The sequence below is a fragment of the Pantoea brenneri genome (assembly GCF_038594305.1).
In the GTDB taxonomy this organism is placed as follows: Bacteria; Pseudomonadota; Gammaproteobacteria; order Enterobacterales; family Enterobacteriaceae; genus Pantoea; species Pantoea brenneri.
Genome location: NZ_JBCGBG010000008.1, coordinates 57,672 through 115,342 on the forward strand (window position 1 = coordinate 57,672; position 57,671 = coordinate 115,342).

Annotated in this window: 43 protein-coding genes and 2 pseudogenes (2 of these 45 cut by a window edge); 27 read left to right on the plus strand and 18 right to left on the minus strand. The window is 54.5% G+C overall.

The features are described 5' to 3' along the window. The 4 genes from AABB92_RS20695 to AABB92_RS20710 all read right to left on the minus strand — a co-directional run. On the minus strand, positions 1-316 hold the 5' end (the start) of the coding sequence (locus AABB92_RS20695) for an autotransporter outer membrane beta-barrel domain-containing protein (protein ID WP_238585859.1). Its footprint begins 2,588 nt before the window's first position; 316 of the gene's 2,904 nt are visible here — the first part of the coding sequence; the start codon lies at positions 314-316; its stop codon lies off the left edge, out of view. Between the two features lie 509 nt (positions 317-825). Continuing rightward, a complete protein-coding gene (locus AABB92_RS20700) occupies positions 826-1,143 on the minus strand; it encodes a hypothetical protein (protein ID WP_152659114.1) in 318 nt (105 codons plus the stop codon). A gap of 270 nt (positions 1,144-1,413) precedes the next feature. Next, complete coding sequence (locus AABB92_RS20705) at positions 1,414-1,617, minus strand: Hha/YmoA family nucleoid-associated regulatory protein (RefSeq protein WP_031377956.1); 204 nt, start codon at positions 1,615-1,617, stop codon at positions 1,414-1,416. Positions 1,618-2,405: 788 nt separating this feature from the next. Continuing rightward, entirely contained in the window at positions 2,406-3,416 is a 1,011-nt protein-coding gene (locus tag AABB92_RS20710; protein WP_031377955.1) for a LacI family DNA-binding transcriptional regulator, read from the minus strand. Between the two features lie 109 nt (positions 3,417-3,525). Between AABB92_RS20710 and AABB92_RS20715 the strand changes: the two genes are divergently transcribed. The 5 genes from AABB92_RS20715 (at position 3,526) to AABB92_RS20735 (ending at position 6,841) form a co-directional block, all read left to right on the plus strand. Further along, positions 3,526-4,539 (plus strand): Gfo/Idh/MocA family oxidoreductase, encoded by a 1,014-nt coding sequence (locus tag AABB92_RS20715; protein ID WP_031377954.1) that lies wholly within the window; start codon positions 3,526-3,528, stop codon positions 4,537-4,539. 231 nt (positions 4,540-4,770) lie between these two features. Continuing rightward, positions 4,771-4,998, plus strand: coding sequence for a hypothetical protein (locus AABB92_RS20720; protein WP_046289398.1), 228 nt, complete (start codon positions 4,771-4,773; stop codon positions 4,996-4,998). Continuing rightward, positions 4,995-5,531 carry a tetratricopeptide repeat protein gene (locus AABB92_RS20725; protein WP_031377952.1) on the plus strand — a complete coding sequence of 179 codons (537 nt, stop codon included), beginning with the start codon at positions 4,995-4,997 and terminating at the stop codon, positions 5,529-5,531. The genes AABB92_RS20720 and AABB92_RS20725 overlap by 4 nt, the downstream gene beginning before the upstream one ends. 57 nt (positions 5,532-5,588) lie before the next feature. Continuing rightward, positions 5,589-6,065 carry a sigma-70 family RNA polymerase sigma factor gene (locus AABB92_RS20730; RefSeq protein WP_181956060.1) on the plus strand — a complete coding sequence of 159 codons (477 nt, stop codon included), beginning with the start codon at positions 5,589-5,591 and terminating at the stop codon, positions 6,063-6,065. Continuing rightward, entirely contained in the window at positions 6,062-6,841 is a 780-nt protein-coding gene (locus tag AABB92_RS20735; protein ID WP_046289400.1) for an anti-sigma factor family protein, read from the plus strand. Before AABB92_RS20730 ends, AABB92_RS20735 begins: the two co-directional genes overlap by 4 nt. Before the next feature lie 17 nt (positions 6,842-6,858). Here AABB92_RS20735 and AABB92_RS20740 read toward each other — a convergent pair whose 3' ends face one another. Continuing rightward, a complete protein-coding gene (locus AABB92_RS20740; protein WP_031377951.1) occupies positions 6,859-7,437 on the minus strand; it encodes a YceI family protein in 579 nt (192 codons plus the stop codon). Positions 7,438-8,214: 777 nt separating this feature from the next. On the opposite strand from AABB92_RS20740, the gene arnB reads away from it, so the two are divergent. From arnB to AABB92_RS20780, 8 genes are all read left to right on the plus strand, one after another. Then, a complete protein-coding gene (gene arnB / locus AABB92_RS20745; protein WP_031377950.1) occupies positions 8,215-9,360 on the plus strand; it encodes a UDP-4-amino-4-deoxy-L-arabinose aminotransferase in 1,146 nt (381 codons plus the stop codon). Beyond that, positions 9,353-10,348 carry an undecaprenyl-phosphate 4-deoxy-4-formamido-L-arabinose transferase gene (arnC, locus tag AABB92_RS20750; RefSeq protein WP_031377949.1) on the plus strand — a complete coding sequence of 332 codons (996 nt, stop codon included), beginning with the start codon at positions 9,353-9,355 and terminating at the stop codon, positions 10,346-10,348. The genes arnB and arnC overlap by 8 nt, the downstream gene beginning before the upstream one ends. Further along, complete coding sequence (gene arnA, locus AABB92_RS20755; protein ID WP_046289401.1) at positions 10,345-12,327, plus strand: bifunctional UDP-4-amino-4-deoxy-L-arabinose formyltransferase/UDP-glucuronic acid oxidase ArnA; 1,983 nt, start codon at positions 10,345-10,347, stop codon at positions 12,325-12,327. The genes arnC and arnA overlap by 4 nt, the downstream gene beginning before the upstream one ends. Next, on the plus strand, positions 12,324-13,241 hold the full coding sequence (arnD, locus tag AABB92_RS20760; protein ID WP_031377948.1) for a 4-deoxy-4-formamido-L-arabinose-phosphoundecaprenol deformylase: 918 nt from the start codon (positions 12,324-12,326) through the stop codon (positions 13,239-13,241). The genes arnA and arnD overlap by 4 nt, the downstream gene beginning before the upstream one ends. Beyond that, positions 13,232-14,893 (plus strand): lipid IV(A) 4-amino-4-deoxy-L-arabinosyltransferase, encoded by a 1,662-nt coding sequence (gene arnT / locus AABB92_RS20765; RefSeq protein WP_046289402.1) that lies wholly within the window; start codon positions 13,232-13,234, stop codon positions 14,891-14,893. The genes arnD and arnT overlap by 10 nt, the downstream gene beginning before the upstream one ends. After that, positions 14,893-15,216, plus strand: coding sequence for a 4-amino-4-deoxy-L-arabinose-phosphoundecaprenol flippase subunit ArnE (gene arnE / locus AABB92_RS20770; RefSeq protein ID WP_046289403.1), 324 nt, complete (start codon positions 14,893-14,895; stop codon positions 15,214-15,216). Before arnT ends, arnE begins: the two co-directional genes overlap by 1 nt. Continuing rightward, complete coding sequence (arnF, locus tag AABB92_RS20775; RefSeq protein ID WP_046289404.1) at positions 15,213-15,581, plus strand: 4-amino-4-deoxy-L-arabinose-phosphoundecaprenol flippase subunit ArnF; 369 nt, start codon at positions 15,213-15,215, stop codon at positions 15,579-15,581. Before arnE ends, arnF begins: the two co-directional genes overlap by 4 nt. Positions 15,582-15,936: 355 nt before the next feature. After that, entirely contained in the window at positions 15,937-17,466 is a 1,530-nt protein-coding gene (locus AABB92_RS20780) for a Fic family protein (RefSeq protein ID WP_031377947.1), read from the plus strand. A gap of 32 nt (positions 17,467-17,498) precedes the next feature. Here AABB92_RS20780 and AABB92_RS20785 read toward each other — a convergent pair whose 3' ends face one another. Further along, entirely contained in the window at positions 17,499-18,443 is a 945-nt protein-coding gene (locus AABB92_RS20785; RefSeq protein WP_031377946.1) for a LysR family transcriptional regulator, read from the minus strand. A 94-nt stretch (positions 18,444-18,537) separates the two neighbouring features. Here AABB92_RS20785 and AABB92_RS20790 point away from each other — a divergent pair, with 94 nt between their 5' ends. Further along, entirely contained in the window at positions 18,538-19,026 is a 489-nt protein-coding gene (locus AABB92_RS20790) for a GNAT family N-acetyltransferase (protein ID WP_031377945.1), read from the plus strand. 117 nt (positions 19,027-19,143) lie between these two features. After that, entirely contained in the window at positions 19,144-20,613 is a 1,470-nt protein-coding gene (locus AABB92_RS20795; RefSeq protein ID WP_046289405.1) for an amidase family protein, read from the plus strand. A gap of 45 nt (positions 20,614-20,658) precedes the next feature. Here the strand turns inward: AABB92_RS20795 and AABB92_RS20800 are convergent, their stop codons facing one another. After that, entirely contained in the window at positions 20,659-20,868 is a 210-nt protein-coding gene (locus AABB92_RS20800; protein ID WP_031377943.1) for a YdgH/BhsA/McbA-like domain containing protein, read from the minus strand. Positions 20,869-21,337: 469 nt separating this feature from the next. Between AABB92_RS20800 and AABB92_RS20805 the strand changes: the two genes are divergently transcribed. The 4 genes from AABB92_RS20805 to AABB92_RS20820 all read left to right on the plus strand — a co-directional run bounded on the left by AABB92_RS20805 (position 21,338) and on the right by AABB92_RS20820 (position 29,652). After that, positions 21,338-21,724 (plus strand): response regulator, encoded by a 387-nt coding sequence (locus tag AABB92_RS20805; protein WP_031377942.1) that lies wholly within the window; start codon positions 21,338-21,340, stop codon positions 21,722-21,724. Continuing rightward, complete coding sequence (locus AABB92_RS20810; RefSeq protein ID WP_046289406.1) at positions 21,721-27,291, plus strand: ATP-binding sensor histidine kinase; 5,571 nt, start codon at positions 21,721-21,723, stop codon at positions 27,289-27,291. The genes AABB92_RS20805 and AABB92_RS20810 overlap by 4 nt, the downstream gene beginning before the upstream one ends. A gap of 656 nt (positions 27,292-27,947) precedes the next feature. Then, positions 27,948-29,069 (plus strand): porin, encoded by a 1,122-nt coding sequence (locus AABB92_RS20815; RefSeq protein WP_031377941.1) that lies wholly within the window; start codon positions 27,948-27,950, stop codon positions 29,067-29,069. A 34-nt stretch (positions 29,070-29,103) separates the two neighbouring features. Further along, positions 29,104-29,652, plus strand: a complete 549-nt coding sequence (locus AABB92_RS20820) for an NADPH-dependent FMN reductase (protein ID WP_031377940.1) — start codon at positions 29,104-29,106, stop codon at positions 29,650-29,652. Between the two features lie 204 nt (positions 29,653-29,856). Here AABB92_RS20820 and AABB92_RS20825 read toward each other — a convergent pair whose 3' ends face one another. After that, positions 29,857-30,066, minus strand: coding sequence for a YdgH/BhsA/McbA family protein (locus tag AABB92_RS20825; protein ID WP_031377939.1), 210 nt, complete (start codon positions 30,064-30,066; stop codon positions 29,857-29,859). A gap of 731 nt (positions 30,067-30,797) precedes the next feature. Between AABB92_RS20825 and AABB92_RS20830 the strand changes: the two genes are divergently transcribed. Genes AABB92_RS20830 through AABB92_RS20840 form a run of 3 tightly spaced genes read left to right on the plus strand, consistent with a single transcriptional unit; the run spans position 30,798 to position 34,488 of the window. Further along, complete coding sequence (locus AABB92_RS20830; RefSeq protein WP_082097626.1) at positions 30,798-32,156, plus strand: MFS transporter; 1,359 nt, start codon at positions 30,798-30,800, stop codon at positions 32,154-32,156. Positions 32,157-32,190: 34 nt separating this feature from the next. Continuing rightward, on the plus strand, positions 32,191-33,546 hold the full coding sequence (locus AABB92_RS20835; RefSeq protein ID WP_031377937.1) for an NAD(P)H-dependent oxidoreductase: 1,356 nt from the start codon (positions 32,191-32,193) through the stop codon (positions 33,544-33,546). Between the two features lie 57 nt (positions 33,547-33,603). Beyond that, positions 33,604-34,488 (plus strand): NAD(P)-dependent oxidoreductase, encoded by an 885-nt coding sequence (locus AABB92_RS20840; RefSeq protein ID WP_031377936.1) that lies wholly within the window; start codon positions 33,604-33,606, stop codon positions 34,486-34,488. Here AABB92_RS20840 and AABB92_RS20845 read toward each other — a convergent pair. The 10 genes and pseudogenes from AABB92_RS20845 to AABB92_RS20890 form a co-directional block, all read right to left on the minus strand. Beyond that, positions 34,481-35,485, minus strand: coding sequence for a LacI family DNA-binding transcriptional regulator (locus AABB92_RS20845; RefSeq protein WP_342550284.1), 1,005 nt, complete (start codon positions 35,483-35,485; stop codon positions 34,481-34,483). The genes AABB92_RS20840 and AABB92_RS20845 overlap by 8 nt on opposite strands. Before the next feature lie 478 nt (positions 35,486-35,963). Beyond that, positions 35,964-36,479, minus strand: a complete 516-nt coding sequence (locus AABB92_RS20850) for an O-acetyl-ADP-ribose deacetylase (RefSeq protein ID WP_046289407.1) — start codon at positions 36,477-36,479, stop codon at positions 35,964-35,966. Between the two features lie 251 nt (positions 36,480-36,730). After that, positions 36,731-36,886, minus strand: a pseudogene (locus AABB92_RS23495) (VENN motif pre-toxin domain-containing protein); the annotation flags it as partial. After that, complete coding sequence (locus AABB92_RS20860; protein ID WP_031378246.1) at positions 36,859-37,101, minus strand: hypothetical protein; 243 nt, start codon at positions 37,099-37,101, stop codon at positions 36,859-36,861. The pseudogene AABB92_RS23495 and the gene AABB92_RS20860, both read right to left, overlap by 28 nt. A gap of 8 nt (positions 37,102-37,109) precedes the next feature. After that, positions 37,110-37,571: a hypothetical protein gene (locus AABB92_RS20865; protein WP_046289408.1), complete on the minus strand. Its 462-nt coding sequence runs from the start codon at positions 37,569-37,571 to the stop codon at positions 37,110-37,112. Further along, the gene (locus tag AABB92_RS20870) at positions 37,558-37,899 is read right to left on the minus strand and encodes a polymorphic toxin type 25 domain-containing protein (protein WP_161797058.1); all 342 of its coding nucleotides are present in this window, start codon (positions 37,897-37,899) and stop codon (positions 37,558-37,560) included. Before AABB92_RS20870 ends, AABB92_RS20865 begins: the two co-directional genes overlap by 14 nt. Positions 37,900-38,560: 661 nt before the next feature. Further along, positions 38,561-38,893, minus strand: a pseudogene (locus AABB92_RS20875) (tyrosine-type recombinase/integrase); the annotation flags it as partial. Positions 38,894-39,094: 201 nt separating this feature from the next. After that, positions 39,095-39,286, minus strand: a complete 192-nt coding sequence (locus AABB92_RS20880; RefSeq protein WP_072051033.1) for a DUF4926 domain-containing protein — start codon at positions 39,284-39,286, stop codon at positions 39,095-39,097. Between the two features lie 14 nt (positions 39,287-39,300). Next, positions 39,301-51,027 (minus strand): hemagglutinin repeat-containing protein, encoded by an 11,727-nt coding sequence (locus tag AABB92_RS20885; protein ID WP_052720638.1) that lies wholly within the window; start codon positions 51,025-51,027, stop codon positions 39,301-39,303. 12 nt (positions 51,028-51,039) lie between these two features. After that, entirely contained in the window at positions 51,040-52,704 is a 1,665-nt protein-coding gene (locus AABB92_RS20890; RefSeq protein ID WP_046289411.1) for a ShlB/FhaC/HecB family hemolysin secretion/activation protein, read from the minus strand. 724 nt (positions 52,705-53,428) lie between these two features. Here AABB92_RS20890 and frlA point away from each other — a divergent pair. The 5 genes from frlA to AABB92_RS20915 all read left to right on the plus strand — a co-directional run. Beyond that, positions 53,429-54,769 (plus strand): fructoselysine/psicoselysine transporter FrlA, encoded by a 1,341-nt coding sequence (gene frlA / locus AABB92_RS20895; protein ID WP_046289412.1) that lies wholly within the window; start codon positions 53,429-53,431, stop codon positions 54,767-54,769. Positions 54,770-54,790: 21 nt separating this feature from the next. After that, positions 54,791-55,813 (plus strand): fructoselysine 6-phosphate deglycase, encoded by a 1,023-nt coding sequence (gene frlB, locus AABB92_RS20900; protein ID WP_031378112.1) that lies wholly within the window; start codon positions 54,791-54,793, stop codon positions 55,811-55,813. Positions 55,814-55,912: 99 nt separating this feature from the next. Beyond that, entirely contained in the window at positions 55,913-56,698 is a 786-nt protein-coding gene (gene frlD, locus AABB92_RS20905) for a fructoselysine 6-kinase (RefSeq protein ID WP_152659118.1), read from the plus strand. A gap of 99 nt (positions 56,699-56,797) precedes the next feature. Further along, positions 56,798-57,529, plus strand: coding sequence for a GntR family transcriptional regulator (locus AABB92_RS20910; protein WP_031378111.1), 732 nt, complete (start codon positions 56,798-56,800; stop codon positions 57,527-57,529). Further along, positions 57,510-57,671, plus strand: the 5' portion of a protein-coding gene (locus tag AABB92_RS20915) for a hypothetical protein (protein WP_031378110.1). Its footprint extends 42 nt past the window's final position; 162 of the gene's 204 nt are visible here — the first part of the coding sequence; its start codon is at positions 57,510-57,512; the stop codon falls past the right edge of the window. The genes AABB92_RS20910 and AABB92_RS20915 overlap by 20 nt, the downstream gene beginning before the upstream one ends.

A 57,671-nucleotide genomic window follows, 5' to 3' on the forward strand; every position in this document is an offset into this window, starting at 1 on the left:
CAAAGGCGCTGGCTGTTATGCCCGACACGCTCACAATCAGTTTATCTGCCGTAAAAAGGCTGTTCGGCCCTTTGATAAAAATGCCCTGGGCATAGTGTTCGGCATCGGTAACGCGAACGGTACTGCCAGTGCCGATAACCACCTTACCGGGAACGGTGCTGGGCACCATGATACCGTACAGTCCGCCATTCAGGGTCTGGTCGGCTATCAGCATGGTCGCGTCAGGCAGGGTAATATCGCTGCCCGTCAGGCTGCCTGACATTGCTGCATAGCCGAAGCCTGGCATAACGCTCACACCACTGGCCAGCATTAGCATTTTTGCGACTCTGCTTATTCTGAATTGATTATTCATGCCCGTAACTCTTCCTTAAGATTTTATTGATGACCCAAATTCAGCGCAATTAATCCCGAACACCTTTAGTATGTCATTAGGCGTGATGAATTAACCGGCTGAATAAAAACGGGTCAGATTGAAAGAAATGAATTAATTTACGCTCCCATCCTGAGTGCAGGTGACGGGATTATGCCGGGCAGGGCCGAATTATGTAAAGATAATGCCATGCGCTATTTTCAGGCCGCCAGCAGGTTAAGAACATCTGTCGGAAACATTCTTCTTTAAAAATTAAGGCGATGCGGCATTAGTCCGCAGGTTAGAAATGTTAAAATAATTCACCTGCATTGCATTTTGATTATGTTTAAAATCGGCGAGAGCTAAAGGCAGGGTGGATAAGATAAATTCAGCTTCCCGGATTAATTGCTTTTTAATAGTAATGCCGCTAATTAAATTTTTTCTGGTAAGTGCGTGGCTGGCAGAAGGTTCATCTGTTAATTAAATAACTTACTTCTCTGCTTAAACTGCAGAAACATATGGCGCGCAGTGGCAGACATATTGCCATTTGTTTCGCAACCATTGAAACAGAGGCATCTGAAGTTAAGCAGCAGGCGCAAATCGGATGAATTTAATAAACTCACTTGAATTAAATAAATAGGCGTTGCCGGCAACGCAGTTAATGTCATTTCTGACGTGGGTACGCGACGGTTATCTCTTTTGACCGCACCGGGGCCGATGCAGCGCGATTGAGCGTGACGCCATTTTGCTGTTGCTTTGGCGTGTCCAGAACCAGGAAAAGGCTGCAGTGCCACAGTGTTAAGCACCTTAGTAAAAGCGGCAGCGTGTCTGTTGCTCACTTTTGATTCGCCGTGGCGGTTGCAGACAACATGCGCATTAATGCCTGCGTAAAAGCAAAGTCAGAGAGCCGCTGACTTAGATATCGACTAGCGGCCAGGGGATCATTTTTACAGAGCATCACCCTGTGCGGTGCTGCTCTGTTTTTCTCTCGGCCAGACGATTATTCATTCAATAATGACGGCCGGAAATAGTCATAACCTGATGTGATACAGAAACGAACGGGGTTAACTGACATACCGCCAGGCTTCAATGGGTACTTGGTTATAGATTTCGTTCATCACCAGTTCCGCTTTGCGATGATCGTAAGCACCTTCAAACGAGGAAAGATCCTCTGCCGGAACACGATAGCGCATATAACTGGTGACAATATCAAGAATGTCTGTGCAGGGACAATGTCGCAGCTGCATTAAATAATCAATCTTTTCCATATATCCTCGTAAAATCAATGCGTAAAAATTCGCGACGTCTCAACATGAGACGCCAATCATTCGGCAATCTGGCTGATAAGTTTAATGTAAGGCGCACTGCTTAGGTCCGGCCTGAGTAATCGTGTGCATCAGGGCATTAACCTGCGGGTCGCGGTGCCGTCTCCCGCATCGCTGATGCATCGATACCCTCCGGGCGCGTTACAGATTCTCGTTATTGCTCTCCTTGTTCGGCAGAAAGGTAATTGATTTTCAACCCACCGGACGTTTTATGATTCTAAAGCCCGGTAAGCAGATTCTTCTGGCTCAGCTGCAATAGTGACGCGTTCCGGTGTTAACAGAACCGTAAGAGGTATCTGTAAGCGCCGTCATTATCAGACATCTCAAGCCAGGATAAAGTTGATATAAATCGTCATAGTGATCGGGTCTGGTTGTTTATTAATCAGTGCTATTTAGGTTAAATAAAATTAATACTTAAGTGTGTTCTACTACTGAATGCTATTTATCTGTAATTAAAGGGTATTTTCTTTTTCGGGTAAATATTCCTGGTTTTATTATTAACCTGATTTCAACAAACCCTAAATAACCAGACAACGGCTGGTCCAGAAATAAAATGGAAAAATAAAATAAGTTTGACCGGGAGGATATGATGACCCGTAGTGCGCGTGCTGGAAGGCGCAGCCGCAAACCCTAAAGGGTAAAGTGGTGACATAAATGGCTCATCCGCTAATCCCGCAGCTGGTTTGAAGCTGGCGTGCAGGGTGGGAGGGCAGGCATTGATAGCCTGTTGCTTAAACACTATTTTCAGAGGTGTAAATGACGAACTCAACTTTTCCGGCAGCGTAGGTGTCGGGCTTTTCTCCCTGTTCCAGATAGTTCAGCATCAGTTGCAGTGCCAGCTGCGCATGTTGCCGGGTGTTCTGGTCCAGCGTCAGGGCAAGACTTTGCTGCGCCAGCAGCGTGCGGGTAGTGGAATAGAGCTCATGGGCGATCCACACGCACTGATTCAGGCGGCGATGGCGCGCCAGCGCCTGGCCTATTTCGGTATTTCCCAGTCCCGTATTGTAAATACCCAGCAGATTGCCGCCGCAGATCAGCTGTTTTTCCAGCAGTTTGCTGATGACATCGCGATTTTCCTCAGCCGCCAGCTCCTCCCGCAAATGAAGATGCGGAAAACGCGCGCTCAGCACATCCCGAAAGCCGTCGATCCGCTCCCGGTGCGCGGTGTAATCCATCCGTCCACTGACCATCAGTACCTCACCCGGCTGTTGCAGCATTTTGCCCATCAGTTGACCGGCGGTGCGTCCTGCTTTTCGCTGATCTATGCTGACGTGACAGAGCCGGGCCGCGTCAGGCAGATCGGTCACCAGCGTGATAACCGGCACGCCACGCGCCTCACAGTGCGCCAGCGCAGCGTAAATCGCCGGATGTGCCTGCGCAAACACCATCAGGCCGTCCCGCGTTTCACTGCCAGCCATAATGCGCTGTGCCAGTCGCTCATGCTGCGCTTCAGGCACAAAGGTACGGTGCAGCGTCAGCCGCTGATAGCCCGGATGCATTGCCGCTTCAATCAAATCCTGCGCCAGCTGGCGGAAGAAAAAGGCATCGTTGCTGCTGATTAACACCTCAATCTGCCACGGCTGGCGATGCTCTTGCGGCAAAATGCGTTTCAGACCGCTGTCACGCGCGGCCTGCAGGACTTTACGCACCGTCTGGGGTGACACGCCACCGCGCTCATTGAGCACCCGATCCACGGTCGCCAGACCGACACCCGCACGCCGGGCGATCTCTTTCAGTGACATTCTTTTCTCCCCTGAGGTAAAGACCTCAACAACGCGATGTCACCAGTGTAACCAGCAAGGCTAAGCTGCAAACGGCGCTTTCCACTGGACTATGATGGAGTTCAAATAAATGAATAAAAAGCAACGTGTTGCCCTGCTGGGCTGTGGATTTATAGGCGAAGTGCATGCCGTCAATCTGCAGGCGCATCCGGCCACAGAACTGGTCTCGGTAACCGATACCGATAGCGCACGCGCCGCTGCATTTGCTGCGCGTTTTGCTGCTCACGCCGCGCCAGTCAGCCAGGTAATGAACGATGACAGTATCGATATGGTGCTCATCGCCAGTGCGACACCGACCCATGCCGATCTGCTGGTGGCGGCGGCGCGTGCCGGCAAAGCGATCTACTGTGAGAAACCTATCGATCTGTCTCTGGAGCGCGCGCGCCGGGTGGTGGCTCAGGTGTTGCTCTGTAATGTGCCGGTAACGGTCGGATTCAATCGCCGTTTCGACATCAGCCACCAGCAGCTTAAACAGCAGCTCCGGCAGGGCAGAGTCGGGCCAGCTGAGTTGATTCAGATGGTCTGCCGTTCTTCAGAGATGCCGCCGCTGGCCTATCTGCAGGCGTCCGGGGGACAGATGCGTGACCAGGCGATCCATTTTTTTGATCTGCTACGCTGGCTGACCGATGACGAAGTGACGGAAGTGGCCGCCATGGGGGCGGCGCTGGCGCTGCCGGCCATCAGCGATTTTGCAGACGTAGACACCAGCACGCTGCTGCTGCGGCTGCAACGTGGCGGGCTGGCGCAACTGGATAACGCCCGCCGCACCGGCTACGGCTACGACGAGCGGATCAGCGTGATGGGGCCGCTTGGTATGCTGGAGTCCCGCAGTCAGCAGCAGCAGGGCGTGACCTGCTATCAGCGCGAGCAGATCCAGCAGCCCGGGCTGCTGCCTGACTGGCTCAGCCGGGTAAAGGCGACCTGGTATGCGCAACTGGATGCGTTTGTCCGTTCGCTGAATGGCGAGTCGGTTGCCGATCTGCCTGGGCTGGAAGATGGTCTGCAAGCCCAGGCGATTGCTGAGGCGGCGGTGATTTCGCTGGCCGAACATCGCTTCTGTCCGGTTGAAAAAGTCTCGCTGTAATTCGGACCGGCAGGACGATCTGCCTGCCGGTCACTGATGCGCTGTTGAGTTTGCCGTCTGCCGCCATCGCGGCTTGAGCGTGGTAACAGCTTCCGCCCGCGCTGCTGATTATCCCGTGCCTGGCATGCGCCTGACTCGCTGCCGCCCTCCACCGCAGTGACAAAAAAATTATCGAATAGAAACCGGCGGTGAAGTGTTTACTGCTCAGTGAACCTTTTCAGGACAACGACGATGCCCTCTGTTCGTTTCTTCCCGGCCCGACAGGTCTCTTTTTCCATGTTGACGGCCGCGCGTGGCACTGCGCTTCGCCGGGCGCTGCCTGAGCACGACAGCCGGCAACGTGAAATCGTTCAGACGCTGAAGGCCCGCCTGCGCTGGCCGCGCACCGTCAATATTTTCACCCTCGCGACAGAGTACTGCCTCGTCGTGCTAACTCAGCGATTCAAGGATCAATCATGAAAAAGTGCTATGGCGTCCGCCTGTTTGCCGTTCCCGTACTGCTGCTCACCCTGCACGCGCCGCTGAGTATGGCGATGGGCGATAATGACAGTGATACAAAGGTGCCGGACTGCCCCAAAGGGCAGGTTTATAACGGTAAAACCAAAGCCTGCGTGCCGGAAAAGACCAGCATGCTCAGCGATGAGGATAAAACGCGCTACGCCTACCATCTGGCGAAAAAAGGCGAATATCAGGCGGCACTGAACCTGCTGGATACGCTGAAAAATCCGGATACGCGCGAGGCGTGGAATTATCGCGGTTATGCCACCCGCAAGCTGGGCCGCACCGATGAAGGGATTGGTTATTACCAGCGCGCCATTGCGATCGATCCGCGTTACGCTAAAGTGCGCGAATATCTTGGTGAAGCCTGGATGATCAAAGGGCGTCCCGATCTGGCGCGCGAGCAGTTAAAAACCATTGCCGGAATTTGCGGTACAGATTGCGAGGAATATCGTGATCTGCAGGCAGCCATCAACGGGCATCCTGAAACCTGATCGGTGGGGGAGAGCAAAATTACTTATAGCGACGTCCGACAGCACCTTGCGGCGCACCTGACGCGCCTCTGGCGTTATGGCTATGTGCTGTCGCACAACCGCGATCTGGCCGAAGAGCTGGTGCAGTCGACCTGCGTGCGCGCGCTGGAGCGGAGCGCGCAGTATACGCCGGGCACCCGCATTGACAGGTGGCTGTTCTCTATTCTGCACTCTATCTGGGTCAGTGATTTGCGCGCGCGTAAAGTCCGGCAGGGACAGGGTTTTGTCGATCCCGATCTGCTGCTGGCTGCCGATACGCACCCCGCAGATGATGATAACCGCCATTTCCGGCGCATCATGCAGCAGGTCAACGCGCTGCCCGAAGCGCAGCGGAATGCCCTGTTCCTGGTTTACGTGGAAGGGCTCTCCTATCAGGAAGCGGCCGATACGGTATCGGTACCGATTGGCACTATTATGAGCCGTCTGGCCGCCGCCCGCGCCACGCTGGCGAAAACAACCACGGCCCCGCCCGTCCCGCAGGAGAAACGGCTATGACCACAGGGAATTTTATGCCGCCGTGGCGCGACGAAGCGATTGTCGCCTGGCTGGATGGTGAGATGAGCCGTCACGATGCGGTGCAGTTTGAACAGGATATCGTGCGTGATCCGCTGCTGGCAGCACGGGTTGAGGAACTGCGTAATGGCAGCATCGATTTTCAGCAGGCTTTTGCACCGTTACTGGAACAGGCGCCGCAGCAAATAATGGCGCAGCGGCTGGCGGCGCTGTCGCCGGCGTCACCCGTGGCTGGCTACAGTCGCCGTGCGCTGATTGCCGCCTCGGTGAGCTTTCTGCTGGTGGGAAGTGGTCTCGGTTTACTGGCCCGCCCGGCGCCTGAAAGCGCCGACGAAAGCCAGAATGTCCGCGATCTTGAGGCGCGCTACATGTCGCTTTACAGTGCGGAAACCCTGGCGGATACGCCGGGCGATCCCGATCTGTTGCAACGTGGCCTGGATCGCACCCGGCTCGATTTGGGCCTGCAGATTACGCAACAGCAGCTGCACCTGCCGCAGGCTGAGCTGAAAATGGTGCGGATGCTGCGCTATGAGCGCACCTCAATTGCGCAGATTGCCTGGCTACACGCCGATTTCGGCCCGCTGGCGCTCTGTATCTCGCCCGAAACGCAGGCAAGCCATGTCGTTCAGCGCGAGCAGCGCCACGGTATGCAGCTCGCCTGGTGGGCAGATCAGCGACATCAGTTTGTACTGATCGGCCGTAATCCACCGCGGCAACTGGCCGCAATCGCCGAAGCATTACGGTCAGCGCTGCGCTGAGGCTGATTGCACAGCGGTTATAACGGGGACTTCGTCTGAGCCGTGATGGTAAGGGCAATCGCCACGCGGTCATCGACTATCCCGACCAGCCGGTCAACCCGGAAGGCGGTGCGGGATATCGCGGTGCTGGCATGCAGCGTCAGCGACTGTGATGAAGACGTGAGCGGCTGGCCACTCTCCAGTGTCGCCAGCATCACCACCGGACGGCTGACATCTTTCACCGTCAGGACGCCAAAGATTCGGTATTCCCCCGCTCCCAGCGCGGTAACCCGGCTGCTGACGAAGCGAATCCCCGGGTAATGCTGCGCATCAAAGAACATGTCACTTTTTAGCTGCCAGGTTAATAACGTATTTGAGGCGACCAGCGTATCGACTGGAATATTCACCTCAACACGATCGTCCCTGTCCTGATCGGGGTTCAGCGTCACGGTACCGGTCACGCCTTCAAGATGCGCCTGTGAAAAGCTGTGGCCAAAGGCACGCCACGACAGCCCGATGGCAGTTTTATCGGTGGCGATGGCGTAGGTGATTGGCGCGGCGTGAAGCGACGCGCTTAAGAAACAGCTCAGGCTTAACAGACAGGCGGTGCGGATCATCAGATGGCTCTCTTTATACGTGCAGGTAAGGTGTTAACGTCTGTCGGGCTGTATGTATTCATTTTATCGCACGGCCAGCTTTACTATCGCCTGAATAACACCGGCCAGTAGCGCGAATAGCGTTATTGCCCGGCACCGCGCCTGACCGCCATCAGCATATTTTCGCAACTGCAACCGCTGGCCTGCAGGGGAATAGCCGGGTGCTAACAACATCGATCTCCACGCACGGTTAACAGGTGAGTACAGTGCGTGCGTAAACCGGCATGGCTAATATTAAGAAAACCTTAAGCTGATAACATTTCTTCTCAAATTATTCTTCCGTGCGAGTCACAGCGATTTTAATTCATTTTTTCGTGCCGGAACCGTTTTTATCATTATGAAAATAAACGCTTTTTAATCGATTTCTGGTCATTAATTCAATTTTATGATAAAGCCATTAACTCTCCTGATATTCATCGATTATAAACGTATTGTCAATAAAGTGGAGAGAGTGGCAATCGACATGATTATTAATATTAAATAACTGAACTTTTCCAGAAATGATTAAATGAAACTGTTTTTATTTTATTGGATTTAACCCACTTCATTTAATGTTTAGTTAACTTTTGTGCGTTAGCGTGTATCACCAGTCTGATATTTTTAATTTATTAAGAAGATCAACGTGCTCTGTTTTGAAAGGGTGTCGGCGGGAGATTCGCTATTTCCTCGCTATTACTGGCGTTGCGCATGATTAACCGTGCGTGCCTGTTTATTGTGTAGAACTGCAGGAGCTTCACCATGGCATTTTTGCCTTTTTCACGCCCCGCGTTTGGCGATGAGGAACTGGCCGCCGTAAAAGCGGTTTTTGACTCCGGCTGGATAACCACCGGCGCGAAATGCGCCGAACTGGAGCAGGCATTTATTCAGCTGACCGGCAATCAGCATGCAATCGCCGTCAGTTCGGCGACGGCGGGGATGCACGTCACGCTGATGGCCCTCGGCATTCAGCCGGGCGATGAGGTGATTACCCCGTCGATGACCTGGGTTTCCACCCTCAATCTGATCACCCTGCTTGGGGCAACGCCGGTGATGATTGATGTGGACCCGGATCATCTGATGGTGATGCCCGGGCAGATTGCCCGCGCCATCACGCCGCGCACCCGCGCCATTATACCGGTGCACTACGCCGGTGTGCCGGTGGATCTGGAGCCGATTTATCAGCTGGCGCGCCAGCACGGCATTGCGGTGATCGAAGACGCCGCCCATGCGGTCGGTACCACTTATCATGGCCAGCATGTCGGGCATCAGGGCACCGCGATTTTTTCCTTTCATGCGATTAAAAATATCACCTGCGCGGAGGGCGGCCTGGTGGTGACGGATGACGCCGCGCTGGCCGATCGGATCCGCAGCCTGAAGTTTCACGGTCTGGCGGTTGATGCCTTCGACCGCCAGACTCACGGCCGCCAGCCGCAGGCTGAAGTGATGATGCCGGGCTTTAAATACAACCTGCCTGACATCAGCGCCGCGATAGCGCTGGTGCAGTTAAAAAAACTGCCGGGTTTTATCGCGCGCCGCAGTGAGATTGCCCGGCGCTATCTGGATGCCCTGCAAACGCTGCCGTTCACGCCACTGTCGCTGCCCGACTGGCCGCATCAGCATGCGTGGCATCTGTTTATTCTGCGCATCGATGAGTCGCGCTGCGGACTGTCACGCGATGCGTTTATGCAGGCGCTGAAAGCGCGGGAGATAGGATCGGGACTGCATTTCCGCGCTGCCCATACCCACAAATATTACCGTGAGCACTACCCGCAGCTGCGTTTGCCTGCCAGTGAACGCAACAGCCAGCAAATGTGTTCGATCCCGCTGTTCCCCGGCATGACCGATCAGGATGTGGAACGGGTGATCGCGGCGTTGCATGACATTGCGGGAGCCTGTAATGCGTGACGTAAAACCCATCAACCTGCTGTCCGTGGTTATCCCGGTCTACAACGAGCAGGAGAGCCTGCCTGAACTGATTCGCCGCACCCGCGCAGCCTGCGATCCGCTGGAACTGGAGTATGAAATCCTGCTGGTCGATGACGGCAGCAGCGATCGCTCAGCAGAGGTCATTGAACAGGCGGCAGCCCTTCCGGATAGCCCGGTGATTGGGGTGCTGCTCAACCGTAATTATGGTCAGCACTCCGCCATCATGGCGGGCTTCAGCCACGTCCGCGGCGACGTCATTGTCACGCTTGATGCCGATCTGCAAAATCCGCCGGAAGAGATCCCGCGGCTGGTTGACGCCGCCCGTCAGGGTTATGACGTGGTCGGGACCGTGCGGCAACAGCGGCAGGATAGCTGGTTCCGTCGTCAGGCCTCCCGCACCCTCAATCGGCTGATCCAGCGGGTGACCGGCCAGGCGATGGGCGATTACGGCTGCATGTTACGCGCCTACCGTCGTCATATTGTCGATGCGATGCTCAACTGCCACGAACGCAGCACCTTTATTCCGATACTGGCGAATACCTTTGCCCGCCACACCATTGAGCTGCCGGTCATCCACGCCGAACGGGCGTTTGGCGACTCGAAATACAGCTTCATGCGGCTGATCAACCTGATGTATGACCTGGTGACCTGCCTGACCACCACGCCACTGCGCTTGCTCAGCGTGGTCGGCAGCCTGATTGCGCTGACCGGCTTCGCCTTTTCCCTGGTGTTAATTGTGCTGCGGCTGTTCTTTGGTGCCGCCTGGGCGGGCGACGGCGTTTTCGTGTTGTTCGCCGTGCTGTTCATGTTCATCGGCGCGCAGTTCGTCGGTATGGGCCTGCTCGGTGAGTATATCGGGCGTATTTATAACGATGTTCGGGCGCGTCCGCGCTATTTCGTTCAACGGGTTGTTAAGGCTCCGCAAGCGCCTTCAGTACAGCCATCAGTACAGGAAAGTTCACTATGAAGACCCTCGTTTTTGCCTACCACGACATGGGCTGTGTTGGTATCACGGCGTTGCTGAATGCTGGCTATGAGATCGCCGCCATTTTTACCCACAACGATGAGGCGACCGAAAATCACTTTTTCGGATCGGTGGCGCGGCTGGCGGCTGAGCATGGTATCCCGGTCTATGCCCCGGACGAGGCGAACCATCCGATCTGGCTTGACCGCATCCGCACTCTGGCACCCGACATGATTTTTTCGTTCTACTACCGGCATCTGCTGAGCGACGAGATTTTGCAGTGCGCCCGTCATGGCGCGTTTAATCTGCACGGTTCGCTGCTGCCAAAATATCGGGGCCGGGCACCGCTCAACTGGGCGTTGATCAATGGCGAGCGCGAGACCGGCGTCACCCTGCACCGGATGGTGAAACGGGCCGATGCCGGTAATATCCTGGCGCAGCAGCGGGTGGCGATTGAGGATCAGGACACGGCGCTGACCCTGCACCGCAAACTGTCGGCGGCGGCGGAACAGCTGCTGAACGATCTGCTGCCCGATCTGCGTCACGGGCAAATCAGCGAATGGCCGCAGGAGGAGAGCCAGGCTAGCCGGGTTGGACGGCGCACCGCCGAAGATGGCCGCATCGACTGGCATCAGCCGGCGCAGGCGATTCACAATCTGGTCAGGGCAGTCACCGATCCCTGGCCGGGCGCCTTCGCCTTTGCCGGCTCGGTAAAATTTATCGTCTGGAAGAGCCGGGTTCATCCGCAACAACACCACGCCAGGCCGGGCACGGTGCTGTCGAAACACCCTTTTCTGATCGCCTGTGGTGACGGCGCGCTGGAGATCCAGACCGGGCAGTCTGAGCATGGCGTCTACATGAACGGCAGCCAGCTGGCGCAAAGCTTAGGGATGGTGCCGGGCGCGCTGCTCTACTCGCAACCGCAGTCGGTACTGCAGCGCCGTACCCGGGTGTTGATCCTCGGCGTAAACGGCTTTATCGGTAACCACCTCACCGAACGGCTATTACAGGATGACCACTTTGAGGTTTATGGACTGGATATCAGTTCCGATGCCATCAGCCGTTTTCTCGATCATCCACACTTTCACTTTGTCGAGGGGGATATCGCTATCCATTCCGAGTGGATTGAGTACCACATTAAGAAATGTGACGTCATTCTGCCGCTGGTGGCGATTGCGACACCGATCGAATACACCCGTAATCCGCTGCGGGTGTTTGAGCTGGATTTCGAGGAGAACCTCAAAATCATCCGCGACTGCGTGAAGTATCAAAAGCGCATCATCTTCCCCTCTACCTCGGAGGTGTACGGCATGTGTACCGACGCCAGCTTTGATGAGGATTGCTCCAATCTGGTGGTCGGACCGATTAACAAGCAGCGCTGGATCTATTCGGTATCAAAACAGCTGCTGGATCGGGTGATCTGGGCCTACGGCGAGAAAGAAGGGCTGCGATTCACCCTGTTCCGTCCGTTCAACTGGATGGGACCGCGGCTGGATAACCTCAATGCGGCGCGCATCGGCAGTTCACGCGCCATCACCCAGTTGATCCTCAACCTGGTCGAGGGTTCTCCGATCAAGCTGATAGATGGCGGCAGGCAGAAGCGTTGCTTTACCGACATTCAGGATGGGGTGGAAGCGCTGTTCCGGATTATCGAAAACAAGCAGCAGAACTGTGATGGACAAATCATCAACATTGGCAACCCGGATAACGAAGCCAGCATTAAAGAGCTGGCAGAGCAGCTGCTGGCCAGCTTCGAACGTCATCCATTGCGTCACCAGTTCCCGCCGTTTGCCGGTTTCCGTGAGGTGGAGAGCAGCAGCTACTACGGCAAAGGCTATCAGGATGTCGAGCACCGCAAACCGGCGATCCGCAACGCGCGCCGGCTGCTGGGCTGGACGCCGACCGTGACGATGGATACCACCATCGATAATACGCTCGACTTCTTCCTGCGAACCCTTGAGCAGCAGGCTGATCATCGATGAAAAGGATCGGTCTGCGGATTGACGTGGATACCTGGCGCGGCACGCAGCAGGGCGTACCGGCGCTGCTGGCGCTGTTCAGGCAGCACGCCATACGCGCCAGTTTTTTCTTCAGTGTCGGACCCGACAACATGGGACGCCATCTGTGGCGTCTGATTAAGCCGGCTTTTCTGTGGAAAATGATGCGTTCGCGCGCCGCCTCGCTGTACGGCTGGGACATCCTGCTGGCCGGCACCGCCTGGCCGGGCAAGCCGATTGGGCGCGGCCTGAGTCGCATTATGCAGGAGACGGCCCGGCAGCATGAGGTCGGACTGCACGCCTGGGATCATTTTGCCTGGCAAACCTGGGCCGGTGTCTGGCCGGAAGAGAAACTGATTGAGCAGATAGCCCGCGGCAACCAGACGCTGAGCGAGATCCTGGGTCAGCCCATCAGCTGCTCGGCCGCCGCAGGCTGGCGCGCCGATGGGCGGGTGATGGCTGCTAAACAGAACTTTGGCTTTCACTACAACAGCGACTGCCGTGGCAGCGGCCCGTTCCTGCCGATACTGCCTGACGGGCAGCCCGGCACGGTACAGATACCGGTCACGCTGCCCACCTGGGATGAAGTGGTGGGCCGACAGGTCAGTGCGAACGGTTTCAATGGCTATATCCTCGAGCAGATGCTCTCCGCCGGGGAAACGCCGGTTTACACCATTCATGCCGAGGTGGAAGGCATTGTCGGCTATCAGGACTTTGCCACGCTGCTGACGTGGGCGGGCCGCAACGGCATTGAGTTTTGCCCGTTAAGCGCGCTGTTGCCTGCCGATCTCTCAACCCTGCCGCGCGGCAAAGTGGTGAGAGGCGAAATTGCCGGGCGGGAAGGGTGGCTGGGCTATCAGAAACTGATTGATGAGGTGAAAGAGCCCCGATGCGGATAACCAGCAAATGGCTGCTTTTTTTCGGTTTTTTTGCCCTGTATTACCTGATCCCGCCGATGTTTCGCGATCTCTGGCAGCCGGATGAAACCCGCTATGCTGAGATCAGCCGCGAGATGCTGGCGACCGGTGACTGGGTGGTACCGCATTTTTTCGGCCTGCGCTATTTTGAAAAGCCGGTGGCGGGCTATTGGGTCAACACGCTGTGCCAGTGGCTGTTTGGTCACACTCTTTTTGGCGTGCGGGCCGGATCGATAATCACTACCACGCTGACCGCCGCGCTTATTTACTGGCTGGGCAAACGGCTGTTTGATTCACGGCGTACGGCAGCGGTGGGCGCGGTGATTTTCCTCAGCTCTCTGCTGGTTTACGGCATCGGTACCTATGCGGTGCTCGATCCGATGCTGATGCTGTGGCTGGCGGCTGCGATGTGCAGCTACTGGCTGGCAACCCAATCTGACGCGCGCACCACCCGGGTCGGTGGCTACCTGCTGCTCGGCCTCGCCTGCGGTATGGGATTCATGACCAAAGGATTTCTGGCGCTGGCGGTGCCGGTGCTGGCGATTCTGCCGTGGGCGGTCTGGCGTCGGCGGGTCACTGAACTGCTGTTCTATGGTCCGCTGGCGGTGCTGGCGGCTGCCGCGATTAGCGCACCCTGGGCGCTGGCGATCTGGCATCAGGCGCCCGATTTCTGGCACTACTTCTTCTGGGTTGAGCATATTCAGCGTTTTGCCGAACCGAATGCGCAACACAAAGCGCCATTCTGGTATTACCTGCCGGTTTTACTGCTGGGGACGTTACCCTGGCTGGGACTGCTGCCCGGTGCGCTGATGACGGGCTGGCGCGAAGGTCAGTATCAGGCTGCCGCACGTTATCTGCTGAGCTGGACGGTGATGCCGCTGCTGTTTTTTAGCCTGGCAAAAGGCAAACTGCCGACCTATATCCTGCCCTGTTTTGTGCCGCTGTCGCTGCTGATGGCGCACTACGGACTACAGACGGCGCAGCGGGCGGGGCGGGCGCTGAAGATCAACGGCTGGCTTAATGCCCTGTATGGCGTGGTGATGCTGGCTGCTTTGCTACTGGTGCTGGCACCGTGGAGCCTGACACACCATCCGCTGTTTGCGCCGGATGAAAACAGCAAGCTGGCGCTGGCGGCGCTGGCGTTCCTCAGCTGGTCGCTGATCGGCCTGTACAGCACCCGTTACGCCAGCCATCGCTGGCAGGCAGCGGCGCTTTGCCCGTTAGTCGTTGCGCTGACGATCGGCCCTGTGATCCCGGATAAAATACGTGACGCCAAACAGCCACAGCATTTTGTGGTGGCAATCAGCGATCGGCTGGCTGGCAGCCGTTATATTCTGGCGGATAATCCGGGCGTCGCCGCGGCGGTTGCCTGGCATCTGCGGCGCAGCGATATCGGTTTTTATGACCAGAAAGGCGAACTGGAATATGGGCTGGGCTATCCGGATGCGCAATCCCGCTTTGTCAGCGAAGCCGCCCTGGGCGGCTGGCTCGCGGCGCATCGCCGTACCGGTAGCGTGTCGTTGCTATTGCTGGTTGACTCGGTGCACAGCGATATCGGAGCGGCGATCCCGGTACCGGATGCGGTTTATCGTCAGGGCAGACTGGTCAGCCTCTATTATGGTCAGACTCCCTGATGGTGCTGCTGATTGTGCTGGTGAGCCTGCTCAGCTGCAGCGCGCAGCTGTGTCAGAAACAGGCCACGCGGGTCAGCGGTTCCCGGCTGGCGGTTTCTGGCTGGCTGGCGGGCAGCGTACTGCTGCTGGGGATCGCCATGATCCTGTGGCTGGCGGTGTTGCAGCGGGTGCCGGTCAGCCAGGCGTATCCGATGCTGAGCCTCAATTTTATCTTTGTTGCGCTGGCGGCGCGCATCATCTGGCGTGAGCGCCTGACGCTGCGCCAGATCGGCGGCACGCTGCTGGTGGTAATTGGGGTGACGCTGATGGGCAGCCAGCTATGAAAGGCTACGGCTGGATAGCGGGCAGCGTGCTGCTGGTGTCAGCGGCCCAACTGATGATGCGCTGGGCAATGCCGCAACTACCCGATCTGTATGGACCGATCTCATCCGGCAATCCGTTTGCCCTGTTGCCGGTTCTGCTGCTGATGGTCGGGCTCGTGGCCTACGGATTGTCGATGTTGTGCTGGCTACGGGCGCTGCACAGTTTTCCGCTCAGCCGGATTTATCCCCTGCTGAGCCTGAGCTATGTGCTGGTGTGGCTGGCGGCTGTCAGCCTGCCATTTTTCCATGAACCTTTTAGCTGGCGCGGGCTGGCAGGTATCGCCGTTATCATTCTCGGGGTAACGTGTCTGGTGCTGGAGGAATAAAACCTTCACCACCCCGGCCACTCGCGTCACCTTACTGTGGTCAGACGGCAACGGACGCATCTGCCGTCTGACCAGGCAATGCTGGCCTTTCGCAGATTATCGGCGGGGAAAGGTTTGCCGGTCCGTTCCCTCTCTACTCTTACGTCCATCCCCATTCCCGGTGGTTACTCTGCTGTCCCGACTGGCGCGGTGATGAAATTGCGCCACGCCTGCCGGTTATCATTTTCACTGCTAATGTGGTTTTGATTACCCTTTTCGCGCGCGCATTCACGTTCTGCAGCTGGCGAAATTATCATTTCCGTGTTAAATCTGCTTTTTATTATCGTTTTTCGTCTTCTGATAAAGGATTTAACCCATGCTGGTCGGTTTTAAAGCGCTGTCTGAACGTTATGCTATTGAACTGGCGCAACCGCTGCGTGTGGCGTCCTTTATCGGCACCGTACGATCCCGCCACGAGAGTCAGGGGCAGATAGAGAACCGCTATCCGCCGAGCTACCGCCCGGAAGACGATATTGCTGGTCACTTCGCCTTTGGTCTCAAATATGAAGAGATCCATCTGGAGTTTTTTGCCCGCCTGTTTGCAGCCATCGGCCCCGAACCGCTGGAGAACTGGTGCCGCCGTGAGCCTTACGGGCAATATGCGCGCCGCGCCGGTTTTTTCTATGAGTGGCTGACCGGCGAGACGCTGGCAGTGCCGGATGTGACCAACGGCGGCTATGTGGATGCGATTTCACCCAAGGCCTACCTGACCCGCACCAGCCTCAAGCGGTCAAAACGCTGGCGCATCAATGACAATCTGCCTGGCAGCGTTGATTTCTGCCCGATAGTGCGTCGGACGGCCGCCACCGAACAGGCGCTGGCTTTTGATCTGCAGAGTGCCCTCGCTGAGCTGGATAATGCGTTTGGTGCCGATATCCTGCTGCGTACCGCCAGCTGGCTGACGTTTAAGGAATCCCGCGCCAGCTTTCTGATAGAGAAAGAGGCCAGCCAGGCCGATCGTATTCAGCGTTTTGCGCACGTCATTGCGCAATATTGCGGCCAGCTTGACGACCCGCTCAGCGATGCCAGTCTGCACACCCTGCAGAAGGGCATTCTCGGTCACGATGCGCTCGGACTGGGGCTGCGCCGCTCGCCGGTATTTGTCGGTCAGGCGACAATACGCGAAGATATCGTCCATTACATTGCGCCGCAGTTTAGCGATGTTCCACGTTTTATGCAGGGCCTGAAAGCCTTCGAGCAGGCAACGCGCGGGGCAGAACCGCTGGCGCGGGCTGGCGTGATCGCTTTTGGTTTTGTCTATATCCATCCGATGCGCGATGGTAATGGCCGCATCCACCGCTTTTTAATCAACGATACGCTGATCCGCGACCATGCCGTGCCGGAGGGCGTTATTCTGCCGGTCTCGGCTACCATCACCAGTTCACTTGATTTCCGCGCTGGCTACGATCGCACGCTGGACGTTTTTTCAAAACGGCTGATGCGGCGCTACGCCGGCAGCTATCGGTTTGCTGAACTGATCACCTATGAAGATGGCACGCTGAGTAACTTTGTTTTCACTGACTATGACGATGCGCGTTTTGCCTGGCGTTATCCCGACCTGACCGAACAGGTGCTGTATACCGCCCGGGTGGTCGAGCATACGGTGCGAACCGAAATGGCAGATGAGGCCAGAGTGCTGGTGATTTTTCAGCGGGCGCAGGAGCGGTTGAAAGAGGTGATTGAGATGCCCGATCAGGACGCCAGCCGCATCATCCGTTCGCTGAAAGAGAATGGCTGGCAGGTTTCCGGCAAACTGAAAAAGGCCTTCCCGCAGCTTGATGATGCTGAAAAAGCCCAGCGGATTATCGCGGCAGTCAGATCGGCGTTTGAAGAGCCGGTGCGCTAGGCGGCAGCGTCTGTGGCAGGGCTATCAGGCCATTAGCCGACCGGCTGGGCTTGCCGGTTAAGCGTCAGATTCTGTCGCTGGATGCTCTGAAAAATATTGTTCTTCAGCCAGTCGGTAGAGGATTTCTTGCCGCTGCGTTGGTGGGAAAAGATTTTTACCGTAAAAGGGGGCGCACGGAAGGGCAATCTGAAGATTCTGACCTGCGCGACCGGCGCAATTTTACCGGCGACAAAGGAGGGAATAGCCATCAGCAATTCACTCTCCGCCACAATGTGCGGAGAACTGAGCATTGACGGGGTTTTGAGCGCGATCCGGCGCGTCAGCCCCAGCCGGGCAAGATGCGTATCCAGCAGCCCTTTTTTTTCATTCCACGGCGTCACCACCAGATGACCAGCGGCCAGATACTCCTCCAGCGTCAGGCTCTGGCGATTGATGTTACCGATCACCACAAATTCATCGCTGAATAAATCCACCTCATCCAGATCCTGATGCCGGACATCATCCGGCTCGCTAAAACTCAACGCCAGGTCAACCTCACCGGCCAGTAATTCTGTCAGCGCCGGGTTGTGCGGCAGGTGGCAGAGTTCGAAATTAACGCCGGGCGCGGTTTTTTCCAGCGCTTTGATCAGTTCCGGAAAGATACAAAAAGCGGTGTAGTCCGTTACGGCAACCCGAAAAGATTGGGTGCTGGTCCGGGGATCAAAGGGTTGTACCGGGCTGAGATGCTGATTGAGCACCGCGAGTGAGGCAGCAATATGCGGTGCCAGCTGGTGCGCAAAGACGCTGGGACACATCTTATGCCCTTCGCGATAGAACAGCGGATCTTTCAGGAATTCACGCAGGCGGGTTAACGCATGACTTAACGCAGAAGTACTCATAGAGAGTTCAACCGCAGCCAGCCTGACAGAGCGGTGGCGGTAGACGGCATCGAAAACAGGCAGAAGATTGAGATCGAGACGTCTCAGCACATGATGCATGAAATTCACCTGTAATTGATTTTATTGCACTTAATTCATTAAAGAATAGCGATTATCCTTACGGGCATCAAACAGTACTGATCAGAGAATATTTATGAGCGTGATTATTCGCCAGGCCAGCCCGGAAGATACGGATGCCCTCTATAACATGATCAACGGCTTATCCGTATACAGCGAAGCCCCCCTGCAGGCGATACCGGACGCTGACGAAATCAGACACGCCCTGTTTGGAGCTGACAGCACAGCAGAAGCCTACATCTGTGAAATTGAGGGGGTGATTGCAGGTTACTGCGTCATTTCGATGAGCTTTTCAACCTGGATTGGCCGCCAGAGCCTGAATATGGAAGACCTCTACTTTACGCCTGATTATCGCGGCAGAGGTGCGGGCAAAGCGATGCTCCATTACGTTGCTCAGCTGGCAGTCAGCCGGCAATGCAGCCGGATTGAGTGGAATGTGCTGGACTGGGATAAATCCGCGAAAGATTTTTATCAGAGTATTGATGCACTTCCGCTGAGTGAATGGGTGCGCTACCGGCTGGATGGCCCGGCGCTGGCGCGATTTGCCTCACGTGAACTCAACTGAACCAATTTGTAAAAACCGGCCGGCCCGTCCCGTGGCAGGATGATCTCAGCCGCCTCATCCTGAGGGCGGGAAAAGTACTGCGCACCTCGTGTTCGCGCGGAATGGGCGGAATTTATAATGAAAGAGAGAACAGCATTGCTGGCTTCGGGCTCAGCACGGGCGATCGGTGCGGCGATTGCGGCGGGTGAAATCAGCGCGCTTGAAGCTACCGAATGGTACCTGGATCGTATTGAGCGATTAGATCAGGGTAAAGAGGGCATTAACTGCGTCAGAACGGTATCCCGTCTGGCGCGGGAAGAGGCGCGACGTGCCGATGCCGCGCTGGCTGCCGGTCAGGCGGCAGGACCGCTGCATGGCGTGCCTTATCTGATCAAAGATAATGCGTTTACCCTCGACGGCAGCTTTGCCTCGGCAGGTGCCAGTGCGCTGGCAGAGTTTATCCCGCCTTATGAAGCGACGGTTGTGGCGCGTCTTCGCGAGGCGGGCGCTGTACTGCTGGGTAAAACTAACCTGACCGAATTTGCCGACTTCGTTGCCGAAACCATGCCCGCTGAGTTTAGCGGAGCGGGCGGTGTGGTGCGGCATCCGCTGGGCGGGCGATACGATCGGGGAATGGGTTCCAGCGTCGGGTCGGCGGCCGCGGTGGCAGCCGGTTTTTGCGGTTTTGCTATTGGCTCGGAAACACAAAATTCGATTCAGGCTCCGGCGGTTCACAGTGCGGTCGTCGGCTTTAAACCCACGGTGGGCCGCGTCAGTCGTCACGGCTTTATTCCGCTGGTTGCCAGTCAGGATTCGCCCGGTCCGCTTACCCGGACCGTTGATGACGCGCAGCTGGTTTATCAGGCGATCGGCGGGGCGGATATCAAAGATACCGCCACGCTTACCGTTTTTCCGGCTGAAACCCGGGGTAATCAAAGCCTGCAGGGGCTGCGAATCGGCATCCCGCGGCGCTTTATCGCCGACACGGTGCTGACGCCCGACCGCGAGGCAGTGTTTGAACGCCTGCTGCACGCCCTGGCCCAGGCGGGGGCGGTGATTGTCGATCCCTGCGATCTGCCTTCGGCAGAACAGCTGAATGGCGTGCGCTCATGCGTTTTTCGCGCGGAGTTTCGTGCCGGTCTTAACAGCCTGCTTACGGCGCTTAAGCCGTGCGGCATGCGCTCTCTGCAGGACATTATCGCGTGGAACAGCGCACATCCGCAGAGCATTCCCTATGGTCAGTCTCTGCTTGAAGCGACGGATGCCGCGCCGGATCTTCGCTCATCAGCCTATATTGACGATCGGCGGCAGGACATTGCCCTCAGCCTGAATGCCGGCATTCTGGCTGCGCTGAACGCCGGACCGGCAGATGTGCTGCTGTCGCCGATGTCGGCAGCGGCAAAATGCACCGGAAAAGCGGGCGCGCCGGTGGTGGCGATACCCGCAGGCGCAGATTCGGCAGGCTTGCCGTTCGGCGTTACGGTATACGCCGCGCCGGGCCAGGATGCAGCTATTTTGCAGGCAGCCATGGTCATTGAAAGCGTCATTGGCCAGCGTCTGATGCCCGCTATCACTGACACTGAGTCAGTAATCACAACAAAAAGCTGAACAGCAAAGGGCTGCCCGCGGGCAGCCCTGGTGCAGAAGCAGGGATTATTTAGTCAGGCGGGCAGTCATGTGCACCTGATTGCCGCTGTAGGCTTCCGTAATGCTGTAGCTGGCACCCGCCATTTTCGCTCTGGCGGCGATCTGCGCTTCGGCTGCGTCGAGCGTGGAGGCAGTGGCTGTCACCGTCTGCGCGAAGCTGGTGGTTGAAATCAGTGACAGAACGAAGACTGCAGCGAATTTTTTGACGTTTTTCATGGCGATTTTCCCGGCGTTAATCTGTGTTTGTGAGGCGGACTGCCTCGATGGAGTGAAGATTACGCAGGAAAGGCGGCGATGAAAATCCCGAAAATATGCTGAAGTAAATCAAAAAAACTGATGCATGCGATTTTCCGGTAACCCGGCGTCAGCCAGACAGACAGTCCGGGTCGGTATAGTTATACCTAAAGATAATAGTCCGAAGAAAAAAAGGTTCTTACAATGGCGCCAGACCGTTGCGCAACGCGAAAGCGGCTGGCCTCAGGGCGGATCGGTTTGATTCAGCTGACCAATCCGCGCTCGTGACCGGCTCTGCTGCCCAGCAAAGGCGGACGGCAAGCGGAATGAACCGCCAGCCGTTTCGTCACGGCTCTTCCGCTGACATCGGCAACTCTCCACCGTTCTCAGGTGACAAATCCTGCTACGGACGTGCCTGACACAGGCCTGAGCTTTATTTAAGGAAAACAGCATGCAGCTGTCGCAGCGTATTGTCGTCATCGATGATGAACGTTCTGTTCGTAGTGGTCTGACCAACCTGCTCCAGTCTGAGGGCTATCTGACCAATGCCTTCGAGTCGGCAGAATCTCTGCTTGGTGATGAAGCCGCGATAGCGAGTGCCGCGCTTTTTATCATTGATGTGCAACTGAAGGGGATGAATGGGTTTGAGCTGTTTATCAACCTGACCCAGCGCATTGAAAATCCGCCGGGGATTATCATTTCCGGCAACGGTGACGACACCATGTTGCGGTATGCCATCAACCTGGGGGCGATTGCCTTTTTGCCAAAGCCGATCGAAATTGATACGTTGTTTGAACATATCCGACAGGAATTCTCCTCAAGGGCTGCCCGCCAATGAGTACTAATCCGCAGGCGTTACATTCAGCAGAAAACGATGAAATCGCACTATCAGAGGATATTCTCTTCAGCCCGCTGGCGCAGGAGGGCAATATCGACTGGCTGCTGTGCCGGCACACCACCTCCGGTGACACCTTTGTGCTGGCGACCGCAGGCAATGAAGCGTCGGTCTTTCATGTCACGCAGCTGCTGAAAAATGAATATGCCCTTCGTGACCGGTTAGCGGAAAGCTGGGCGCTGAAACCGCAATGGCACACCCATTACCAGGGACGCTATGCGCTGGTTTATCCCGCCTTTGATTATCGCACCCTGACGGATGTGCTGTGCATGCCGCCTGGCCCCCTCTCTGAGTTTCTCAAATCTGCCGCGATGCTGTGCAGTACGCTGAGCCAGCTACATCAACAGGGACTGGTGCACGGTGATATCAAACCGGCAAACTTCTTTCTGAGCGATGAGGATGGCGTTTATCTCGGGGGCTTTGGGCTCTCCTCGCTGCATAATCCGCTGCCGGAGCAGCAGCGCCTGCCTGTAACGGGCGGTACTCTTGCCTATATGTCGCCAGAACATACCTCCCGTTCAGCCCATCAGGTGAGTCACGTCAGTGATTTGTACAGTCTCGGCATTGTGCTTTATGAGCTGCTGACCGGCAGACTGCCTTATGGCAGCATTGAGGGCGGCCACGCGGAGTGGGTGCACCATCACATCGCCTCGGAAGCATTGCCGCCTCATCTGCTGCGTCCTGACGTGCCGGTGATCCTCTCCTCCATCATCCTGCGACTGCTGGCCAAATCGCCGGAGTACCGTTATCAGACCGCCGATGGGCTGCTGGCCGATCTTCGTCGCTGTGCGGCCACGCTGCAGCCGGATGGCATGATTGAGCCGTTTACGCTGGGACTGCAGGATTCACCTGCCGCCAGTCTGTCTGCTGATTCGCTGTGTAGCGATCATCCGCAGGCCAGCAGGATCCTGGCGGCGTTGGATGAGGTCAGCAACAGCGGCAAACACAGCCTGGTGACCATCAGTGGTGCTGCCGGTGCCGGGAAATCCTCCCTGATTGCCTCCGCGCTCAAACTGCTGCGCACCCGGAAAACCTTGCTCACCTTGGTGAAAGTCGATCAGCATGCGCCGGTGTTACCCTATACGGTTTTTACTGCAGCCTTCAGGACGCTGACCCTGCACGTGCTGGGTCTGCCCGCTGAAGAAATGGCCCAGTGGAAAGCACATATTTCACGGTTGCTCGGTGCCTATGCCGGACTGGCGGTAAACCTGGTGCCAGAACTGGGAATATTGCTTAATCAGAAAGCGGCGGTTCTGCCGCACTCGCATACGCTTGATGCGAAAAATCGCTTTAATCTGGTTGCCTGTAGCCTGGTTAAAGCGTTTACGGCCCAGGGGCGGCCGCTGGTTATTCTTATTGATGATGGCCACTGGGCCGATCAGGCGACGCTGCTGTTGCTGCAAAATCTGCTGAGTCAGGGTGAAGAGATCCCGCTGCTGCTGGTGATCGCGCACCGGGATATCACCTCGTTACCCTGTCCGCTCATTGCGGGTAATCTGAACCAGCTCTGCGCGAGCACCCCGCGCATTATGGCGATCACGCCCGAGCCGCTGTCGGAAAAGAGTATTGCGGGTTGGCTGGCGGGGCAGTTTCATACCCGCAGTTCGGCAACGGCTGAGCTGGCACGGGTCATCCACGAAAAAACCGGCGGTAATCCGCTCGCCACTCATAACTTTTTCCGCCAGGCGGTGCAGCAGGGATTGATTACCCACCATGCGCCGTTCAGATGGACCTACGATGCAGAGGCGCTTAAAAACAGCCACTACACCGCTAACGTCGCGGCCAGCGTGCTGCTGCACCTCGCCTCGCTACCGCTGACGGCCCGGCATATGCTGGGTAAGCTGGCATTGCTGGGCAGTGCCGGCGAGTTGCAGGTCCTGAGCCAGATTCTTGCCGTCTCCAGCGCGGAGATAGAGGCGATACTGTTGCCAGCGGTGACGGCCAGGCTGGTCACCCGCAATGAGGAGGGCTACGCCTTTATGCATGACAGCGTGCATGAGGCGGCGCTTAATCTTCTGCCGGATGCAGATAAAGATGCTTTCCATTGCGCCGCGGCACGCTTTTACATGCATCAATCGCAGCACGATATCACCAATGCGGTGCTGTTCCGGGCGGCGCATCACCTGCTGGCGGTTAAAAAGCTTACGCTCCTCCGATATGAAACCGGGCCGTTCTGCCAGCTGTTGCTCAGCGCCAGCCGGCGGGCAAAAACCACCGGCGATTATCTCTCTGCGCTGCGCTATTTGCAGACCGCCCGGGTATTGCACGACGGTGCCGGTGATGCCGGAAGCAGCGAATTTCTGCTGGAAGAGGCGGAATGCGAATTTCTTAATGGCAATCTGCCCGCCGCACTGACCTTAAGCTCCCGGGTCCAGTCTTCACCCGGCGACGCCGCCGATAAAGCCGGTGCGGCGTGCCTGATTGCTGAAATTCATATGCGTCAGTCGGACAGTAAGCTGGCGCTGGAGACCGCGCTCGCCTGGCTGGCGGTGTTTGGCATTCATCTGAACCGTCATCCGGACCAGGCGGAGTGCGATGCGGCCAGAGTGAAGCTGAAGGAGGCGGTGGGGAAAAATCCCTATGCCCGCTTCCGTTCGCTGGCCCGGGTCGACTGTAAAAATACCGAAGCGGTGATGAATCTGCTGGCCAGCGCCAGTACATTTGCTGCCTTCATCAATCCGCGACTGCACTTTATGATCCTGTGCCAGCTGCTGCACCTGACAATGGAGCGTGGGCTAAGTGGCGCCTCGACGCTGGCGCTCTCGTGGTATGGCGTGGTGTGCGGCGACCAGTATGATGAGTACAGCCGCGGCTTTGCCAGCACGCTGCTGGCGCGCGAGCTGGTCTATAAGCATGACTTTGTCAGCTTTAAAGCCCGGACGCTGCTCCCGCTCGATCAGGTCAGTATCTGGACGATGCCGCTAACCTATGCCATCGAGCGGGCGAAGGCCACCTTTGACGTGGGGGTTGAAACCGGCGACCGGACGTCGGCGTGTCTGGCACTGCGGCACATCGTCATGAATTATCTGGCGCGCGGCGATCATCTTGATGGCGTACACACCTCGATTGCGCGAGGCATGCAGTTTGTCAGAAAGGCACAATACCGCGACGTGGAAGTGATCCTCGGGATGCAGCTGGACTACGTCCTTTTCCTGCGCAAGCCGCGCAGCACTATCTTCACCGGTGATGACTTTCAGCCGCCGGTGCTGGCGGTGGTTAAACCTGAACATGCGGTTGAACCTATCTACCTGATGCAGTTCTGGTCCCGGCTTTATAAAGCGATGGCCCACTTCTTTGCCAGTGAGTATGCGGCGGCAGAGGCATGGTTTAAGCAGGCCGAACCGTTCACCGCACGTATACCGGGGCATGTGCATATGCTCGATTATCATCTCTACAGCGCGCTTTCGCTGACCGTGCCGCTTAAAACCGGAGCGATGACGGATAAGTTACGACTGCAGCTGAAGCAGCACCTCGACAGGATCGTGACCTGGTCAAACGAAAACAGCAAAACGTTCGCCGATAAAGAGGCGCTGCTGCGCGCCGAGTGGCTGCGTCTGGAAGGGAAAACCGCACCGGCGTTTGAGCAATTTGAAAAGGCGATCGTGTTGTCACGCGAAGGGCAGTTTCATCATATTAACGGGCTGACCTGCGAACTGGCTGCACGGATGGCCTATGCCAGTAATATGACGTTTGCTGGCGATGCCTACATTAAAGGGGCCATCGCCGCCTGGGATCGCTGGGGAGCCGGGGCTAAGGTTCGCCAGCTGGAGATGCAGCATCCGGCGCTGGCCAGCCAGGCAACGCAGACCGCGCTGAGTACCGTTCCGTTTGAGCAAAGTGCGGTGATCGGCGATTTACAAAGTATGGTGACGGTGATGCGAGCGCTCACCGAAGAGATTAATCTGGACCGGCTTATTCATGTGCTGATGATGATGCTGGTGGAGCGTGCCGGTGCCCAGCACTGCATGCTGATTCGACTGGCCGACGGCAATATCCCGGAAATCCAGGCAAGGGCTTCGACCACCGTCGACGGCGTTAAGGTCAAAATCGTACGTGAGTTGCCGGTCGCCACCGATCTGCCGCTGTCAGTGCTGTCTGCGGTGATCCGTACCGGGCAGGAGATCCGTACCGGTAAGCCAGAGGTATTCAGCCCCTTCAGTCAGGATAACTATCTGGTTGCCTCCGGCGCGGCGGTAATGTGTGTCCCGATGTTCAGACAGGCGCAGATGGTAGGTGTGCTTTATCTGGAAAACCGCCTGATGCCAGACGTATTTACCGCCGATCACTCGCGGATCGTTTCAATGCTGGGAGCGCAGGCTGCGGTATCACTTGAGACAGCTCGCCTGTACGCCGAGCTGGTTGATGAGAATATTCAACGCCGCAAAATTGAGAAGCAGCTGCGTGCCAGCCAGACCTCTTTAATGCTCGGCGAGAAAATCAGTCATACCGGCACCTGGCACTGGCATCTTGAACCGGATATTCAGTACATCTCCGATGAATATAAACGCATTATGGGACTGCCACAGGAGCAGGCAAGCACCTCAATGGTGGAGTTTCAGCGTCGCGTTCATCCGGATGACATACTCTGCCTGAGGGAGTTGATCGAGACCAGTGTGCGAAAAGGGACGGTGATGCAGGCTGAGTTTCGTATCATTCGCGATGACGGTGAATGCCGCTACATCAAAGGCATCGGCGAGCCCAATGAAAACTGGCCAGAAGTGGCCGAATATTTTGGCACGCTCACCGATATCACGGCTCAGCGCCAGTCGGAAGATGCGGTGCGCATCGCTCAGGCGGAACTGGCTCGCGTCGCGCGGGCAACCACCGTTGGCCAGCTTACCTCTTCCATTGCCCATGAGATTAATCAGCCACTGATGTCAATCGTGGCCAATGCCGGTGCCAGCCAGCGCTGGCTTAAACGTGATCCGGCGAATCTGGAAAATGCCAGTCACAGTCTTGATGAGATCATCCGGGAAGGCCGGCGGGCTGGCGATATTATTCGCGGACTGCAGGCGCTGACGCGGAATCAGGTTGCCGAAGTTGCGCCGGCAAAATTGCACCTGATTACCCGCGATATTATCGTTCTGTCGCGTCTGGAGCTGGAACGTCGGTTTGTCTCACTGGAGCTGGATCTGGCGGCAGATAACGACAATGTTTTCTGTGAAAGCGTTCAGATACAACAGGTGCTGCTCAACCTGGTGATCAATGCAATTGAAGCGATGGCCGATAACATCGGTGCGCGTCATTTACGCATCGCCTCTTCACATCCTTCCGCTAAGGTGATTCGCATCGAGGTTGCTGATAACGGCGCGGGTCTGTCTGATACGGTGATCGGAAAAATATTCGACTCGTTTTACACCACCAAAGCGGAAGGGATGGGCATGGGGCTGACCATCAGCAATGAGATTATTAAACGTCACGGCGGTGAGCTACGCGCAGAAAACCGTCCGCAGGGCGGCAGCCTGTTCTGGTTCACATTGCCCTTAGAAGGAAAAGAGACGACTGCCTGAGTGCGCTCCCGTTGTGTTGAGCGCAGAACCGGGCAGGGTGGGCGGGCAGGCTGAACGGCCGGGTTCGCCCACCTTCGCGAGCCGGTTTATCACCGTCCTCATCCCGCAGGCCTGGCGTATTTCTTTAAAATCAGCAAAAACAGGCCAACAACGATCAGCACAACCCAGGTTTTCAGCATATTCACGGTAATTATCTCATTTAATTGCCGGCAGACCGGCGGCGGTATTATTTATCCGCACTGCGGACCTGTTGATGGCGCGGGTGTAAAACTCACTTTCATTTTCTCAACACCTTATCTTTGCGCTGATATTCAGCACGGCGATAACCGGTGTCGTCGAGATGAATGTTATGCGTTCAGGACCCACTTTGAAACAGAGAGATTATGCTGAAGTAAATCAGTTAATTTGAACATCCTGCGTTTTATATCCTGCTGCAGTGAAAAGGGTCTGGGCGAACGGCAAAAAACAGATGTGCCGTTTTAGCTATTATCCATTGGTATACCTATCCCTTTGTATAACTTCTCTTTTCCCCGTTCGCGCCTGATAATCCCTGGTCTCCTGTTGTGGAAATTATTGCCCTGACATTAAGCAATCAGCGGCGTCGTGAACCTGTCTGACGAGGCCGATAAGTGGTCTTAACAGGCTATGAGGAATAAATGAAAGCGAATTATCTGGCGCTAATGACGTCTTGTCTTTTTTTAACCCTGCCAGTGTCTGCCGCTGAAATTTATAATAACCACGGGAATAAGATTGACCTGTATGGTCTGGTTTCCGGACTCCGTTATATAAGTGATGACAAAAGCCAGGATGGCGATCAGTCTTATATGCGAATAGGTTTTAAAGGACAAAGCCAGATCGCTGAGCAGATCACTGGCTATGGCCAGTGGCAGGGTCAGTTCAACACTAACCAGTCAGAAAGTGACAGCAACAGTCTGTTCACCCGCCTCGGTTTTGCCGGTATTAAGGTCGGTCGCTACGGGTCATTTGATTATGGCCGCAATGTCGGCGTGTTGTATGACGCGCTGAGCCTGACTGACATGCAGCCCGAGTTTGATGCGCAAACCTATAACACCGATCAGTTTATGTTTCGGCGAGGAAACAGCCTGGCCACTTATCGCAACACCGATTTCTTTGGCCTGGTGAACGGTCTGGATTTTGCCCTGCAGTATCAGGGGAAAAATAGCGGCACTGGTGAATCGGGTACACGGGATGTGTTGCGTCAGAATGGTGAGGGATACGGCGTCTCTGCCTCATATTCCTTTGGCGCAGGTTTTAAAGCGGTGGGAGCGTTAACCCGTTCTGGTCGTACCGCTGCCCAGAACAGTGACGCCGGAATTATGGGGGAGGGCGACAAAGCGGAAGCTTACTCTGCGTCGCTTAAATATGACGCCCACAACCTCTATCTGGCGGTGATGTATACGCAGGCATTCAATGCCTCGCGGTTTGGCAGCAGCAGTGCAACCGGGATTTATGGCTACGCTAACCGGTCAGATATCATCGAACTGTTTGCGCAATATACCTTTGATACCGGCTGGGTTCCTTTTATCGCCTATAGCCAGTCCCGGGCAAAAGACCTTGGCGCGGCAGGTAATGGCCGCGTCTACGGTAGTCAGGATTTGGTGAAGTTCATCGACTTTGGCGGCTCCTACCTGTTTAACCGCAATATGCTGGCGTACGTCGATTACAAACTCAACCTGATTGATAACAGCGAATTTTCTCAACAGGCCGGCGTATCCACCGATGATATTCTGGCCGTCGGTCTGGTTTATCAGTTCTGATTGTGCCGTTGTTTACTGAATAATGAGGATCACCATGAATACTGCCCTGAAGTTTGTCACGCTAACCTGCAGCCTGCGAGCCGGTTCATTTAATGCCGCCACTGCAGCCGCGCTACCGGAACTGGGACCTGAAGGCGTCACTTTTGAGCCGTTAGGATCGCCAGGTTCATTCCCGCATTACAGCCAGGACACCGAAGCAGCAGGATTTCCAACTGAAGTGCTGGCGATGGCTGAGGCGATTTTCAAAGCCGACGGGCTGATTATCATTACACCGGAATACAACCATTCGATTCCGGGCGTGCTCAAAAATGCCCTCGACTGGCTGTCCCGGGTATCACCTCAGCCGATCGCCGGTAAACCGGTACTGATTCAGTCAGCTTCGCCCGGCAAGCTGGGTGGGGTAAGGGCGCAACTGCATTTGCGACAGATCCTCGGCTACTTCGATGCCCGTATCCTCAACAAGCCGGAGGCTATCATTGGTGAAGTGAGTGATAAGGTTACAGACGGCATCCTGACCGATGAATCTACCCGTCAATTCCTGTCACGTCAGCTGGTGGCTTTCAGAGATTTTGCAGTTAAATAAACGCGGATCTCTTTACGCGCAGGTCTGACGTGATTCTGTACAAAACAGTCGCTGCGGCAGCCCTTTAAACGGCACAGTGACGGGCAGCCAGACTCTGGCTGAGGCCTATCCGCCGTGGAATTTCTATACCGCTTCAGCAACCCGCAAAACCAGAAAAGGCCGCCTGACGGCAGCCCTTTCTGGCAAATCCTTTTGCGACCATGATTATTTAATCAGTCGCGCGGTCATATGAACCTGATTCCCACTGTACGCCTCAGTAATGCTGTAATCCGCACCGGCCATTTTTGCCCGGGCCGCAATTTGTGCTTCCGCACCATCCAGCGTGGAGGCTGTCGCGGTTACGGTCTGCGCAAAACTTGCTGATGAGATGAAGGCCAGCACAGCGACAACAACGAATTTTTTGAAGTTTTTCATGGTCAGTTCCTGAAGTTGATTTTTAGATTGTGAGGCGTTGTGCCTCGATGGAATGAATAATAGAGAACAGGCCTGACAATGAAAATCCGTGTTTATTGCTTTGCTTTATCAAAAAATATGAATGATGGCTGTGCGGCACAGAGTCTTAAACAGAGGAGGCTTTTTAGTATGCGTGGCCGTAGCTTTCGAGAGCCGCGGATGAGTGGTGACGTCGGAGTGATGGCATGTTTTGTCTGGCGGCAACTGCTGCTGAGGGCTGGTTGAACGGGTGTTGCTGTCTGGAAAGAAGAATGAAATATGCCAGAGATTTAAATGCGCAAAATATAGATTATGTTAAATAACAGTGAAGTTAGCTATACGGATATCTGTCTTCATCACAGGTGATATCGCGGGTACACCCCTCCCTTCACTCGTCAGGATACCGGCGGCGAGTGATTGCCGCCCTTTACAAAGCCAATGCGTCAGAGCAGCCAAAACTCAACGTAATAATTGCCGCTGTCGAAACCTCAGCGGAGTCATTTTAGTCCTTGTGACAGGCGCTTTACCCGTGGCGAGTGCTATGCGTTAACTCAGTCACAATTTTTTAACTTCACGCTTTCATCCCTTGACTGTTGACCGCTCTGTCGTAAAACTTGCAAAAAGTAAAACGTTTTACTTTTCGACTCAGGCGTCGCGGTATATATGCATTTTCCGTGATATTTCCGGGGGTTATAACTCTACTGGGATACATCATGAAACACGTAGAAGAGTACGATAATTCACTGGTCGGCATTGATGTGATGCCGGATCATCCTCAGCCAGAAATATCATCACTGGCCAGTGGCGCGATCAAAAAAGCCCGGATGCGCTTAATGCCGCTGATCCTGATGATGTATCTGCTGGCGTTTATTGATCGTTCTAATATCGGCATGGCGGCATTAACCATGAACCAGTCTTTAGGGTTAACGCCTGAGCATTTTGGCTTCGCTGTCGGCATTTTCTCTTTTGGCTACATCCTGTTTGAAATTCCCAGCAATGTTCTGCTGGAACGTTATGGTGCACGCTTCTGGTTAGCCAGGATCATGATCACCTGGGGTGTGATTTCGATGGCGATGGCGTTCGCGCAAGGTGTGGTGAGTCTCAGTATCCTGCGATTCTTATTAGGTGTAGCCGAAGCAGGTCTGGCGCCTGGTATTGTTTTTTATCTCACCACATGGTTTCCCAAAAAAGAGCTGGCCAGGGTTTTCTCAATTTACTATTTAGGTGTACCGCTGGCCGCTATTATTGCCAATCCTTTATCAGGATATATTCTCGACAATTTCCATGATGTGGGTGGGCTGGAAAGCTGGCAGTGGCTGTTTTTAATTGAAGGATGTCCGCCGGTAATTTTGTCGGTCATCGTTTTTCTTTACCTCACGGATAAACCGGCTAAAGCTTCCTGGCTTAAGCCTGAGGAACGTCAGGCCTATCAGGAGCTGATGGAAAAAGAGCAGCAGGCAACATTAGCGGTGGGCCACTCTGGCTTGAAAGCGATGTTCAAAGACCGTCGGGTGTGGATCTTAGGTCTGGCTTACTTTTTTACGGTCATTGGCTTAACCGGTCTCGGTTTCTGGATGCCGCAGTTTATTAAACGCTTCGACTATTCAGACACGGTGGTAGGACTGCTTGGCACTATTCCCTATATCGTGGGTGCCGTGGTGATGTGCTGGTGGTCAAATCATTCTGACAAAACCAACGAGCGCACCTGGCATTTCATTCTGCCTTCGCTGCTGTTTTCTGTTGGTTTCGTGGTCGCAGCTATCAGCGATTCTCCCGTCATATCCATGCTGGGATTGACGCTTTCGACTGTTGGTATGCTGGCATGTGTACCGACGTTTTATACTCTGCCCGCCTCCTTCCTTACCAGCCAGGGTTCTGCGGGTGGCCTGGCGCTCATCAACTCTATCGGGAATGTTGGCGGTTTCTTTGGCCCTTTCCTGGTGGGTCTCACTATTTCTCTTACCGGTAAATCACAAAACGGCCTCTATCTGTTATCGATTCTGGTGCTGTTCTCGCCGCTACTGATTTATCTCCTGAGTAAAAGTCGCCGTCAGGTCGCTGGCTGGCGTTAAATCCCACGCATCAAACCCTGTCAAGGAGTAGAAAATGAACTTAGCAGCACTGTTAGCTGAGCGTGCCTGTGCCGTGAAATCAGGTGCAGCACAACCGATCCGGGTTGGCATCATTGGCGCAGGTAAATTTGGGTCGATGGTTCTTGCCCAACTGCGCCATCTGGACGGTTTACAGGTGGTCGCCATTGCCGATCTTGACGTGAGTAAAGCCCGTGCAGCTCTGGCGCGCGTGGGCTGGCCTGAATCTCAGTATCAGGCACAAACTATCGAGGCTGCGTTACGTGAAGGTTCAACCTGTGTGGTTGAGGATGCGGAAAAACTGTTCCGCTGCGAGCAGATCGATTGCATTGTTGAAGCCACTGGACATCCGCTGGCGGGAACGCGTCATGCACTCCATGCGGTTGAACATGGCAAGCATGTGGTGATGGTAAACGTTGAGGCCGATGTGCTGTGTGGCCCGTTAATCGCTGAGCGTGCACGTCAAAATGGTGTGATTTACAGCATGGCGTACGGCGATCAACCCGCCATTATTTGTGAGCTGGTGGATTGGGCCAAAGCCTGTGGATTTGAAATTGTTGCGGCTGGCAAAGGCATGAACTTTGAACCACGCTATCGCTATTCTACTCCGGATACAGTATGGGGATTTTTCGGCTGGAGCGAAGAAGAAGTGGCGGCCGGAGACTTTAATCCAAAGATGTACAATTCCTTCACCGACGGCACCAAAGCGGCAATTGAAATGGCGGCGGTGGCCAACGCTACCGGACTGGATTGTCCTGATAACGGACTGGCCTTCCCTCCAGCCGGTGTGCATGACCTGGCGCGGGTCTTCTCACCTGAGTCTGACGGTGGGCGACTGAGCCGTAGCGGTCTGGTGGATATTGCTGCCAGCCAGGAGCCTGATGGCAGGGAGGTACTGAACAACATTCGCTATGGCGTATTTGTCACCTTTAAAGCCCGGGATGAATACAGCCGCGCCTGTTTTAAACAGTACGGACTGTTGACCGATCCCAGTGGCTGGTATGCCTCTATGTGGCGCCCTTTCCATCTCATTGGCCTTGAAACCAGCATCAGTATTCTCTCTGCGGTGCTGCGTAATGAAGCCACCGGTTCGGCTTTAAGCTTCCGGGGTGATGCTGTCGCAACGGCTAAACGAGACCTCAAAGCGGGCGAAATGTTGGATGGCGAAGGTGGGTTTACCGTCTGGGCCAATGCTCTGCCTGCTAACATCAGCGTGGCGCAGGATCTGTTACCTATGGGATTAGCGCATCACGTTCGTCTGGTGAAAGATGTCGCCAAAGACAAAGCGGTGCGTTTTTCAGATGTTCAGTTTGATAACAATCTGGATATCGTCGAGTTGCGCAAGCAGATGGTCAGTCTGGCAGGCTTATAAACAGTGATATTACCCGCTATTGACGTTGCAGTAGCGGGTAATGTCAGGAGGAACAACATGGCTTCAGAAATACGTATTGGATTGGCTGGCACCGGATTAATGGGACAGCCGGTGGCACGGCGCTTAGCTGCTGCCGGTTACTCCGTTGCGGTGTGGAATCGTTCTAAAGATAAAGCGTATGCGCTGGAAAAGTATGGCGTTACGGCGGTAGACACGCCCGCCCGGTTAATAGCAGGCAGTAATGTCATCATCTGTTTATTGAGCGATGCTCAAGCCTGTAACGATGTTCTTTTTACTGATGATGCGCTGAAGCACATCGAGAAAAAAGCAGTCATTATTATGATGAGCACCCTGTCGCCACAGATTGTGATTGAGCAGCAACACAAGGCGAACGCAGCACAGGCGGACTATATCGATATGCCTGTCTCAGGTGGCACTTCGGGGGCTGAAAACGGCACATTGTCATTGATGGCCGGTGGTAAGGCAGAAACTATTGACCGGTTACGCCCTCTGCTGTCTCAACTGGGAAAAGTCACGCGGGTCGGTGAGGTGGGCGCGGGTCAGCTGACAAAACTCGCCAATCAGATTATTGTCGCAGGCACGCTAAGCTTGTTGTCGGAAGCCTTTACCCTTGCCCAGCGCGGCGGAGCCGATCCGGTAAAAGTGCGGGAAGCATTGCTGGGTGGTTTTGCTGACTCAACCCTGCTGCAACAGCAAGGGGAACGTATGGTAAACCAGGACTTTAAGGCCCGCGGCGCGGCAAAGTGGCAGCTTAAAGATACGCGCAGTAGTGTGGCGCTGGCTGAGCAATTTGGTCTGACATTGCCGCTGACTGAGACGGTGAACCAGCTTTTCAGCCAGATGATTGAAGCTGGCGATGGCGACTTAGATCACTGCGCCATTATCAGGCAAATTCAGCGTTTAAACGGCATGACTATTTAACCCGGGCCACGCTCTCACGTTTGATTAACGTGCTGTTTAGTTCACAGGTCGTCTGCTTCTCAACGGAGAGACTTAATAGTGCCTTATCGGCCAACGCTTCAAGAGGATGTTTGATAACGCTTATTGACGGGCTCAGGAGACGGCTCCAGTGGCTGTCATGGTAAACAATCAGCGAGAGGTCTTCAGGAACAGAGAGCTTCAACTGCCGGATGCGCGACATAATCATCGGTGCAATCGACGTATTTCCAATAATGACTGCAGTCGGTGGTTCCTCAAGCGATAACAACTCATCAAGCGCCTGACTGGCTAGCGGATCACGAAAGTTCTTCACTACCGCATACTGTTTTTCCCAGTCAATTCCATACTCTTTCAATCCTTGTTTATAACCCTTCAGCCTTTGCAAAGAGGTCGAGGTGTTCAGCGGCCCGCTTATCCAGCCAATACGGCGATGGCCTTGCTGAGCAAGATAACGGGTTGCCTCACAAGCGGAAGCTTCATTGTTGAAGCCGATGACGCTGGCATGTGTCACCTCGCTAAGGTAGCGATCGATGAAAACAATAGCGATACCCATTTCGCTAATGGATTGCCACATATCGCTATTTGCGCTGGTGGGCGTTGCTATAATGGCTTTAACCCGCTTTTGCATTAACATACTCAAGCTTTCCCGCTCCAGTAGCGGGTCTTCCTGGGTAGTCACCAAAATGACATTCATCGCCATTTCTCTGGCGCGACGGACAATGAGATCGGAGATCTCAGAAAAAAAATCGTTTGCGATGTCTGCTACAACCAGGCCGATAGTGTTATTCAGACTGGTTTTAAGCTCACGAGCGGCACTTTGAGGAGTGTAATTCAGCGTTTGCATTGCCTCCAGAATACGCTGACGGGTGCGTTCAGATACTGAACCTGAACCGGGGTTCAATACCCGAGAAACCACACCGATAGAGACCTCTGCTAAGGCCGCCACCTCTTTGATGGTACTTTTCTTTTTATCTGTCAACGCAACACTCAGCCTCACATCATCAGGTTAGCTAAGGTCATGTTAGATTAATCACTTCATAAGATAAACGTTCTTCAGTGATCAGCCTTCTTTAGCAGGCGTGAGACTGCATTACTCTGCTTTGGAGGATTTGGTGTTGGCGGGAGGTGATTAAGGCTGTTTTGAGATATCCGGGTTTTAGCCAAACTCTTTTCCGGCAGATCCGTCACACCAGGATCCACGCGCAGCCAGTAATAGTCCTCAGCATGGGGAGCAGTCTTAAGCGTGACCGGGTGATTTCCTTTACCCTGTCTGTCGCTCTGGCGCCTTTCAGCTGCCCTGGCGATTAAGATTCAGACAGCATCCGACAGGCCAGCCTGTCTCGAAGAGCCTTCTCAACAACGAAGACACTGCTCTTCAGCGGGATGCCAGTGCGGCTGATCTTCAGGACGTTTGTCCTGGCTAATAAACGCATCCTCTGACCTGCCCGCACCAATCCTCAGGCCAGTAGTTTAAGATACAGATTATAATTTCCCGCATCAAAGCAGACTAAGTTAACCTTGCCGATTTTGCTGTTCTCAGCGATGCAATGTTTGATTACTTCTAAGGCAATCGCCGCGGCACGTTCTTTAGGGAAACCATAAATTCCTGTGCTGATGTTGGGAAACGAAACCGTTTTGATGTCATGCTGGTCGACGAGTTTAAAACAACTCAGGTAGGCCCTTCTTAACAGCGCATCTTCGTCATGTCTTCCATCACTCCAGCGCGGGCCAACGGTATGGATGACGTAATCGGCGGGCAGATTGCCTGCGCCGGTAATAACGGCATCACCGACTTTGCAGCCACCCTGACGATTGCGGATTGCCTGACACTCAGCCAGAATCGCCGGCCCGCCTGCGCGGTGGATTGCGCCATCAACGCCGCCACCACCCAGTAACGAAGAATTGGCGGCATTGACAATCGCTTCTGCCGCGATTTTAGTGATATCACCCTGAATTACGGTTATTTTATTCATCGTATTTCCCTGCTTTTTAACTTTAGTGATTAGCTCAGTGAACATCGATTCTGCGCTTCGTTGTTGTCAGTGAAATAACAATCATGTCCAGATTTTTCATTACGGATCATTGCCATCAACGTGCATTGAGTGCTCACTACAGGATAGAGTAAATACCAGGAGTGGAAGATGCAGGGTTTGAAGGCAGGGCAGCAAGCGAAGGTGGTAGTTGAAAGCGGATAGCTAATCATCATGCAGGCAGAAGCATGATCGGCATTAAACGATCCGCTGGCTCCGGCCTTCTGGTACTGCGCTTCCATCCGGTCGATACGGTCAATGTAGGAGTGCTTCATCGCATCCGACACGTTACCCAGCACATCGCCGCTGTTAAACAGCGTCTTCAGTGCTTCGTAAATTTCCACCGGGCTTCACGTACCAGCATTCCATTAGCCGGGATATCATCGTACTTATCCTTACAGGTCAAAGCATTGGCAGAGCAGACCGCAATCATTTCCTGTTGCTTTTTCAGGCTAAGATCTTGCATTTCCTTCACGATCTGACCGCAGTCACCACGAGCGTCACAGCCTTTCGCTCTTGCCGCAAAATCATCTATTTGCGGCGCACTCAGCGGGTTATTCTCCACTACATTATTTAATTGCTAATAAATATAATCAACCATATTACATATGCCAGTCTTGATAGCCAAAGAAAAATTGCACCAAAGGATAGATCTAATTTTGTTAGAAACACCCTAATAAAGAAAAATGGTTTTTCATCATCAATTAACCCTTGGTAAATATACTTCCCATATAGTGCAAAGAGAAAGAATGATATCCCTCCAGACAAATCAGCCATTAACAATAAATTGTCGTATTCCCTTCGATATTCAGCTATTGCCGCTGTCACATATCCAAGAACAAGAAAAACCAATGCATAGTTTGATAAAGCATCACGTTTAAAAAACATAAAATTAAAATAAAGCAAGGGTTCCTTACCTACCTTAACACCACCAAGTTTTTTATAAACAAAAATAAAAAAACACACTCCCCACGACAACAAAAAAAACAACAACATACAGGATGAAATATTAAGAATAATATCATTTGAAATCATGGTGGTATACTTCCTTAGTAGAATCACCGTTCAGATCTAATTTTTCATCATGAGATCCAGTGGCTGAACCTGTAAAAACAATACCTGGCCCAACAGAGAAGGAAAAACCAACACCATCTTTTCCGCTTGACATTTCTACAGAACCGGGACCCAAACCGATAATGATTAAATAATCACGATTTAAGTCGCCAAATAACCCTGGGAAATATGGACCAAAACCAATACCGACCGAAGCTCCAGCCTTAACACCAAACTCTTTCGTGTATCCTGTAGAAATGGAGAAGTAATCATTATTCATTTCAGCTCCTCCTTTCAAAGCAAGTCCCACGCCACCTGAAACCTCAATCTTTCTATTAGGTTTAACTTACTTCACCCGGCGCGCTATCCCCCGCCGCAACCACTTTTTCCCTGTGCTTTCCGTAGGTTAGAAGTGAGTTTTCCTGTCGCGTTTTCACGCCACTCACTTTTTGCTCCGATACACTTTTTCAGCCCGGACACGCTACCGCCATGCCGTGCTCAGCCGATCTGCACCGCCGCATCTTAGCAGCCAGCAACAACCCTGCCATTAGTATTTCCTTTAGTTTCAGTCGGGTTAACGCCGGGCGGGCATGAAGCCCTTTAAGCGGAGGCAGGAGACCGACAACACCAGGCCATTTGCTGAGTTTGCGCAACGTGGCCGGACGCCGCCAGGGATGGCGGCCTGCACGCGCTGCCTGACGCGGCGGCGCAAGCCATAATGCAGACTGGGCGCATACGAGCGCGTGACACTGCCAGGAAGGAGCGGCCCGGATGGCCGCGAGAGTGCGTCTAATCTCCCGCATTATGGTCAATGGACGGGCAGCGGCCGCACCGGATGAACATATTCTGACGGGCTTATGCCGCTGCGCGGCCATTTACCCCGCGAGGCACGGCGCTGAAGCAGGCAGATCGCGCCAGGGAAGGCGCGCTCTGCCGTTCCACTTTCCCTACGGGCTGAAAGACGCCACCCGCTAACCCTGCGGCTTGTCTGCCGGCGCGTCTGTCCCGTCCGACTCTGCTGCCTCCCGCTGCTCTGCCGGATGTGTACTGGCATGTACCGCCTGCAACGCCCGGATGCTGACATGCGTGTATATTTGCGTACTCGTCACGCTGCGATGACCGAGCATCGCCTGTATCCAGCGCAGGTCCGCGCCGTTCTCCAGCATCTGCGTCGCCATGGCGTGACAGAGCAGGTGGCAGCTTCCTTTATCGATGCCGCACGCTCTCAGGTACAGCACCACTGCCTGTGTGATGCCGTTCACCGTCAGGCCCGCCAGGCCGTCCATTGCCACGAACAGTGCCTTATTTAACGGGTGTCGGGGCTGCGCCCTGACCGATAGCTACAGACGTTTTGGAGGACGGCCACAGCGTGGCGGTGCTACAAAACATACCCTGTCCCGCAGTTGAGCGGTAAAACCGTGCACAGTCGTAACAACGGCGTGGCAGATAGCAGGCGAAAAAAATCCCGGCGAAGTGGCCGGGATTTCATCTGTTGGAGCGAAAGGTTAGCTCAATAACTCAATATCACCGGGATAAACAGTCAAAACATCTAATGTCTCGCCATCAGCATCAACAAATTCCACTTCATAGCCTAACGTAGGTTCTGTATATACCATGACCACAGCTCCCTTACATCCTACGACTATAGAGTCAGATAATACTTTTGTAGATTTAACAACATCATATTCTTTGAGCATAATTTTAGCACCTGTTACTTCTTGGCTGGAATAGCTGTTACAAGTCTAACGACACCATCATTATTCTTAATCCAACCAAATTTTACATCTATTACTCTTCCATTCGCTCCAGTGATAGATATAACTTGGTCATATTTAACACCATGCTGAGTTTCTGCTGTTTCCACTGCTTTGCTTGGTTCAAAGACAATTTGTTTCGCAAGTTCGCTTGAATTATCTTTGTTAAATCCAAGGGCTTTGTCAAACCATTCAGCCTTGCTTCCTCCAACAGGGTGATCTTTTTCCAGTAGATAATTAGTTAATTTATTATCAACACTAGCTTGCGTCTCTGGTGTATTTTTACCCCCTTCAGCCAAATAAGCCAAGTTATCTTTATTTGGCCCATCAGGAATTGGCGTTACCGTGGTATTACCGCCCGTATCTGGATTACCTTCTACATTTCCAGTATTTGTCGCGCCCTGTTGCCCTGACTGATCCGGTGTTGTGAGCGTGGTTCCTTTATTCTCATCCTGCGCCGGATTAACCAGCTTACCGCCCGTAAGATCCCTGTCCGGTTGTGGGAATATAGTGATTAAACCTTTCTGATCCTGGCCCACCATATAATCGTAGGCTTCACGCTGCTCTGGCGTTAACTTCTCTATCAGGTCAGCCTTGCCCGTCATGGCAACGTTAAAGACATATTCCTGCTCTGAAGCAGAGAGATTGTTCAGCACGGTATTCGCTGCACCGATGCCCAACAATGCCCCCAGCCCTTTCTCAACCAGCGCATTCCGGCAGGCTGCAACCTTAGAACAGCCTTGTGCGGCAAGCTTTCCGCCCTGAACCAAAGCACCCAGCGCATTATTCTCCACCGCATTCTTACCCGCTCCGGCACCGGCACCACCGCCGGCCGACGAGTCTGCCGCTATACCGCCCGCCAGCCCTGCCGCTATCTGGCTTAGAGTACTGACGGTCTGCTTCTGGCTTTCCGTCAGCTTGCTGATGCCGGTGTCAGGATACATTGCCGCCACGATCGCCCGTGCGGCCAGCTCACCGCCTGCGGCACCGGCGGCGCCAGCGCCGGCATTGCTGCCTGCTAGCTGTGCCAGCACTGCGCCCGCCACGGCGTGCGCCATGGTGTTGGCCACCAGGTTGGTGTTTTCCGTGCCGTCAGCGTTTTGAGTGGTGGTTGCCTTTTTGATGGCGTTGGCGATGTAAGGAGCCATCGCCCCGCCCGCGGCTGCACCAAGGTTATTCGCACTCAGTCCACCCAGTGCACCCGCCACGGCGCTGGCAACCATCGAGTAAGTACCGCCGGTGCCCCACTGAGCCGCCACGGCTTTATAGCCTGCATCTTTCTGCACCAGCGCGCTGAACGCATCTTTTGACAGACTGGCGTTTTCCGGATTCTCTTTAAGCAGGCGGTCAGAGGTCTCCTTCGCTGCCGCGTCCAGCTTGCAGGCCCTGACGTCGCCGACGACTTTGCCCGCCAGCTCCTGTACGCCCTGGGCAAACGCCATCTGACTGGCAACGTTTTCTTTATTGAATATTTTGTCGATATGGCCGTTGGCATTGTCCGTGTCATGACTCAGGCCCGCCACATCCTGCGTCTGGCGCTGCGTATCGCGCACGGTAAGCGAGCCATCCGCTACTGCCGAATGCGTGGTGCCGGAGGCGCTGCCGCTCATGTTCACTACCGCCGGAAGCGCGCCGCCGCCAAACTGCTGGCCGGAGGCCATGCTGCTGTCATATCCGCCGCTGATGCCGATGGCGGTGCTGCTGGCGTGGTATTCAGCGTGATTCCCGATGCTGTCCCAGCCCAGCGTGCCGGTGGAGAGCCGGTTATCTGCCGCATCCGCAGTGGAAGCGATAACTGCGCCGTTCAACTGCGTATGGTTGCCGGCGTAGATGTCATAACCGCCGTCGCCGGCAAACAGCCCGCTCTGGTCACCGACGCTCGCGTACTCGCTGTTGATTTTAGATTTGCTGAGGCTCAGGCCAGCAGAGCCGGTCATGCTACCAAAGGTAAAGCTGAAGCCGCCGCTGGCGCTCTGCTGCTTGCTCTGATAGTTATCGGTATCCTGCAGGCTGGCCAGCGTAAGGTTGTTGCCCGCGTTAACGCTGATACTGTCACCCAGTGCCTGGGCACCAGAGAGCAGAATGTCGTTACCACTGCTGAGAGTCAGGTTATCTTTGGCATTGACGCGGCTGTTGACGAACGTCGTACTGTTGCCGTTTTCCGCACCGCTGGCCATAAATCCGCTAGCCTGCACGCCAATACCGGTTCTTTGGCCAATAGCAATATGGACTCCGGCACTCCAGCCAGATGAATTATTGCTACTCTGCTGTTCGGTATTATTACTGGCGGCTACCAGATTAAGGTCGTGCGCGGCAGCCAGCGTGACGTTGTTGCCGGTGATCCCACTGCCTGCCAGTGTCAGATTGCCGCTGGTACCGTTGCCACCGGTGGCTACCACCGCGACGCTACCGCCCCCGCTGAGCGAACTGCCGCTGACGGTATTGCTATTATATTCCGATGACGATTTGCTTTTGCTGGCACCGACGCTAAGAGCGATTTTTATGCCAGCCTCTTTCATGTTGCCATTAGCCAGCGCGGTGGCGGACTGCCCGGCAGCACCTGACATCGCCCAGCCGCTTTCCAGCATTTTCACGGCATTAAGCGCCTTGAGGCGATCATCACCTGCCTGACCCGCCTCCTTTGCCTGCGAGCCCAGACTGAGTAGCGCATCAGTAATCGGGCTGGTGAGCTGAAGCGTCAGGCCGCTCTGTTTCTGCTCATAGCTCTGACGACGTGTCAGCGTATCATTGCCCGGGTCGATAGTAACCGATCCGCCGACCAGGCTGATATCCTGCTTCGCAATCACATCTGAACCCGCCACATGCGCATCGCGTCCGGCAACCAGAGTGACATTCCCCCCCGTGCTTCCTACTGTGCTGGCACTCTGGCTTTGGGTCGTACCATCCAGTTTCAACTGCTGTTTCGACGAGGCGCTGCCAAACGTGACGCCGATACCGCCGCTGCTGAGCATGCCACTCTTTTTGGTTTCACTCAGACGATAGCGGGTCTGGCTCTCAGTAGCCGCTGCGAGGGTAAGATCGTTACCGGCTTTCAGGCCCACATCACTTTCGCCAATCACCGATGAACCTTTTACCGTCAGGTCATTACCCGCAATGATCGACACCCGATCACCGCTCAGCTGTGAGCCTTTTTCAACAGTTGAACTCTCTTCGCTGATGGTGTGAGTCGTTTTCTTGCTGAAAAGCCCTTTTTTGGTCTTCGTCTCTTCTTTGTAAGCGTAATCACTTTCAGTGGATGAAGTGATGTTCACATCGTGACCAGCCTGTACCACAAGATCGTTATTTGCAGTCATGGTGCTGGCCTGGCTCGTAATGTTATTACCGGCCAGCAGCGTGGCGCTGCCACCGCTGATGATTTCGGTACCCTGCTGGCGCACCATTTCGTTAATAATGGTTTTCTTACTGCCACGCTCACTATTGCCTGAACGGTTCTCTTGCGCGTTGAGATTAATATCGCGGCCAGCCTGCAGGTGAATATCGTCATTCGCTGCGAGTGCCGAAGCCTGACTGGTAAGATCATGACCAGCGGAGAGAGAAAGATTGCCGCCACTGACAATGGAGGTGCGGTCACTGCCGGAATCGTGCGTCTCTTTATTGCCTTTGGTGGTGTTCTGGCCAGTAACTGCACTATTGAGATTAAGATTATTGCCAGCTGCCAGCGTGGTATCGCCTTTGCCTTCTAGCGTACTGGCTGTTACGCCGAGATCATGGCCAGCTTTTAGCGTTAAGTTGCCACCAGCTGTGATCTGACTGCCGATGTTGCTGATTTTCTGGTCGCTGGTATTTTCAGTTCTTAGCCAAATCCCTTTTTCGCCTTTCTGCGATTTGCCTTCCACCTGCTGATTCGCGTTAATCGCAATATCATTCCAGGCATCCAGCAACACGTTGCCGCCCGCGTTGAGCGTGGCTGCTGTCAGCGTAATGTTATTGCCCGCTTTCAGGCTAAGTGTGTCGTCCGCGCTGATCGCAGCAGTATTGCCATTGAACGTATCACTAAAGGATTTAGTACCTGCATCCAGCGTCCACTGTTTAGAAATGGTGATGCTGTTAATGTTGCCGTCCACGCTCTCCAGCGCCACCTTTTTGCCGCTGATGGTTGAACTGACATTATTGATATTGCTGATTGCGCTGAGCTGCAGATCGCCGCCCGCGCTTATTAATCCGGCATTGAGATTATCAATGCGGTTCTGGCTATTGGCTGACAGCGCATTTTGAGCCGTCAGAGTACTCCCATCGTTAATAATATTGCCGCCAGATAAGGTGACATTATTTCCGGAAATCACACTGCCGTCGTGCATATCCACATCTTTAGGGGACAAATAAACTTTCGGCACCATAACCGTCTGGCCATTAACAGTAGCGGCTTCCCACCAGATAAGGCTTTTATCCAGTGACGCAACCTGCTCAGCCGTCAGCGAGACGCCGAATTGTAAGCCGAGGGATTGCTGTGCCGCTGCAGCGTTGTCCATCAGATAACGCATCTGATCAAGATCAGACCCAATGCCATTCAGGTAACGACTGCCAGTCTGATTGAGTACAGTGTTACTGACATAGCGTGTATCAAATGCGGCATCGCCGAGGAAGCGATAATCGTAGTCAGGTTTCAGGCTGAGGCGATCAAGCAAATAAGATGAGCCAAGGAAGGTATTGACGTCGGTATATTGCTGGCGGGTCTCTTGCGGGGCACTGCCCGGTTGTTTGCCCAACAGCGCATTGAGATCGCCAAACAGACTGCTATCAAGCTGACCGAGACCGTTCAGTTCAGGGTTGATAGTGATCAGGTAAGGGCTCTGGCTATTGCCGGTAACGAAGTAACCATTGTCGCTGGTTGGCAGCGGATAGGCACTGGTGTCAACGTTTGACAGCTGGTAATCATGTAGTGAGGCTGGGTGAATATCCTCGCCTGCAAGACTCTCTGCTTTGCCAAAGCCGGTCAGGTCTTTACTGGAGCCAGAGGGTGCAGACAAGGATATTTCCGCTGATTTGGTGTTATCCAGCACAACGCCACCGTTAATCTGCTGCAATGCATTGCGCAACTGGTCTCGCCATTCAGGTGAATTGACAGCGACTGCGTTACTGCCGGCTAATGTCTGACGCTGTGCCGCTGAAGCCTGACCCAGTGCCGTTAAACCTTTAACGCTCGGTACCGACAATGTATTTCCTGTCCAGCCAGCATTTGCCGTATTTGACGTATTGCTGATATCGCCGTTAAAGCTGGCACTGACGTTGCCTCCCGCCTGAATGACTGCGCGATAAAGCTGACCTGGCGTAAAGCTGGATTCATTACCCGTTAATGTGTAAATGATATTATTGCTTTCAGTATTTACATTAAGCCTTCCACCGGAAGACGATTTACCTGAAGTCGGTAAACCATTAGTCGGTTTAGTCCCCTTGTATTGATAAATGGCATAGTCGTTTTGTGTACCGGCTTGCCAGGACTGATTATTGAGTTGGTCACCACTCAGGCTGATATTTTGGTTCGCTAATATGTCACTAGCCTGATTTTCCAGGCTCAGTGCATGTACAGACATATCTCTGCCAGAAGAGATGCGCCCGGCAGCGCCATTACTGACAACATCGATAGTTGAACTACTCAGGGCGAACTTTTGAGTAGTGGCTGCTGCAAAAGGTGCGTAATAGTTTTTGATTGTGGTGTGTACAGAGCAGCCGCCATCAGCGCCGGAGCAACCACCACCACTCTCTGTATAGGTTTTAGTCGTGTAGTAGCCATAAGAACCGTCAGGAAGCTCACTGACATTAACTCTTATCGTGGCATTACCTACCCCCTCATGCGTGGGTAATACCTGACTGGTCTGAGTAACGTTCAGCCCCTCCCGCGTATTCAGCAAATGTCCGGTATTAATTGTAATATCGCCGTTTTGGGTCTCAATCGTTCCGGAGTTATTAACCACCTCGCCATTAGCATTGCCCGTTGCATCGCGCTGCATCCACAGGCTGTTGCCAGCTAAGATATCGGCTTGCTGATTACGAATGCTGTTAGCGAACAGATACAGATTCTGTCCGGCGTACAGCAGTGCGGTGTTGACGATATTGCCGGGGGAAGTGATGGTGAGATTGCCGCGCGTGCCGGTAAAGCCATTAAGATCGACATCGCTGCGGCTGGTAAGGGTTACGTTCCCGCCACCCTGAAGCGTACCTGCGCCGTTCATCATAATACGACTGCCGCTAAGGCTACTGTCGCCGGTGCCGGTGGTGATTTGACCGTTATTGGTCAGATCGCCGCCGGCACTTAGCGTCACCGCCTGGCCCTGCAGGGTTGCCTGATTATCAATCGCACCGTTACTGACGATGGAGAGGTGATTTCCTGCTGCCAGAATATTACGGCTGGTAAAACCGTTAACTAACTGCAGGGCGGCATCGCCCAGCGCCACAATCTGACCAAGCTGGTCAAACCCGTGGCTTTCAAGCAGCAAATTGCCGCCGCTGAACAATTTACCGCTCGCTTGCTGCGTCACCTGTGAGGCTTTAACGTTGAGCTGGTTGACGCCCAGCAGCGTGCCACCGTTAGTCAGCTGCGCATAATTTACCGTCAGATTGCCGCCTTGCGCGGTGCCCTGATTCTGTAATTGTGTGCCGGTCAGCGTACCCTGTTGATCCGCCAGCAGCGTACCGCTGTTGCTGGCATTATCGGCATTAAGTATCAGTTGAGCGGCCTGTAACCAGCCGCTATTGGTTAACTGCGGCGTGGTCAGCGTGATGTCGGCAGAAGAAAGTAGTTTGCCGCTATTGTTGGCCAGTCCGTATGCGGTGATGCGGCTGGTGGCGCCCTGAATCAGCCCATAGTTATAAAGTTCAGGTGTGGTGAGGGTCAGTCCGTTCTGACTGAGCAGAATGCCGTTGGCATTGTTGGTTAGCCGACCGCTGGCCGTCAGCAGCAGGCTGCTGTCGCCCTGTAAGCGACCGTTGTTATCAACCGCACCGCTGGTCAGTATCAGCTCTTTACCCTGTATCTGTCCGCCGTTGTTAACCGCCGCTGCCTGCAACGCCAGCTTGCCGCCGGTTAATAGTGAGCTGTTCTGCTGCTGGGTTAATGCGCCGCTGAGGGTGACGCCGAGTGCATTAACGCCTGAAATAGCACCGCTATTATTAAGCGTTACGCCCTGCAACGACAGGTTTTGGGCTATCCACTGTCCCTGATTAGCGAAGTTGAGCGCATTGAGCGCTGCGGTGCCATTAGCGGTAATTTTACTGCCTGCAGTGGAGGTAAGGGTATCTCTGAGAGTGAGTTGCAGGCCGTCAGCGCTTTGGATCGCGCCGCCATGAGTCAGGCTGGTGGCATCCAGCAGAATTTGCTGGCCCTGCCATGTTCCGTTATTAGTGACCGCGTCACCCTTGAGCTGCAGCGTTCCCTGGGTTAGCAGTTTGCCGCCCGCATTATTGGTTATCATGCGCGCTGGCTGAGCCTGTGCGACTAGCATCCGCAAGTTACGGGTCTGGGCTGGGGCAAGCGTCAGCGATTGCAGTCCAATCAGACTGCCCTGATTAGTGACGTTCGCCGGGGTAATGGTTAGCGTATCGCCCTGCACGGTACCACTGTTATTAAGCGCACCACCGTTAAGATTTACGGCTTTTTCTGCCAGTAACGATCCTTTGTTTACCAGGCTTTGAGCATTAACCTGTGCTGTTCCCTGTGACAGCAGTTCACCGCTATTACTTAACTCACCGCTAACCGACGCCATCAGGCCGCTGCTGCTCAGCAGAGAACCCTGATGTTGCCAGCTACCGGCGCTGATGTGCAGGTTATCGCCCTGTAACGTCCCTGCCGTATCCAGACGGGTAGCCTGCAACCACAGATCGCCAGCCGTCAGTGCTTTACCGCTGGCATATTGAGCCAACGTACCGTTAGCCTGGATATCCAGTGCCGCGCTTCCCTGCCACAACCCGCGGTTCTCCAGCGTATCCCCGCGAAGGTCCAGGTTATCCGCCATCATTTTACCGCTGTTGAGCAGAGTGGATGCCGCAAGCGTGGCGCTGCCGCCTGAGCGCAGATCGCCGCGGTTATCCAGCAGCCCGTCAGACGATCCACTCAGTGACGCAAACCCGTTCACCGTGCCGCTGTTAGTCAACGAGTCGAAATGATAAGTGAGATTATTGCCTTGCCAGACACCCTGATTGCTGGCAGTGACGCCCTTCAGCATGAGTTCGCCACCGCTAAGTATCTGACCCGCGCTGAGATTGTTGAGCTGACGGAAGTCGCCGGAAACACCGGCATCACCCTGCAATAACCCCTGATTATTCAACGTATCACCGGTTGCGCTAAGCTGCTGAGCCGAAAACGTACCGGCATTGTCCAGCCTGTCAGCGTGCCACTCAGCCCGCTGCTGCGCTAACAACAACCCTGCGGCGTTGTTGTTCAGCGTGCCGTTCAGCTGGGCATTGATGCTGGCGGCCGTGAGCTGACCACTGTTGCTAAAGTCGCGTCCAGTGAGGCTAAAGTTGCCAGCGACCTGAAGCAGTCCGTTATTAGTCAGCTCAGCCGGAGCAAGATCAAGATCGCTGCCGCTAATCAGCTGGCCGCCGCTGGCATTAATAATATTTTTACTGTCCAGCATCAGCGCACGGTTGCCTTGCAGCAAGCCTGCATTGGTCAGCTGTGCTGCGGTAACGCTGAGGCGAGCTGCAGCCAGGGAGCCGCTGTTGCTGATTTCGCTGCTGAGCAGGTCGAGGTTGTGTTCGCTTAACAGCGTGCCGCTGTTTACCAGCGATCCGCTAACGTCGGCAGTAAACTGCGCGTCCGCCCGCGCGCTGCCCGCATTGTTTAAATTTTGCAGCGTCAGGCCGAGTTGACTGGCCTGCAGTGAACCCTGGTTATCCAGCGTGGTGGCCTGGGCTTGCAGGTTACCGGCGGTAAGCAATTGTCCGCTGGTCTGGTTGACGAGCCGATCGCCTTTCAACGTAAACGCGTTATTTCCCTGAATCAGGCCGCTGTTAATTAAATCACTCTGTAACGTGAGAACCTGGGCCATCAGCCAGCCACTGTTATCCGTCTTGCCAGCCTGCAACTGAACCTGCTGCTGACCAAGTATTTTGCCGCTGTTGCTTAACGTCTCTGCTGTCAGTTCAGCGTCGGCCGCACTTAAGGCATTACCCCGATTCAGCCAGTCGCGGGCCGTCAGTTTTAGCTGCTGACCTTGCAACAACCCACTGTTATCGAGCCGATCGGCCGCGGTCGTTAGCTGGCCGCCACTGAGTAACGTTCCGCTGTTGGTCAGCTGCTGACCGTGAGTTTGCAGAGACTGCTTACCCTGCAACATCCCACTGTTGTCTACTACGCCACTGTTAATACTGAGCCGATCTGCTGCCATCTGGCCGGCATTATCCAGTGAGGCATTCTTTAGATTCAGATCGTGATCGGCCAGCAGCAGACCAGACGGCCGGTTGATGAGATTAACGTTATTTGCGGTGATATCGGTGGCGTTGATTTCACCAGCATTGGTCAGGCTATTGCCATCCAGCGTCAGCGAGGCGCCACTGGTTATCAATCCGTAGTTAGTGAATTCCGGCAGATTAAGCGCAAAGCTGTTGTCTGAACTGACGGTGCCATTGCCGCGGTTAATCAGGCGGCCAGCGCTGAAACGCAGCGCGTGCGTGCCCTGAATCAGCCCGTCGTTGTCTGTGGATGCGCCAGCCAGTTGCAGTGCTTGCCGGCTCAGGATGCTGCCCGTGTTGTTCAGCGTCGCGGCGATAAGATCAGCGTCACCCAGGCTCAGCACATTGCCACTATTCTGCCAGTCGTTTGTCCGGAACGTTAGCTGCTGCCCCTGCAGCATGCCGCTGTTCAGCAGATTGCCTGAGGTGATCGCCAGCTGACCGTCACTGACTATCCTGCCGCTGTTGGTTAACCGCTCGCCTGCAGTCTGGATCGCCTGCTTTGCCTGTAGCGTCCCGTTATTGTCCACCTCTGCACTGCTAAGGCCCAACTGCGTAGCCGTCACTTTTCCGTTATTGCTGAGTGAATCGTTGGTCAGCTGCAGCGTATGCTCCGCCAACAGCGATCCGCCCTGCTGGTTGATCAGATGGGCAGTAGACGCTGTAAGATCCGCTGCGTTTATTTCGCCATTGTTGGTCAGGTTCTGGCCGCCCAGTGACAGCGTTGCTCCACTGGAGATAAGCCCGCTGTTATTGAGATCCGGCAGGTTGAGTGCAAAGCTGTTGTTTGAGCTAAGCGTACCGCCTGCCTGATTATTGAAGCTGTTTCCGGTAAAACTGAGCACATTTGTGCCCTGTAGCAGGCCGTGGTTGCTGGTTGTGACGCTGTCTATTGTCAGCACAGGGGCTGAAATTACCCCCTGGTTCAGCAGATCATGTCCACTGAACGTCAGGCTGCCGGAGCCAGCGATCGTTGCACCGCTGCTGTTTTGCAATGTAGCCGCGTTTACGCTGGTTGCGCTGCCGGTAAGCATGCCGCCATTATTGACCTGCTGTGCCGTCGCCGACAGGGTCTTACCGGCGGTAAACTGACCGCTATTGCTGAGCTGACTTTGCGCCTGAAGCTGGATATCGTCGCCTGCATTAGCGATAGCGAGCTTATCTGCGGTGATGGATGCGCCATTCAGCTTAATGCCGCGTCCGGCAGTGATACTGCTGTTGCCGGATGTCAGACTTCCCGTTGCCGAGACGGTAATGCCGGCATCACTGACCAGCTTAGTGCCGCTTAACGTGGCATCCTGTTGCGCAGCTACGGTGATTTGACCGGACGCTTTGTTTTCGCCGGTCAGCGTTACCGAAGTTGCTTTCGCCGTAAGTGCCCCGCTGCTCAGGCTGTTATTGATCACCAGTTTGCCGCTGGCATTCAGCTGAATATCACCCTGTTTAGCCACCAGATTGCCGAGATTTACCCCGACGCCCTTCTCGCTCGACACCAGGTGAATACGGTTGGCATACATGCCGCCCAGCGCGCCGGTATCCACCGCCACCGACGGTGCTGCATCTTCACCGGCAATCGGCGTTACGGAACCATCCGCACCGACGCGGTTGGCCCCGGTTGTGACCGTTAAATCTTTGGCGTGAATACCGGCGTTGATTTCGGTGGCGCGCGCAATAATTGACAGCGCATCACTCTGACTGCCGTCCAGTCCTTTGCCTTCAACGGTGATCGAGCCTTTAGTGACATCCAGAGAAGAGAGATTGCCGTTTGCATCCAGCTGCGGTTTACCGGTGGTAAGCGTGACGTTCGGCGTGTTGATGAAGCCGCAGCCGTTACAGGTAATGCCGTAAGGGTTGGCGACCATCACATTGGCCGCTTTGCCCGCCACTTCGGTATAGCCCTGCAGCTGTGATCGGTTCGCGCCGGTGACTTCATTGATGATCGCCTGCGCTTCATGGCCCGCTTTCAGATTGGGGTTGTTCTGGATCAGACCGCCGAGTTGCGTTGAATTAAGCTGGCCGGTGGTATTATTCAGGATCAGTCCTTCCTGCCCGACGTTGTACTGCTGGTACTGATTATGGGAAATCCCCGCGCCGTTCGGCGTCGCGATGTTGAGCACCGGCACGCCGTTAGCCGCCGCATCCAGTTTTGTCCCTGGGGTGACAGGCGTAATGGCCGCTGAAAAAGCAGGCAAAAGCGGCTGAAAGGCGACCAGACCACATACCAGATAACTGAGCAGACGGCGTGACAGTGAAACGGGTTGACGATTATCCATAATCTTTGCCTCTTAAAAAACCAGGGTGACGCGGGCGTAAACGTTGAGATGATCCGGGGCCAGATAGCTGGGATAGCTGACCGGAATGCCCAGCGTGAACTGGGTTGAGACGGTTTGATTGCGGGTGCCGATGCCGATTGCACTGCCCCATAAAGAACCTGAACCGTAAGGATCCTGCTGGTCACGCTTCAGCCAGCCGCCATCCAGCGCCAGCGTGCTGTTAACCTGGCCGATAACCGGTAACGTCAGCAGGGTATAGTTCAGTTCATTGCGCAGATAACCGCCGACGTCGCCAGAGAGATACTGCTCTTTAAAGCCACGCACCGAACTTTCACCACCAATAGTCAGGCGTTCACTGCCATACAGACGATCGGGCGTCCACTGGCTGTAAAAGCTGCTGAGCCACCACACATCCTGTGTTACCGGGCGCTGGAAACTGCCGCTGAGGCTCCATTTACGAAACTCTGCTTTTGGTAACGCGTCCGATTTACCCGCATCGCTCTCCGCATCAAACCACGGCATTCCGCGGCTAAACGTCGGATTAAACGTGGCGACGCCACCAAAGATTTTTTGGGTATGATTAACGCCAGCCTGCAGGCTGGTCAGCTTGCGACTGCTGCTCTGAAGCAGTGTGCTGTTGAGGTAGTTGTGGCTGACATAGTGATTCAGACCGAGTTGCACCCCGGTTTTGACATCTCCATTACGGAACAGTACCCATGATCCATTCAGACGATGAGAAACGTTGTCTCCGTTGCTTAGCCAGCTGAAGTTGTTGTTAACGAAGCTGCTGTGGTAGTTGCTCCAGCTGTAACTGTAATCCAGCAGACCGTAGCCATACGGCACGCTGACGCCTGCCTGGAGATTTTGCGCGTCACGCCACTCACTAAAGGCGCTACTCCGCCCTCCACTGACAAACCAGCGATCGGCAATGCCCAGCAGATTATTTCCTGTCAGTGACGCGGAAAGTTGCCCGGTGCCGGTGCTCTTCTGTCCGCTATTGTCAGCGTTAAGCATCAGGGATAGCGGAAACTGCGGTTTAGCGGTGAGATTCACAATGGAATAGCCCGGCTGTGGCGCAGGCTGGATTTCGATTTGTACCGGCGTGTTTCGCACCCGATTAATCTGCTCCATGCCCTGCTCTATATCCCGCAGGTTAAGGATCCTGCCTTCCAGACCCGGGAATGCCATTTTTAGCTGGCGAGAGGCACTGCCCTCAAGACGAATACTTTCCAGTTTACCTTCCAGCACCGTGATACTGAGCTTACCTTGTGTCAGGTCCTGTTCGGTTAAAAAAGCGCGGCTGGTGATATAACCGCGCTGAATATACCATTCGGAAATATTACGTATGAGCTGTTTAATTTCACTTAAATGCAGACACTGATTCAGATAAGGTTGCGTGAGACGTGTAGTGGTCGCTTCAGATAACAGGCTTGCGTGCGCAATAATAATTTGCGGGATTGGAAAACAGGGGCCCTGTGGATCATCCTTAGACAGTGCAGGCAGTGTAATCTGATGCGCATTTAGCAGCGTATCGCGCTGCTGCTGATTATCCTGCAGGCGTTGTTGCTGTTGTTCCTGAATCTGATCGCGGTCTGCCGGGCTCAGCGGCGCAGCTGAAACCTGAAAAGTTATTAGTGCGGCAAGCAATATCCGCCACTTCCCTGTTTTGGCTATCATAGTTAAATGCTTAAGTAATTGTGATTGTAAATAATCCATTTGTAATGAAAAGCAGAATAACATCTCAACAATCGGATAAAAGTGATAATGAACAAATAACGAGAATAGTTTTTTACAGCTAAAATAATGAGTGGGATGTCGTTACTTAAGTTAAATAGTCAGGTGTTTTGAATATTCTTACTTGTTGAATCGCTGGGTGAACTATTAATTGTTACGCTGAGGGTATTTCATCGGATGTCAGAATTTACTGTAATTATTAACCAATCATTTACCAGAATTTCTTTCTCCCGACAGATTAGTGGTAGAGATAACGCGAATATCCGCCTTGAAAAGCGCAAAAAACAGTACCAGCCTGGCGCTGGTGGGTTTTGACGTTTAATCGCTACCACAGCGAAAATCAGGGTTTACCGACTGATTCCGACATTGCTGCGTAATGACGAGTCGCATGCTCCCGGCTTTACCCGCCAGAAATATTATATTCATATAAATCAATGCATTGATTGCCAATAAGCTTTCATCGTCGCCAATTGTGATGAAATTGTGATCTGCCTCGCCAATCACATTCATCATGTGTTGTTATATTGGTTATGAGTCATCTCGTCACTAAATCATTTGGCTGATTATCCATGACCCGCGCCGTTCAGGGACATGCGGCTTTCTGCTGGCGTTATTTCGACGAGCTGCTCGTAACCCTACAACCCTGAAAATTAAAAAAGGTAACGATATGGAAAGCCAGGATCTGCAACGCAAGCTCGGCTTCTGGGCCGTGCTGGCAATTTCCGTCGGAACCACCGTCGGTTCCGGTATCTTCGTTTCGGTGGGTGAAGTTGCAAAAGCGGCGGGCACGCCGTGGCTTACCGTGCTGGCATTTGTTATTGGCGGGCTTATCGTCATTCCCCAGATGTGTGTCTATGCGGAACTCTCTACTGCCTATCCTGAGAACGGCGCCGATTATATTTACCTGAAAAACGCCGGCAGTCGTCCGCTGGCATTTCTGTCTGGCTGGGCCAGCTTCTGGGCGAATGATGCGCCGTCACTCTCGATCATGGCGCTGGCGATTGTCAGTAATCTGGGCTTTCTGATCCCACTCGATCCGCTGAGCGGCAAGCTGGTAGCGACCGGGCTGATTCTGGCTTTTATGTTGCTGCATCTGCGTTCGGTAGAAGGCGGAGCCACCTTTCAGACGCTGATCACCATCGCCAAAATCATTCCTTTTGTCATCGTGATCGGCATCGGTATCTTCTGGCTAAAAGGTGACAACTTTGTCGTCGCGCAGAGTACGGTAACGACCAGCGCGACAGCAGGCTTTATGGCACTGCTGGCGGGGATTTCAGCCACCAGCTGGTCCTATACCGGCATGGCGTCGATCTGTTACATGACCGGCGAAATCAAAAATCCGGGCAAAACGATGCCACGCGCCTTGATTGGATCCTGCCTGCTGGTTCTGGTGCTCTACTCGCTGTTAGCGCTGGTGATTTCAGGGCTAATGCCGTTCGACAAACTGGCTGCATCCGAAACGCCGATCTCCGATGCCCTCACCTATATACCGGCGCTCGGTAGCGTAGCGGGTATTTTTGTCGCGGTGACGGCCATTATTGTCATCCTCGGCTCGCTCTCCAGCTGTGTGATGTATCAGCCCCGGCTGGAATATGCGATGGCCAAAGACAAGCTGTTTTTCAAAAGCTTTGCTCACGTTCATCCCCGATTCAACACGCCGGATGTCTCGATCATTTTGCAATGCGCACTCGGTATTTTCTTTATCTTCGTTTCCGATCTCACCAGCCTGCTCGGCTACTTTACGCTGGTAATGTGTTTTAAAAACACCCTCACCTTCAGCTCCATCATCTGGTGTCGCAAACGCGACGATTACAAACCGCTGTGGCGCACGCCCGCCTTCGGTCTGATGACCTTCGCCGCTATCGCCTCCAGCCTGATTCTTGTGGCGTCTACCTTCGTATGGGCGCCTGTTCCGGGGCTTATCTGCGCCCTGATTGTCATCGCTACCGGTCTGCCCGCTTACGCCTTCTGGGAAAAGCGCAATCGCCGTCTGGCTCACGTTTCTTAACCCTGTCTGGAGAGTTGTTTCATGTTGAATATTGATAAACGCAGTGTGGATTTTCTGGTAACTGAAAATATGGTACCGGAAGTTGAAAAGATTCTGGAACGGGATGTGCCGCGCGTTGACGCCATGGTTGATGAGATGGTACAGCGCGGAATCGATCGCATCTACTTCGTTGCCTGCGGGTCACCGCTCAATGCCGCCCAGACGGCAAAGCACCTCGCCGATCGCTTCTCCAGCCTGCAGGTTTATGCGCTGTCCGGCTGGGAATTTTGCGATAACACACCGCATCGTCTCGATGCGCGCTGCGCGGTTATTGGCGTCTCGGATTACGGTAAAACCGAGGAGGTGATTAAGGCGCTGGAGTTGGGTGCGGCCTGCGGTGCGTTCACGGCTGCCTTCACTAAACATCACGACAGCCCGATTACCCAGGCGGCTGACCATGTTCTGGCCTATGAAGCGGATTGTATCTGGGAGATACACCTGCTGCTCTGCTACAGCGTGGTGATCGAAATGATTACCCGTCTCTCACCGCATACCGAGATCGGCAAAATCAAAAATGACCTGCGTAAGTTGCCGCAGGCGCTGGGGCATCTGGTGCGCACATGGGAAGATAAAGGCCGTCAGCTTGGCGAACAGGCGAGTCAGTGGCCGATGATCTATACCGTATCGGCCGGTCCGCTGCGTCCACTCGGCTATAAAGAGGGCATTGTCACCTTAATGGAGTTTACCTGGACGCACGGCTCGGTGATTGAGAGCGGCGAGTTTCGTCACGGGCCGCTTGAAGTCGTCGAGCCTGGCGTACCTTTCCTGTTTTTGCTGGGCAGCGATGAGAGTCGTCATACCACCGAGCGGGCAATTCGCTTCGTGCGCGAGCGCACCGATAAGGTGATCGTGATTGATTATGTGGAGATTTCTCAGGGACTGCATCCGTGGCTGGCACCTTTCCTGATGTTCGTCCCGATGGAGTGGCTCTGCTACTACCTCTCTATTTATAAAGATCATAACCCGGACGATCGCCGTTATTACGGCGGATTGGTTGAGTATTAATCCTTTTGCCCGGCCTGATGAGGGCCGGGCGTAGCGACCAGGAGAAGCGAAATGAAAAAGGATAATGCAGCTGAAGGTGCAACAGCGCAGCCTGACGGGATTATGCGGTTGGCGACGGTAGGCGATAACTGCGTGGATATCTATCCTCAACTCAACAAAGCCTTTTCCGGCGGTAACGCGGTGAATGTCGCGGTCTACAGCAGACGTTACGCCATGCAGTCTGCCTGCGTGAGCTGGGTCGGTGACGATGCGTATGGCGCGCTGCTGAAGCGCGACCTGCTGCAACAGGGTGTCGATATTTCGCATCTTCACACTAAAGCTGGCGTGACCGCGCAGACCCAGGTTGAGCTGCGCGACAACGACCGCATTTTGGGCGATTACACCGAAGGCGTTATGGCGGATTTTACGCTGACTAATGAAGATCTGGCATGGCTTAACGGCTTTGATATGATCCATTCGGCTGTCTGGGGGCATGCGGAATCGGCGCTGCCGGCGTTAAAAGCGGCGGGCAGGATCGTCTCCTTCGACTTTGCCGATAAATGGGAAAACCCGCTGTGGCAGAGTTTACCGCCGCATCTTGACTACCTGTTTGCGTCGGCGCATGTCGAATCGGCCTGGCTACGTGACCGACTGCAAACCGTAGTAGAGTGCGGCGCGGGCGTCGCGATTGCCACGCTGGGCGAAAATGGCAGTCTCGCCTGGGATGGTAAGCAGTTCTGGCGTATGCCGCCTGAACCGGTGAGCGTGGTGGATACGATGGGGGCCGGTGATTCTTACATTGCTGGCTTTCTCTGCGCGGTTGCTGCCGGCCTGCCGATCGTAAAGGCCATGCAGCAGGGATCGTGCTGTGCCGCCCGCACACTGCGCTATCATGGCGCCTGGTAATCCCTGCGTTGGCGTGACGCTGGGCGCGCCAACCCCTATGACTCCGCCCTAAAGCCTCCTATAATCACCTCCACTGTTTCCAACTGTCAGGGTCGACTCATGCCAGCGACGGCGCGATATTCACATCAATTGCTCTATGCCACGGTACGTCAGCGCCTGCTGGATGATATTGCGCAGGGCACTTACCTGCCGGGCCAGCAAATCCCGACCGAAAGCGACTTATGCAGCTTGTATAACGTCAGCCGCATTACCATTCGTAAGGCGATAACCGAGCTGGTTAACGATGGCGTATTGATCCGCTGGCAGGGGAAAGGCACCTTTGTGCAGAGCAAAAAAGTTGAGAACGCGCTGCTTACGGTGAGCGGTTTCACTGATTTCGGCGTCTCGCAGGGAAAACCGACGCGTGAAGAGGTGATTGAACAGGAACGTGTCAGCAGTGATCCCTTCTGCGAAAGGCTTAATATTGCTGGCAATGGCGAAATGTTTCGCCTGCTGCGGGTGATGTATCTTGATAACGAGCCGCTGTTTATCGACTGTTCGTGGATCCCCCTCTCGCGGTATCCCGGCTTTGATCAGGTTTATCGCGTCGGTGCGTCAACCTATAAACTTTTCCATGAAAAATATGACAGCCGCGTGGTCAGCGACAAAAAAACCATCGATATTTTCACCGCCACCAAAGCCGAAGCGCTCAGACTGCAGTGCGAACTGGGCGAACCGCTGTTTCGCATCAGTAAGATCGCTTACGACCAGCACGACAAACCGGTGCACTATTCAGAGCTGTTCTGTCGGGCAAACCGTGTAAGCCTGACAATTGATAACCATCGTCACTGAAAATCGCCGTATCGGCTGGGATGATGCTGAACCCAACCCTGAAGCTACATCGCGTCTGGATACCAGCCGCACGCGATCGCGTCTGGATGATCCCGCTATTCCAGAGCTGCGACACAATTACCGCCAGCGTGACGGAATGGAT

Bases quoted from the DNA above. Each gene is read 5' to 3' on its own strand.
- AABB92_RS20715 (WP_031377954.1), top strand. From the start codon at position 3,526: ATGAATAAAAAGCAACGTGTTGCCCTGCTGGGCTGTGGATTTATAGGC.
- AABB92_RS20830 (WP_082097626.1), top strand. From the start codon at position 30,798: ATGAAACACGTAGAAGAGTACGATAATTCACTGGTCGGCATTGATGTG.
- arnE (WP_046289403.1), top strand. From the start codon at position 14,893: ATGGTGCTGCTGATTGTGCTGGTGAGCCTGCTCAGCTGCAGCGCGCAG.
- AABB92_RS20740 (WP_031377951.1), bottom strand. From the start codon at position 7,437: ATGATCCGCACCGCCTGTCTGTTAAGCCTGAGCTGTTTCTTAAGCGCG.
- AABB92_RS20785 (WP_031377946.1), bottom strand. From the start codon at position 18,443: ATGCATCATGTGCTGAGACGTCTCGATCTCAATCTTCTGCCTGTTTTC.
- frlB (WP_031378112.1), top strand. From the start codon at position 54,791: ATGTTGAATATTGATAAACGCAGTGTGGATTTTCTGGTAACTGAAAAT.
- arnC (WP_031377949.1), top strand. From the start codon at position 9,353: ATGCGTGACGTAAAACCCATCAACCTGCTGTCCGTGGTTATCCCGGTC.
- AABB92_RS20795 (WP_046289405.1), top strand. From the start codon at position 19,144: ATGAAAGAGAGAACAGCATTGCTGGCTTCGGGCTCAGCACGGGCGATC.
- AABB92_RS20865 (WP_046289408.1), bottom strand. From the start codon at position 37,571: ATGATTTCAAATGATATTATTCTTAATATTTCATCCTGTATGTTGTTG.
- arnA (WP_046289401.1), top strand. From the start codon at position 10,345: ATGAAGACCCTCGTTTTTGCCTACCACGACATGGGCTGTGTTGGTATC.
- arnB (WP_031377950.1), top strand. From the start codon at position 8,215: ATGGCATTTTTGCCTTTTTCACGCCCCGCGTTTGGCGATGAGGAACTG.
- AABB92_RS20780 (WP_031377947.1), top strand. From the start codon at position 15,937: ATGCTGGTCGGTTTTAAAGCGCTGTCTGAACGTTATGCTATTGAACTG.
- AABB92_RS20820 (WP_031377940.1), top strand. From the start codon at position 29,104: ATGAATACTGCCCTGAAGTTTGTCACGCTAACCTGCAGCCTGCGAGCC.
- AABB92_RS20825 (WP_031377939.1), bottom strand. From the start codon at position 30,066: ATGAAAAACTTCAAAAAATTCGTTGTTGTCGCTGTGCTGGCCTTCATC.
- AABB92_RS20710 (WP_031377955.1), bottom strand. From the start codon at position 3,416: ATGTCACTGAAAGAGATCGCCCGGCGTGCGGGTGTCGGTCTGGCGACC.
- AABB92_RS20790 (WP_031377945.1), top strand. From the start codon at position 18,538: ATGAGCGTGATTATTCGCCAGGCCAGCCCGGAAGATACGGATGCCCTC.
- AABB92_RS20840 (WP_031377936.1), top strand. From the start codon at position 33,604: ATGGCTTCAGAAATACGTATTGGATTGGCTGGCACCGGATTAATGGGA.
- AABB92_RS20705 (WP_031377956.1), bottom strand. From the start codon at position 1,617: ATGGAAAAGATTGATTATTTAATGCAGCTGCGACATTGTCCCTGCACA.
- AABB92_RS20885 (WP_052720638.1), bottom strand. From the start codon at position 51,027: ATGGATAATCGTCAACCCGTTTCACTGTCACGCCGTCTGCTCAGTTAT.
- arnT (WP_046289402.1), top strand. From the start codon at position 13,232: ATGCGGATAACCAGCAAATGGCTGCTTTTTTTCGGTTTTTTTGCCCTG.
- AABB92_RS20890 (WP_046289411.1), bottom strand. From the start codon at position 52,704: ATGATAGCCAAAACAGGGAAGTGGCGGATATTGCTTGCCGCACTAATA.
- AABB92_RS20800 (WP_031377943.1), bottom strand. From the start codon at position 20,868: ATGAAAAACGTCAAAAAATTCGCTGCAGTCTTCGTTCTGTCACTGATT.
- frlA (WP_046289412.1), top strand. From the start codon at position 53,429: ATGGAAAGCCAGGATCTGCAACGCAAGCTCGGCTTCTGGGCCGTGCTG.
- AABB92_RS20735 (WP_046289400.1), top strand. From the start codon at position 6,062: ATGACCACAGGGAATTTTATGCCGCCGTGGCGCGACGAAGCGATTGTC.
- AABB92_RS20810 (WP_046289406.1), top strand. From the start codon at position 21,721: ATGAGTACTAATCCGCAGGCGTTACATTCAGCAGAAAACGATGAAATC.
- AABB92_RS20850 (WP_046289407.1), bottom strand. From the start codon at position 36,479: ATGAATAAAATAACCGTAATTCAGGGTGATATCACTAAAATCGCGGCA.
- AABB92_RS20805 (WP_031377942.1), top strand. From the start codon at position 21,338: ATGCAGCTGTCGCAGCGTATTGTCGTCATCGATGATGAACGTTCTGTT.
- AABB92_RS20910 (WP_031378111.1), top strand. From the start codon at position 56,798: ATGCCAGCGACGGCGCGATATTCACATCAATTGCTCTATGCCACGGTA.
- AABB92_RS20880 (WP_072051033.1), bottom strand. From the start codon at position 39,286: ATGCTCAAAGAATATGATGTTGTTAAATCTACAAAAGTATTATCTGAC.
- arnF (WP_046289404.1), top strand. From the start codon at position 15,213: ATGAAAGGCTACGGCTGGATAGCGGGCAGCGTGCTGCTGGTGTCAGCG.
- AABB92_RS20725 (WP_031377952.1), top strand. From the start codon at position 4,995: ATGAAAAAGTGCTATGGCGTCCGCCTGTTTGCCGTTCCCGTACTGCTG.
- arnD (WP_031377948.1), top strand. From the start codon at position 12,324: ATGAAAAGGATCGGTCTGCGGATTGACGTGGATACCTGGCGCGGCACG.
- AABB92_RS20835 (WP_031377937.1), top strand. From the start codon at position 32,191: ATGAACTTAGCAGCACTGTTAGCTGAGCGTGCCTGTGCCGTGAAATCA.
- AABB92_RS20720 (WP_046289398.1), top strand. From the start codon at position 4,771: ATGCCCTCTGTTCGTTTCTTCCCGGCCCGACAGGTCTCTTTTTCCATG.
- AABB92_RS20815 (WP_031377941.1), top strand. From the start codon at position 27,948: ATGAAAGCGAATTATCTGGCGCTAATGACGTCTTGTCTTTTTTTAACC.